Genomic DNA, 56189 nt, shown 5'->3' on the forward strand with positions numbered 1-56189 from the left:
GCAGGCCGGCGGTCCCGAACCGCAGCGGCCCGGACATCCGGTCCGCGAGCTCGGCGGCGGCGTCGCCCGGCGTGCCGCCGGCCAGCGCCGCGGCGAGCAGGGCCTGGAGCTCGGCACGGGTGCCGCGGTCCGGGTCGTCGGCGATCCAGCGGTACGCCGCGTCGCGCAGGGCGGGGGTGAGCACGTCAGACCTTGGCGACGAGGTCGCGCAGCAGCTCACCCATCCGCGTCGCGGACTCGCGGCCCGCCGCGAGGACCTCCTCGTGGTCCAGCGGCTGCCCGGTCATCCCGGCCGCCAGGTTCGTGACCAGGGACAACCCGAACACCTCGACGCCCGCGGCGCGCGCCGCGATCGCCTCCAGCACGGTGGACATGCCGACGAGGTCCGCGCCCAATGCGCGCAGCATCCGGATCTCCGCGGGGGTCTCGAAGTGCGGCCCCGGCAGCCCCGCGTAGACGCCCTCCTCGAGCGACGGGTCGACCTCGCGCGCGAGCGCGCGCAGGCGCGGCGAGTAGAGGCCCGTGAGGTCGGTGAACCGCGGCCCGACGAGCGGCGAGCGGGCCAGCAGGTTGAGGTGGTCCGCGATCAGCACCGGCTGCCCGACGGACATGCCTTCCCGGATCCCGCCGGCGGCGTTGGTCAGCACGACCGCGCGGCAGCCCGCCGCGGCCGCGGTCCGCACGCCGTGCACCACCGAGTCGACGCCGTGACCCTCGTAGAGATGGGTGCGCCCGAGCAGGACGAGCACGCGACGCTCGCCGACCCGCACCGAGCGGATCGTGCCGCCGTGCCCCTCCACGGCGGGCCGGACGAAGCCCGGCAACGACGCCATGGTCACCTCGGCGTCCGCGATGCCGATCACGTCCGCGGCGGGCCGCCAGCCCGAGCCCAGCACCACGGCGACGTCGTGCCGGGAGACCCCCGTGCCCCGCGCGAGGGCGCCCGCGGCCTCGGTGGCGGCGTCACCCGAGAGGTCCGTTCCCGGTCCGGTCGCGATCGTCATGCGATCACCCTAGGGTGGACACGCCCGCGGGATCACGTACCGCCGCCGGTGGCGGAGAACCGCGCGGACAGGGCGTCCATCAGCTCCGTCGCGCGACCGATCTCCCGGCCGTCCGGGACGCTCAGGGTCATCGCCCACACGCCGGTGGCGTCCGGCACGATCCGCACCAGGTTCGCGCGCTGCTGGTCCCCGCTGCGGGTGCGGTAGAAACGCCGCTCCCCGTTCGCCGCGGGGGCGGCGCCGGTGGCCTGCCCGCCGTCGACGGCGTCGACGCCGAGCCCCTCGGCCGTGAGCGCGTCCGTGATCTCGGAGGCGGCCTTCGTGTGGCGGACGCTGAGCTCCTCGGTCCCGTCCGGGCTGACGAACCGGACTTCGCCGGTGCCGTCCCCGCCGTCCAGCCGGTACTCGGCCCAGGCGGCCGGGACGTCCAGCGAGAAGCCCAGCCGGTCCGAATGCGTGACCGTGGGGCTCTGCGCGGTCGTCACGGAGACGGTGGAGAGCGGGGCCTGCCCGGCGATCGTGCGGGTGACGGCGTAGCCGCCCACCGCTCCCGCGATCACCATCACTGCCCCCGCGACGGCGAGGACCGCGGACAGCCACCCCGACATCCGCACAGGGGGTGTCGTGCTCCGCGGCGCCGGGCGGAGGGGCCCGGGGTGCGCCGCGGTGCCGGACGGCGTACCGGGCACCACCGCGGTGGCGCGCAGGCTCGCGTCGGCCTTCCCGCCGCCCAGGCCGGCGGGCAGCGGACCCGGGGAGGCGGCGAGCGGCGCCGGGCGGGAGCCGCCCGGGGACGGGAGCCGCGAGGAACCCGCGACTCCGGCGCGCTGCGATCGTTCGGCGGGGTGCTCGGTGACCGCGCCCGACGACGCGGACCGCGGCGTCGGCACCTGGTCCCCGGGCCGGGTGATCATCGCGGCGACGGTGGGCGCGTCCGGCGAGCCGGGGTAGAGCGGGTCGTCCGGGTCCGCGAGCAGCGGGCGCAACCGGCGCCGCACCTCGTCGAGCGGCATCCGGCGCTCGGGCTCCTTGACCATCAGCGCGGCGATCACCTCGGTGATCGGGCCGGAGCCGCTGGGCCGCGGCACCTCGCCGTCCACGACCTCGGTGATCGTGGACACCGGGTCCCCGTGCACGTCGTAGGGCGGGCGGCCCTCGATCGCGGCGAACAGCGTCGCACCCAGGCCCCACAGGTCCGCGGCCGGCGTCACGGGCTGGCCCGCGGCGACCTCGGGCGCGATGTAGGCGGGCGAGCCGAGGACGAGCCCGGCGGTGGTCATCGGGGCGTCCGCGACGTTGCGCGCGATGCCGAAGTCCGTGAGCTTGATCCGGCCGTCGTGGGCGACGAGGACGTTCCCCGGCTTGACGTCCCGGTGCGTGATGCCCGCCCGGTGCGCCGCGCGCAGCGCCGCCCCGGTGGCGAAGCCGACGACCCCCGCCTGGACGGACGAGAGCCGCCCCTGCTCGGTGATCAGCATGGCCAGGTTCCGCGACGGGACCATCTCGAGGACGACCATCGGCTGGCCGTCGACGTCGACGACGTCGAACACGGTGATGACGTTGGGGTGGGACAGCCCGCCGAGGGCCCGCGCCTCGCGCAGCATCCGCTCGCGCATCGCCAGGGCCTCGCCGTGCGGGATGCCCGGCGGTACCTTCAGCTCCTTGACCGCGACCCGGCGCTGGAGGACCTCGTCGTAACCGGACCAGACCGTGCCCATCGCGCCGCTGCCCAGTTTCGACGACAGCCGGTAGCGGCCGCCGATGAGGCGCTGTTCCTCATCACCCGGGATGGACACGGCGGCCATTGTCCCCGGCGGATGTCACGCTCCGGCAACTGCCCCGGTCCGGGGCCCGGGAGACGGCCGGATGAGGCTCCGCCGCGCTTCGCCGGACCCCCGAACGGACGCGTAGCGGAGGCCGTCGGGTACAGTGGGTGACGGTCGGAGGACCGTTCGCAGGGCGACGAGCGGCCGCGTGGTCCGTTCGTCGCACTCGGCACTGACCGCTCGCCACCGGCTTCCCGCCCGCCCGCAGCAGGTCACCGACCCCTCGGCGCGCGTACCCCTGAAGTGTCGGTTTCGGGTTGGTACACCGCTGTCCGGGTGAGCACCATGGGTGCATGCAGGAAAGAGCGAAGAGCCCGAGCGGGGTGGTCCGGGCCGGTGAGGCTCGATGACCGTGCTGCAGGCGCGCCCAGAGCTTTCCGGCCCCGACGGCCCGGTCACCGATCTCGGTGCCGGCACCGGGCCCGCGTGGCTCGACACCTGGCTCGCGAGCGGCAGGGACGACCTCGTCACCTGGCGTCGCCTGCTGCACGCCGATCCTGAGCTCGGCCGCGCCGAGCACCGGACCACGGCGGTGATCGCCCGCACGCTGCTCGCGGCGGGCCTCGAACCGCGCACGCTTCCCGGCGGTACCGGCCTGGTCTGCGACGTGGGGTACGGCGAGCGCTGCGTGGCGCTGCGCGCGGACCTCGACGCGCTTCCGCTGCAGGAGGAGACGGGTCTCCCGTTCGCCTCCGGCACCCCGGACGTCATGCACGCCTGCGGGCACGACGCGCACACGGCGATGGTCCTCGGGGCCGGCCTGGCGCTCGCGTCGGCGCCGTCGCTGCCCGGCCGCGTCCGGCTGGTGTTCCAGCCCGCGGAGGAGATCCAGCCCGGCGGCGCGCTCGACGTGGTCGCGGACGGCGCCATGGAGGGAGTGGAGCGGATCTTCGCGCTGCACTGCGACCCGCGCCTGGAGGTCGGCAAGCTCGGCACCCGGGTCGGGCCGATCACCTCGGCGTGCGACGTCGTCGAGGTCCGGCTGACCTCGCCCGGCGGCCACACCGCCCGCCCGCACCTCACGGCGGACCTGGTGGAGGCGCTGGGCCTGCTGATCACCCAGCTGCCGCTCCTGCTCACCCGCCACGTGGACCCGCGCTCCGGCACGGTCCTGGTGTGGGGTGCGGTCCAGTCCGGCGAGGCGGCGAACGCGATCCCGCAGTCCGGGGTCCTGCGCGGCACGCTGCGCACCGCGGACCACGACACGTGGACCGGCATCGAGGAGAAGTTCCGCTCGCTCGTCGCCGCCGTCCTCGCGCCGCTCGGCGTCGGGTACGTCATCGACTACACCCGCGGTGTCCCGCCCGTGGTCAACGAGGCGGTCAGCTCGGGCATGCTCCGGGACGCCGCGATCACCCTCGGCGGGCTCGAGGCGGCGGCGGACACCGAGCAGTCCAGCGGCGGCGAGGACTTCGCCTGGTACCTGGAGAAGGTCCCGGGCGCGATGGCCCGGCTCGGCGTCTGGCCGGGGGTGGGCCCGATGAAGGACATCCACCAGTCCACGTTCGACCTCGACGAGCGCGCCCTCCCGGTGGGGGTCCGGGTCCTGATCAACGCAGCCCTCTCCGCCCTGGCGTAACCACCCCGCCGACCTGATCAGCGCGAGCCGGTCCGGCATTCGTCGGCTCGGCTTCCACTTTCCGCGAGTCGGCACTTTCCGTCGCGCGAGTCGGCGTTCTTGGCTGCGCGAGCCGGCGTTCGCGGTTGTCCGATGCACACTGGTCCGACGACGATCCGCTCCGCGCCGTCCGGACGACGGCGTTCTCCACATGTGCCCTCAGCCATCCACAGGATCGAGATGACTCCTCTGGAAGCCGTCCCGATGCCCGACCGTCGAAGGCATGCTTCCGTGGAAACTCGGCCTCTCCGGCGCCTGCCGCCGCTGCACGCTCGTCAATGCGGTGGGCCAGTACTCCGTCCGGACCGCCCTGCGCACAGGTGAGGCGACGAGTCCGTGGCCCGGTGTGCTCGTCGACGGGGCCCGGGCGACCGAACCCCTCACCATGATCAGCGCGGCCTGGCTCGCGACCGGGGAGGACTGCGTCGTCACCGGTCCCACCGCCGCGTTCCTGCACCGCTGCTCCGCGGCCTCGCCGACCCCCGTCCACCTCGCCGTACCGTACGAGACACGGCGCCGGACGAGGCCCGGCGTCGTCGTCCACAACGGGACGGCGCTCGTGGGTGACCGCGTGACGATCGCGGGCCTGCCGGTTCTCGCCCTCGAGCGGACGATCACGGATCTCCTCTGCACGCTCCGGCCGGCCGAGGCGCTGGCGATCACGGACCAGGCCCTGGCGCTCGAGGACGTCGACGCGGAGGAGTTCCGGCTCGACGTGCGGGAACGGCTGCTGGCGCGACCGGACCCCCGCGGAACGCGGGTCGGTACCCGGCTGCTGGAGCTCGCGACGGGGCTGGCGAGGTCACCCGCCGAGAGCCGGCTTCTGTGGACGGTCGCGGACCTGGGCTATCCCGTACCTCGGCTCAATCATCCGCTGCGCGGCGTCTGGGGCGAGGAGCTCTACCTGATCGACCTGGCGTGGCCCGAGCTGCGGATCGCGCTCGAGTACGACGGGTACGAGACCCACGTCGGGCGGGAGGTCGAGGACGAGCTGCGGGCCGCCGATCTGCGGAGCCGCGGCTGGATCGTCGTCCGGGTCGACAAGTCCGATCTCGTTCTGCCCGTCCGTTTGGCAGTCGAACTCGACGACGCGTTCCGCCGCCGGGGCATCGACGCGTCCCGCCGGGTGGCGGGCGGGCTGCGGCCACGTCGGCACCGGGAGGCGCGGTGAGGGATTACCGGAATCGCGGATTCGGACGCCCGGAAGTGCCGACTTGCGCGATCGGAAGTGCCGACTCGCGGGCTAGAGCGACTTGCGGCTCGGCCGGCTGCGCAGTTCGGTGACGTAGTCCGCGGGGGCGCCTGCGGCCTCGGCGGCGTCCGCGATCACGCCGAGGTAGCGGGCCGACGGCAGGCCGCCCTCGTACGCGTCCAGCACGTAGATCCAGGCGAGCACGCTGCCCTCCATGGTCTGCACGCGCAGCCGCAGCTTCTTGTGCAGGCCGAGCTCGCCACCCTCCCAGCGGTCCAGCTGGGCGGCGTCGTGCTCCGGCACGTCGTAGATCACGACGAAGACCTGGGAGCCGGGGCTCTCGACCACGGTGGAGAGCGCGCCCTCCCAGGCGTAGTCCTCCCCGCCGAAGGTCAGCCTCCAGTCGACGAGCCACCCCGTGCCCGCCGTCGGCGAGTGCGGGGCACGCTCCTTCATCTGCTGCGGATCCATGTTCGACCCGTAGGCGGCGTACAGCGGCACGGGCACAGGGTATCGGTGCCGACGCCGCCGGGTACCGCCGGGCGGATCACGGGACACGCGTACGGTATGACCGGGCCGGTCGACCCGGCTGTATCGATCCGCAGACTTGTTTCGGAGGGCGGCACGTGACCCGCATCGTGATCATGGGTGGGGGGCCCGCCGGCTACGAGGCAGCGCTCGTCGCGGCCCAGCACGGCAGCGACGTGACGATCGTGGAGCAGGACGGCATGGGTGGCGCCTGCGTCATCCACGACTGTGTCCCCTCGAAGACCTTCATCTCCTCCGCGGCCGTTCGCGTGGACCTGCACCGCGCCGAGGACCTCGGCGTCCTGCTGGACCGCAACACCGCGGGCGTCGACCTGCCGAAGGTGAACGGCCGGGTCAAGGGCCTCGCGCTGGCCCAGTCCGCGGACATCCGCAACCGCGTCGAGAGCGACGGCGTGCGGATCCTCAGCGGCACCGCCCGCTTCCTCGAGCCCACCGGGAAGGCGCCGCACCTCGTCGAGGCGACGCTGACCAACGGCGAGATGGAGGAGCTCCCCGCGGACGTCGTGCTGATCGCCACCGGGGCCACGCCGCGCGTGCTGGACTCGGCCCGCCCGGATGGCGAGCGCATCCTCACCTGGCGCCAGCTCTACGACCTGCCCGCGCTGCCCGAGCACCTGATCGTCGTCGGCTCCGGCGTGACGGGCGCGGAGTTCGTCTCCGCGTACGTCGAGCTGGGCTGTCAGGTCACGCTGATCTCCAGCCGGGACCGCGTGCTGCCCGGCGAGGACGCGGACGCGGCGGCCGTGCTGGAGGACGTGTTCACCGAGCGTGGCGTGCGGATCGTGCCGAAGGCGCGGGCGGAGTCCGTCCTGCGCGACGGCGACGAGGTCGTGGTGACCCTGGCCGACGGGGAGACGATCCGCGGCTCGCACGCGCTGATGACCGTCGGCTCGGTCCCGAACACCGGTGACCTCGGCCTGGAGAAGGTCGGGATCGAGCCGGACCGCGGCGGGTTCATCCCCGTGGACCGGGTGTCCCGCACGTCCGTCCCGGGCGTCTACGCGGCCGGGGACTGCACCGGCCTGCTGATGCTCGCGTCCGTCGCGGCGATGCAGGGCCGGATCGCGATGTGGCACGCGCTCGGCGAGGGCGTCGCGCCGATCCGGCTGCGCACCGTCGCGGGCAACGTCTTCACCCGGCCGGAGATCGCGACCGTCGGCATCAGCCAGCGCGCGATCGACGCGGGCGAGGTCCCGGCGCGGACCGTGATGCTCCCGCTGACCACCAACCCGCGGGCCAAGATGCGCGGCCTGCGCCGCGGGTTCGTCAAGCTGTTCTGCCGGCCCGCGTCGGGCGTGGTGATCGGGGGTGTCGTCGTGGCGCCGGTGGCGAGCGAGCTGATCCTGCCGATCGCGATGGCCGTGCAGAACGGCCTCGGCGTCGACGACCTGGCGCACACCTTCTCGGTCTACCCGTCGCTCTCGGGATCCATCACCGAGGCGGGCCGCCAGCTCATGCAGCACTCCGACCTCGACTGAGGTCGCCCCCGGAACCCGGGGTCGGCTCAGGGGTTTCCCTGATACCGGGGGCGAACGGGCGCGGGAAGCTCGTACCCATGACCACTCCCGTCCGCACCGGTGTCCCCGTCGTCCCCGTGCTGGTGGCGGGTGCCGCCGCGCAGCTGGCCGACGACGTCCTCTTCTGGTTCCTGCCGGACGTCCCGCTCCTGCCCGCGTTGATCGCGATCGCGCTCACGGCCGGGGCGGCGCGGCTCGTGACCCGCGGGATGCACGGCTCGGCCGTAGCCCGGACCGGTCTCGCGGTCGGTGCGGTGTCCGCCGGGCTCAGCCTGCTGATCGGCGGGTTCGGACTGCTCACGATCCTGCTGGCGGGGATCACGGTCGTCGCCGGTGTGGCGGGTGCGGTGGCGAAGCGCCCCGAGCTGCGGCCGCACGGCTGACAGAGCGCCCGCGACCCGCCGGGCCTGGGAGCGCGACTCGCGGGTGAGCACGACGCGGATCGGTGCTGGGGAGCCCCGATCCGCGGGTCCTGGGGACTCGGGGGAGTCCCGGGAACGACGAGAGCCCCGCCGGGGTCCGGCGGGGCTCTCGTCGTCGTCCTGCCTGCTCAGCCAGCCGGCACGAGGGCTCGGCAGCCGGACAGCGCGCAGAGCGTCTCGGCCGTGAAACGGCCGGGAGCAGCCACGTCCGCCGTCGTCGTGCTCCGGGCGAAAGGCCATTGTCCGGCGAAGCGGTGCAGGTACCAGAAGCAGAAATGGTGGTCGGGCTCGTCGGGATCCGAGACGAACACGGCCGGCCCCGGTAGTTGCGACACCCACCGCGCGTACGCGGTGGCGACGAGTGCCGGGGGCTTGGCGGCCCGGCGGGTCGTGAGCCAGTCCTCCGCCCGGGTGCGCCAGTTCGTGAGCGCGGCCGGGTGCAGGGTGGCGCCGGGGAGTTCCCGCAGGTTGGCGGTGAAGGTACTGGTCAGGGCCCCGGACGCGGCGTGCGCGGCCGAGGCCAGGGTGAGCAGGGAGTGGGGCCCGGGGATCGGGCCGTCGGTGTGGATGTGGGTCGTGACGTACAGGGTCTCGGGGGGCATGACGGATCCAAGTCGCCGAAGTGAGGGGACGTGCTCGCGACGCGGCTGGGCCGGCGTGACGAGCGGGATCCGCGGCGCGGTCAGCTCCGCGTGGCGGAAACGAACCGGGCCCCGTGGTCGTACTCACACGGGAAACATCACTGCTGTCCACTGTGCACTTGTTCAGCACACTGTGGCGTGCTGTGGAACTGGCCTGGCGGGGAACGACGCTAATCGGCGGGCCGGGCCGTCGTCAACGGTCCGAGGCGAGCCTGCCGGCCATCACACAGTCGACCCGCCGGCCGTCGACCACCCAGGCGGAACGTTGCGTGCCCTCGACCGTGAAGCCGCACTTCTCGGCGACCCGCGCGGACGCGTCGTTGCCGACCGCCCACGCGTAGGAGACCCGTTCCAGGCCCAGCCCACCGAAGCCGAAGCGGAGCACCGCGGACAACGCCGTCGTGATCATGCCGCGGCCGCGGGCGCGGGGGAGCGCCCAGCAGGTCGCCTCGGCGATGCCCAGGTCCAGGTCCAGGTGCGCGAACGCGACCTCGCCGAGCATCTTCCCGGTCGTCGGCTCGCAGACGGCCCAGGAGCAGGCGCGGTCCTCCCGCCAGGCGGCGTCGCGCTCGGCGATGTGGAGAACGGCGGCCTCCGGCGTCGGCGCGGGGCGGTGGCGCCAGCGCAGGATCGCCGGGTCCCGGGCGGACTCCAGCACGGCCGGGACGTCGGAGACCCGGTCGTCGTGGCGCAGGGTGCGCAGGTACCAGGTGCCGGCGTTGATCTCGACGGGTTCCATGGTGGTCCGGTCGTGCGCGGTAACCGTCGCCCTGGCAACGATTACCGCGCACGGGCGTCAGTCCTTGATCTCGCAGACGACGGTGCCCTGGGTGATCGAGGAGCCCGCCTCGGCGGAGAGGCCGGTGACGGTGCCGTCCTTGTGGGCGGTGACGGGGTTCTCCATCTTCATCGCCTCGAGCACCACGATCAGGTCACCGGCGGAGACCTGATCGCCGTCGGAGACCGCGACCTTGATGATCGTGCCCTGCATCGGCGCGGTCACGGCGTCGCCGGAGACCTTCGCGCCCCCGCCCTTGCCGGAGCGCTTGCGCGGGGCCTTCCCCGACGCCCCGCCGCCGTTGCCGCCGCCGAGGGCGAGGTCACCGGGGAGGGAGACCTCCAGCCGCCGGCCGCCGACCTCGACGACGACGGACTGCCGCGGCGCCGTCTCCTCGTCCGCCCCGGCACCGCCCTCGAACGGCGGGACGGTGTTCTCCCACTCGGTCTCGATCCAGCGGGTGTGGACCAGGAAGTCCTTCTCCTCGGACGCGGTGAACGCCGGGTCGTCCACCACGAGCCGGTGGAACTCCAGCACCGTCGCCATGCCGCCGACCTGGAACTCCGCCAGCGCACGGCGGGACCGCTCGAGGGCCTGCGCGCGGTCCGAGCCGGTGACGATCAGCTTGGCCAGCAGCGAGTCGAACTGGCCGCCGATGACCGAGCCGGCCTCGACGCCGGCGTCGACGCGCACGCCCGGGCCGGCCGGGTACGCGATCGACTCGACGGTGCCGGGGGCGGGGAGGAAGTTGCGGCCGGCGTCCTCGCCGTTGATCCGGAACTCGATGGAGTGCCCGCGCGGCTCCGGGTCCTCCTTCAGGTTGAGCTCCAGGCCCTCGGCGATGCGGAACTGCTCCCGCACCAGGTCCAGTCCGGAGGTCTCCTCGGACACCGGGTGCTCGACCTGCAGCCGGGTGTTGACCTCGAGGAAGGTGATCAGGCCGTCCTGGCCGATCAGGAACTCGACCGTGCCGGCGCCGTAGTAGCCGGCCTCCTTCACGATGTCCTTCGACGCCGTGTACAGCGTCTTGCGCTGCTCCTCGGTGAGGAACGGCGCGGGCGCCTCCTCGACCAGCTTCTGGAAGCGGCGCTGCAGCGAGCAGTCCCGCGTTCCGACGACGATCACGTTGCCGTGCTGGTCGGCCAGGATCTGGGTCTCGACGTGGCGGGGCTTGTCCAGGTAGCGCTCGACGAAGCACTCGCCGCGGCCGAACGCCGAGGTTGCCTCGCGGACCGCCGAGTCGTAGAGCTCGGCGATCTCCTTCTCCTCGCGCGCGACCTTCATGCCGCGCCCGCCGCCGCCGAACGCCGCCTTGATCGCGACGGGCAGGCCGTGCTCCTTGGCGAACTCGATCACCTCGTCCGCGCCGGACACCGGGTCGTTCGTGCCGGGGACCAGCGGGGCGCCCGCGCGGGTGGCGATGTGCCGGGCGGTGACCTTGTCCCCGAGATCCCGGATCGACTGCGGGGACGGGCCGATCCAGGTGATCCCGGCGTCGATCACGGCCTGCGCGAAGTCCGCGTTCTCGCTCAGGAAGCCGTAGCCGGGGTGGATCGCGTCCGCGTCGGCCTGCTTCGCAGCACCGATGACCTTGTCGAAGTCGAGGTACGACTCCGCCGCCGTGGTGCCGCCCAGGGCGAACGCCTCGTCCGCGAGCCGGACGAACAGGGCGTCACGGTCCGGGTCCGCGTAGACGGCGACACTGGCAAGGCCTGCGTCCTTCGCGGCGCGGATCACCCGGACGGCGATCTCTCCGCGGTTGGCGACGAGAACTTTGCGCAGTGGGGGCACGATCTTCTCTCCTCGGTCACGAGCAGGCCGGCAGGAGAACGCTGCGCCGGCGCATCGGTTACCGGCGAGTGTAGGAGTTGGACCACCGGGGACCGCAGACCACGGGTGTGTGGTCTTGCTGACTCATCGTTCGGGATCCGACTTCCCCGGGTGCGCGTGGTTCAACCGCGGAGGCGTCCGAGCACGTTGCCGGCGAGGGCCTTCAGCCGGGCGCACCGCCTTCGGCCGGGAGGGCTCGCGCCGTCGTAGCGCCAGCCGGCCTCGCGCTCGGCGAGCTCGTCGGCGGCGGATCCGGGGAGGGCGCCGGCCGTGCGCAGCGCCCGCGCCAGGTCCCAGCCGTCCCGCAGGGCCCCGACGCCCTCGCGCCCCGCCGCGTGCGCCGCGAAGGTCGCCTGCCAGCGGTTCCCGTGGCTCGCCGCCAGCAGCGGCCACAGCTTCGCGGTCTCGCCCGCCCGCTTGCGCAGCAACGCCGTGCGGGTCGAGGCGAGCCGCGCCACGTCGAAGCCCGCGGGGTCCGGCCCGCCCGCGACGAGCGCCTCGACGAGCGCGGCCTGCCTGGCTGCGAGATCGCCCGTGCGGAGGTGACCGGGGTTCATGTGACCCGGGTGAACCCGGTGCCGTCCGCGATCGCGTCCAGCTCGGCGCGCAGCTCGGCCGCCGGCGGGTACCGGCCGTCCCGTTCCAGCATCACCGCGGGTGGCCGGGCGCGGTCCCGCAGCTCGTCGAGCAGGCGGAGGACCGGCGCGGGCACGGGGTCGGTGTGGGTGTCGTGGTAGAGGCCGTCGTGCTCGGCCCCGCCCGCGACGTGCACGTACGCCACCCGGTCGAGCGGCATCCGGTCGAGGACGGCCGACGGGTCCTGCCCGCGGTTGACCGCGTTCGCGTACAGGTTCGCGACGTCCAGGAGCAGCAGCGCGCCGGTCCGGTCCAGCAGCTCGGTGAGGAAGTCCGGCTCGCCGAACTCGTCGTCCGGCCAGTCGAACAGGGCGGCGATCGGCTCCAGCGCGAGCGGGACGTCCAGCTCCGCCTGCATCCGCCGGACGTTGCGGGTGAGCACGTCCAGCGCCTCACGGCTGCGCGGCACCGGCAGCAGGTGCCCGGCCTCCCGGCCGCCGCCCCGCACGAAAGCGACATGCTCGCTGACCAGCGGCGCCTCGACGGCGACGGCGCAGGCCGCCAGGTGCGCGACCCGGTTCGGCCGGACCCCGTCCGCGTCGCCGAGGCCCAGGCGGACCCCGTGCGGGATCACGGGGACCCCGCGCCCCCGCAGCTCCGTCACCCCCCGGGACGGAGCCGCGGGGGCGATCGCCTCGGCGATGACCTCGCAGAAGCCGAGGCCGGGGAGGCCTTCGACGACGCCCGCGATCTCGGGCCGCCAGCCGATGCCGACGCCGGTCGGGCCGACGGCACCGGTGCCGACTCGCGCTCCCGAAAGTGCCGACTCGCGCGACCGGGAGTGCCGACTCGCGGGGATCGGCCTCGCGGGGATCTGCTCAGCCGCCGCAGCCACCGCCGCCACCACCACATCCACCGCCGCCCGAACTCCCGCCCGAATCGCCGCCGCTGCTGCCGCCGATCCAGGAGGAACCGCCGTCCCCGCTCCAGCCCGAGCCGGCCGCGGCCTTCTGCACGGCGAGCTCGTCCGCGAACGCCGGGTCCGACGCCCAGAGGGCACTCGTGCCGTAGAGCCCGACGCCGAGTGCCGCGGCCCCCGCGCCGTAGGCGATCCAGTCCGGTTTCATGGCGGGCGACAGGCCGTGGTGCCGGGTGCGCAGCTCCGCGAGCGCGCGTTCCCCGGCGCGGCTGCGCCGCGGGGTCCGCACGAGCTCGACGACGGTGACGAAGCCGACGGCCAGCAGCACGATCACGAGGAACCCGACGGGCCGGGCGTTGGCCAGCCCGGCCAGCAGGCGGAACAGACCGAGCACCGCGACCGCCAGCATCCACAGGCCGGTCTGGCGGATCGCCGAGCGTTGCTGCTCGGACAGCAGCAGGCCCTCGCGGATCAGCCGGTCCTCGATCCGGCCGAGCGCCGTCGAGACGACGCCGTGGTACCGCAGCCGGTGCCGGGGCGTCGGGGCGGACGCGGTGAAGGCCACCGCGTGCTCCAGGTCGTCCGTGAGGGGCGACCGCACGGTCGACTGGACCTGGCCCTTGCCGCTGCTGCGGATCGTCCCGGTCAGCTTCATCGCGCTGAGCGCGGAGTACACGGCGAGATCGGGCCCGCCGTTGAGGTACGCGACATCGTGCGGGCGCGACTGGAGGCCGGCGACCGGCCGGTCCGGGCTGCCGGCCGCGAGCCTGCGCCGGGCTCGGCTGCTCGCGATCCACACGGCCGCCGCCAGCACCACGTAGAACGCGAGGAACGCCGACCCGCTGATCCCCCAGGTGTCTCCCTGAGCCGCCAACGCGTCCCCTGCGGTGAACACGTCCACTACGACCACCCCCCGGTGAGCCGTTCCTATGAGACGCCTCACAGCATGGGACCGGATCGGCTCACGAGGGAACGTTCTTCACCAAGGTTTGAGGTTGGTTCAGGCGACCGCGGACCGCACCTGCTTCTTGATCCGGGACAGCATCGCCGCCATCCCACGCAGCCGCAGCGGGCTCACGGCCTCGGCCAGGCCGAGCGCGGTGTAGAAGTCGTCCGGCACGGCGAGGACGTCCGCGGCGGGCTCGCCGTCCAGCCCGGTGTGCATGATCGACGCGAAGCCCCGGGTCGTCGGGGCCTCGGGCGGGGCCGAGAAGAAGAGACGGACCGCGCGGTCCCCCTCCGGCTCCACCTCGACCGCCAGGAACAGCGGGGACTGGCACTCGTGCACCTGCTCCATCGAGTCCGCCGCGTCCGCGTAGCGGTCCGGCAGCGGGGGGAGCTCCCGGGAGAGCTCGAGGAGGAGCTGGAGCCGGTCCTTGGGGCCGACCCCGGAGAAGTCCTCGACGAGCTCCGCGAGCTCGGGAGGCAGCTGGCGCAGACTCGACGACTCGTTCACGCCTGCCCCCGCTCCGCGCCCTGCGCGATCGGGACCCGCACCGAGTTGCCCCATTCGGTCCAGCTGCCGTCGTAGTTCCGGACGCCCTCGAAGCCCAGCAGGAAGGAGAGCACGAACCAGGTGTGGCTCGAGCGCTCACCGATCCGGCAGTAGGCCACGACCGCGTCGTCCTTCGACAGGCCCTGCTCGTCCTCGTAGATCGCGGACAGCTCCGCGCGGGACTTGAAGGTGCCGTCCTCGTTCGCCGCCCGGGCCCACGGGACGCTCGCGGCGCCGGGGATGTGGCCGCCGCGGACCGCCCCCTCCTGCGGGTAGTCCGGCATGTGCAGCAGCTCGCCGGAGTACTCGCCCGGCGAGCGGACGTCGACGAGCGCCCCGTCCCCCGACTTCATCCGCTCGAGGTGGGCGAGCACGTCCTCCTTGAACGCCCGGATCGCGATGTCGTCCCGCTCGACGATCGGGTACTCGACGGGCGTCGGCTTGGGCTCCTCGGTGGTGAGCTCGCGGCCCTCGGCGATCCACTTGGCGCGGCCGCCGTCCAGGATCCGGACGTCCGGGTGGCCGAAGAGGCGGAACACCCACAGCGCGTAGGTGGCCCACCAGTTGTTGCGGTCCCCGTAGAAGACGACGGTGGTCTCCCGGGCGATGCCGCGCTCCCCGCAGAGCAGCGCGAACTTCTCGGGGTCCACGTAGTCCCGGGTGACCGCGTCGTTGAGCTCGGTGTGCCAGTCCAGCTTGACCGCGCCCGGGATGTGCCCGGTGTCGTAGAGCAGGACGTCCTCGTCGCACTCGACGACGGCGAGATCGGGACCGTCGAGGTGCTCGGCGAGCCATGAGGTGCTGACCAGGCTTTCGGGATGCGCGTACTCGGCGAACGTCGGGTCCTGGTCGATCGGTGCAGCCATGGCCGCGAGGGTAGTACGCGGGCCCGACGTTCGCCGTCGGGTCAGGGGTGGTCCCAGAGATCCACCGGGCTGACGCCGACGCCCGCGAGCAGCCGCCGGACCAGGGGCAGGCTGATCCCGATGACGTTCGACGGGTCCCCGTCGATCCCGTCGACGAACCAGCCGCCCAGCCCGTCCAGGGTGAACGCGCCCGCGACGGCGAGGGGCTCCCCGGTCCCGAGGTACGCCTCCAGTTCGGCGTCCGTGGGCGTGCCGAACCGCACGACGGTGACGGCGTGCCCCTCCGCGACCCGGTCGATCTCGCCGTCGACCACCCGCAGCACCGCGTGCCCGGTCACGAGCTCGCCGCGCCGCCCGGCCATGGACCGCCACCGGGCGCGCGCCGTGTCGACGTCCTTCGGCTTCCCGACGAGCTCGCCGTCGATGTGCAGCATCGAGTCGCACCCGATGACGATCGAGTCGAGCGCGTCCGCACCCTCGAGCCGGCGGGCGACGGTGGTGGCCTTCGCGCCGGCCAGCGTGGTGACCTTCTCCGCGGCCGTGGCGTCCGGGACGGCGGCGAGCAGCGCGTCCTCGTCGACGTCGGAGACGGACACCGCGGGGTCGAGCCCGGCGGCACGGAGCACGGACAGGCGGGCGGGGGAGGCCGAGGCGAGCACCAGACGCACGGCGGCGAGCCTACGGAGCGGGGCCGGCCGCCCGGGCGGCGCCCGTTCCGGCAGGGCGGCCCGCGCCGGCCTTCCTTCCGTCGGACGGCCGGTCAGCCGTGCAGCAGTGCCTCGGGACGCAGGTCCGGGACGGTCAGCCCCGCCCCGGCGTGGCGCAGCTCCGCGGCGGCCGACGAGGTGGTGACCCCGATGATCGTCCCGACACCCGCCGCCGTCAGCGCCTGCACGCCGGACGGGGAGTCCTCCACCGCCGCGCAGCAGGCCGGATCCACGGCGAGCAGCCGGCAGGCGGTCAGGTAGCCCTCCGGGGACGGTTTGCCGACCGACACGTCCTCCGCGGTGACCACCAGTTCGAGGGCGTCGGCCAGGCCGAGCACGTCACCGAGGACCCGGCGCGCCCACTCGCGGCCCGCGCTCGTGACGACGGCGATCCGGTGCCCGCGCCGGTGCAGCTCGCGGACCAGGTCCCGGGCGCCGCCGACCTCCTCGACCTCGCCCGCGAGCTCGTGCGAGTGCGCGGCCAGGCCGGCCAGGGCGCTGCGCACGTCCGTCCCCCGCCACGGCCCGTCGACCTGGGCCAGGACGTCCCCGGCCCGGCGCCCCAGGTAGGTCCGGGCGTAGGTCTCCTCGTCGACGTCCATCCGCCAGTCCGCGAAGAACCGCTCCCAGACCCGGCGATGGACGTGCTCGCTCAGCACCAGGGTGCCGTCCATGTCGAACAGGACGGGCGAGCCCGGCGCGATCACCGGCTCGCACCGGGTGGCCTGCCCACTCACGAGCCGTAGGTGAACAGCGGGTCGCCCGGCCGCACCTGCGCCCCGACCGTGCCCGTCACCGCACCGGGCGCGGTGTCCAGGACGACGACCGGGCAGACGGCGGACAACCCGCGCCGGCGCACCGCGGCCGGGTCGAACGCGACCACGGGGCTGCCCTGCTCGACCGTGTCCCCCTCGGCGCGCAGCAGCTCGAACCCCTCGCCCTTCAGCCCGACCGTGTCGATGCCGAGGTGGACCAGCACGCCGACGCCCTCGGCGCCGAGCACCACGAACGCGTGCGGGTGCACCTTCACCAGGGCGCCCGCCACGGGGGCGACGACCTCGATCCGGCCCTCCGCCGCGGGAGGTTCGACGGCGGTGCCGGCGCCCACGAGCTCGTCGCTGAACACCTGGTCCGGGACGGCGGCGAGGCCGACGACCTCGCCGGCGACGGGGGAGACGACCTCGAGGTTCACAGGATGTCCCGGATGTCGTCCGCGAGGGTGTCCGCCTCCGGTCCGACGACGACCTGGACGACCTGCCCGGCGACGAGCACGCCGTGCGCGCCGCACCGCTGCAGCGCGGCCCGGTCGACCAGCGTCGGGTCCTCGACCTCGGTGCGCAGCCGCGTGATGCAGGCCTCCAGCTCGGTGATGTTCGCGGCGCCGCCGAGCCCCGCCACGATGTCGTCCGCCTTGGCCATGTGTCCTCCCCAGGCCGCGAGGAATGTGTCGCGGCGATTGCCGGTCCGTGTCCGATCGGGCACTGCACCTGCACCGAAATCCGTGGTTGACAGTCCCGTTCGCACAGACCAAGCTACGTGGTCATAACCGGACCCTACCGGTGACCGCACACGGCGGCAAGAGTCGGTCCTTCCCCTTCGGGGCGGGCGGACGAGGCACTACCGGAACCTTTCCCCACACCCTCTGGAGAGTCCTGCCATGAGCGCACCCGCCACCGCTGCGCCCGCAGCGCCGCCGAAGAAGAGGATCGGCCTCGCCGGCCTGCAGCGCCTCGGCCGCAGCCTGATGCTGCCCATCGCGGCGCTGCCCGCCGCCGGCCTGTTGCTGCGGCTCGGGCAGGACGACCTGCTCGGCGGGGTGGGCTCGCTGAAGCAGGTCGCCGCCGTGCTGTCCGCGGCGGGCGGCGCGTTGTTCGACAACCTCCCGCTGATCTTCGCGCTCGGCATCGCGATCGGCTGGGCCCGCAAGGCGGACGGCTCGACGGCGCTCGCCGCGGTCGTCGGGTACCTGGTGCTCGACGGGGTGTTCACCGCGATGAGCCCGCTGGTGCTCGACGGGGTGCTCGACTCCAAGGGCGAGCAGGCGGTCGTCAACTACGGGGTGCTCGGGGGCATCGTCACCGGGTTGCTGTCGGCGATCCTGTGGCAGCGCTTCTACCGCACGAAACTACCGACCTTCCTGGGCTTCTTCAACGGCCGGCGCCTCGTGCCGATCCTCACCGCGGTCACGATGATGGTCGTCGCGGTCCTGCTGAGCCTGATCTACCCGCTCTTCAACACCGGGCTCACCGCGCTGGGCAACGCGGTCAACGCGAACACGGTCGTCGGCGGTGGCGTCTACGGCGTCGCGAACCGGCTGCTGGTCCCGCTCGGCCTGCACCACATCCTCAACTCCGTCGTCTGGTTCATCCTCGGCGACTTCAACGGCACCCACGGCGACCTCAACCGCTTCTTCGCCGGCGACCCGACCGCCGGGACGTTCATGACCGGCTTCTTCCCGATCATGATGTTCGCGCTGCCCGCCGCCGCCCTGGCGATCTGGCACGAGGCGCGCCCGGGGCAGCGCAAGCTCGTCGGTGGGATCATGGTCTCGGTGGCCCTGACGTCCTTCCTGACGGGCATCACCGAGCCGCTCGAGTACTCCTTCGTCTACGTCGCGTGGCCGCTCTACCTGATCCACGCGATCCTGACCGGCACGTCGCTGGCCCTGGTCAACGCGCTCGGCATCCACGACGGCTTCACGTTCTCCGCCGGCGCGCTCGACTACCTCGTCAACTTCGGCCAGGCGACGAAGCCGCTCTGGCTCATCCCGATCGGGCTGGCCTACGCGGTCGTGTACTACGTCGTGTTCCGCTTCGTCATCCGGCGCTGGAACCTGCGCACGCCGGGGCGCGAGGAGGAGGCCGAGGAGACGGCCGAGGGCGCGGCCACCGCCGTCGTCGAGACCACCGGTCCGAAGCCCGCCGAGCCCGGCGCCAAGGCCTGACCCCCACCCCCGAGGAGAACCACCGTGCCCTCGCGCACCGTCACCGTCGCGTCCCGGGTCGGGCTGCACGCCCGTCCGGCCGCCATGTTCACCAGGGCCGCCGCGGCGGCGCCCGTCCCGGTCACCCTCGCCGTCGCGGGCAAGGACCCGGTGAACGCGGCCAGCGTCCTCGGGGTGATGACCCTGGGCGTCGAGTGCGGCCAGGAGGTCACCCTGGCGGCGGAGGGTGAGGGCGCCGACGGCGCGCTCGACTCGCTCGCCGCCCTGCTGGCGACCGACCTCGACGCCTGATGGCGGCCCCGATCACCGAGGCCTCCGCCCGCGTCGTGGCCGGTCGCGGGGTCAGCCCCGGCGCGGTCCGGGCCCCGCTCGTCCGGCTCGGCCCGCCGGTCGTGACCTCCCCGGCCGACCCGGCCGGGGCCGATCCGGAGGCCGAGGGCCGCCGCGTCCGCGAGGCCCTCACCGCGGTGGCCGCAAACCTCGAGCGCCGCGCCCGGAACGCCGGCGGGGTCTCCGCGGACGTCCTGGCCACCACCGCGGCGATGGCCCTCGACCCGGCCCTGGCCGACGCGGCCGAGCGGCACCTGGCCGCCGGCGCGCCCACCGGGCACGCCGTGACGCTGGCCGTCGAGGAGTTCTGCGGGCGGCTCGAGGCGCTCGGTGGCTACCTCGCCGAACGGGTGGCGGACCTGCGGGACATCGGCGCCCGGACGGTCGCGCAGCTCGCCGGGCTCGCCATGCCGGGGATCCCGGCGCCGGGGTACCCGGTCGTCATGGCGGCCAGAGACCTCTCCCCGGCGGACACGGCGTCGCTCCCGGGCGGCGACGTCGTCGGCCTGCTCACCGAGGAGGGCGGGCCGACCAGCCACACCGCGATCCTGGCCCGGGCGCTCGGCATCCCCGCGGTCGTCGGCTGCCCGGCGTCGGCGGAGATCCCCGAAGGCACCCTCGTGCTGCTCGACGGCACGACGGGCACCGTGCAGCTCGACCCGCCCGCCGGGGCTGCGGCGGTCCGGGCCACCTCCGCCCCCGGGGCCGCGGCCGGACCGGGACGCACTGCGGACGGAACCCCCGTCGCGTTGCTGAGCAACATCGGCACCGTGGCGGACGCCGAGCTCGCCGCGGTGACCCCGACGGAGGGCGTCGGGCTCTTCCGCACCGAGTTCCTGTTCCTGAAGCGGGCGGACCGGCCCACCGAGGCCGAGCAGGCCACGACCTACACGGCGGTGCTGCGGGCGTTCGGGGAACGCCGGGTCGTCGTCCGCACCCTGGACGCCGGTTCGGACAAGCCGCTGCCCTTCCTCCCGCTCGGCCCGGAGGAGAACCCGGCCCTGGGCGTGCGCGGGCTGCGCACGGCCCGGGCCCACCCGGAGGTGCTGGACGACCAGCTCCGCGCGCTGGCCGCCGCCGCGGAGGCGGCCGGTCGCGCGCTCGACGTCATGGCGCCCATGGTGTCGACGGCGGAGGAGGCCGCACGGTTCGCGGACCGGGCGCGGGGCTTCGGGCTGACCCGGGTCGGCGTCATGATCGAGGTCCCGGCGGCGGCGCTGCGGGCCCGTGAGCTGCTGGAGGTCGTGGACTTCGTCAGCATCGGCACGAACGACCTGGGCCAGTACGTCATGGCGGCGGACCGGCAGTCGGGCGCCCTCGGAGACCTGCTCGATCCCTGGCAGCCCGCGCTGCTGGACCTCGTCGCGGCGGTCGGGGAGGCCGGCCGGGCGGCCGGGAAACCGGTCGGGGTGTGCGGGGAGGCGGCGGCGGACCCGCTGCTCGCCGCCGTCCTCGTCGGGCTGGGCGCGACCAGCCTGTCGACGGCCGCGCGGGCCCGGCCCGCGGTGCACGCCGAGCTCGCCCGGTTCACCCGGCTGGACTGCCTCCGCCTCGCGGAGCGGGTCCGGTCGGCGCGCGGCGCCGGGGCCGCCCGCTTGGCGGCCCGGGCCTTCCGGGACGAGCGCCCATGACCGCCCTCCTCCTGCGCGGGACGGTCGTCGCGGGCGGCCGTTCGATCCCGGACGGCGTGGTCGCGCTCGACGGGGACCGCATCGCCTGGGTCGGCCCGGCCGGGACCTGGGCGGGCCCCGTGCCGCTGCCGCCGCCGTCGGACCGGTACGTCCTGCCCGGGCTGGTCGACGTGCACTGCCACGGCGGCGCCGGGCACGGCTTCCCGGAGGCCGACGACGAGGGCCTGCAGGCCGCCGTCGACCACCACCTGGCGCACGGCACGACCACCCTGCTCGGCAGCCTCGTCTCCGCCCCGGCGGACATGCTGCTCGAGCGGGTCGCGGCGCTCGCCCCGCTGGTCACCGCGGGCCGCCTCGCCGGGATCCACCTGGAGGGGCCGTTCCTGGCCGCCGCCCGGTGCGGGGCCCAGGACCCCGCGGCGATCGTCCCCGGCGACCCCGCCCTGCTGGAACGCCTGCTCCACGCCGCGGGCGGCACGGTCGCGTCGATGACCCTGGCGCCGGAGACCCCGCGCTACCGCGAGCTGTTCGCGATCCTGATCCGGCACGGCGTGCTCCCCAGTCTCGGCCACACGGACGCGACGGCCGGCCGGACCACCGCGGCGATCGCCGAGGCCGGCGGCGCGACGCTGAGCGCGACCCACCTGTTCAACGGCATGCCCGAGCTGCACCACCGCGCGCCCGGCCCGGCCGCCGCGTGCCTGGCGGCGGCGGGCCGTGGCGAGATGGTCGTGGAGCTGGTCGCGGACGGGGTACACCTCGCGGACGAGACGGTCGCGATGGTGTTCGACCTCGTCGGCCCGGACCGGATCGCGCTGGTCACCGACGCCATGGCCGCGGCCGGGATGCCGGACGGGCGGTACTCGCTGGGCTCCATGCGCGTCGACGTCGTCGACCGGGTGGCGCGGCTCGCGGGAGCCGGCACCGACCGCTCGATCGCCGGCGGCACCGCCCGCATGGTCGACGTCCTGCGCCAGGTGGTCCTGGGGAGCGGCGTCGGGCTGGGCGCAGCCGCCCTCGCCGCCACCGCCACCCCGGCCCGGCTGCTGGGGCTCGAGCACGAGATCGGGGACCTCGTGCCGGGCCGGCGGGCGGACGTCCTCGTCACCGACCACGACCTGGCCCCGGCCGAGGTGTTCCGGGCGGGCCGGCGGATCACCGCGGAGCGAGTCCTCCACGGAAGGGCGGTCTGAGCATGGAGGTCGTCATCCTCCCCACCGCGGCCGACGGCGGCCGCGTCGTCGCGGACATCGTGACCGCGGTCCTGCAGGGCGGCGAGCCGGTCAACCTGGGCCTCGCCACCGGCTCGTCCCCGCTGCTCGCCTACCGCGAGCTGATCCGCCGCTGCCGGGACGAGGGGCTGTCCTTCGCCCGCGCCGCCGCGTTCCTGCTCGACGAGTACGTGGGCCTGCCCGCGGGCCATCCGGAGTCCTACCGCCAGGTGATCCGGCGCGAGCTGACCGACCACGTGGACATCGACCCCGGCGCCGTGCACTCCCCGGACGGCACGCGCCCGGACCTGGTGGCGGCCGCGGCGGACTACGAGGACGCGCTGCTCGCGGCGGGTCCGATCCGGGTGCAGATCCTCGGGATCGGCACCAACGGTCACCTCGGGTTCAACGAGCCGGGCTCGTCGCTCGCGTCCGCGACCCGCGTCAAGACGCTGACCCGGCAGACCCGCGCGGACAACGCCCGGTTCTTCGACGGCCCGCACGAGGTGCCGCGCCACGTCCTGACCCAGGGGCTCGGCACGATCAGCCGGGCCGAGCACCTCGTGCTGACCGCGTCCGGCCCGCACAAGGCCGCCGCGATCGCCGCCGCGGTCGAGGGGCCGCTCACGGCCTCCTGCCCGGCGTCGGTCCTGCAGCTGCACCCGCACGCCACCGTGGTGGTCGACGAGGCCGCCGCGGGCCGGCTGGCGAACGCGGAGTTCTACCGCGAGATCCACGAGCACAAGCCCGCAGGCCAGGGGTACTAGGTGGTTCTCGCGGAGGTCGTCGCGGTCGACATCGGGGGGACCAGCATCAAGGCCTCCCCCGTCGGCCCCCGCGGCCTCCCGTCCGCTCCGGTGCGGCTGCCCACCCCGGTCAGCGGCGGGCCGGCCGCGATCGTCGACGCCGTCGCCCGGGTCGTCGGGACCCTCCGCACGCCCGGGACCGGTGCCGTCGGCTGCGCCGTGCCCGGCGTCGTCGAGCCCGGGACCGGTGTCGTCCGGCGGGCCGCGAACCTCGGGATCGTCGACGACCTGCCGCTCGGCCCCGTCCTCGCCGACCGGCTGGGCCTGCCCGTCACCGTCGAGCACGACGTCCGCGCCGCCTGCCGGGCGGAGTCCGAGCTGGGCGCGGCCCGGTCCGTGGGCGACGCCGTCGTGGTGGTGGCGGGGACGGGGCTCGCGGCGGGCCTGCTGGTCGGGGGCCGGGTCGTCACCGGTACCCGGGGCGCGGCGGGCGAGTTCGGGCACGTCCCCGTCGTCCCCGGCGGGGAGCCGTGCGCCTGCGGGCAGCGCGGCTGCGCCGAGGCCTACGCCTCGGCGGGCGGCCTGCGCCGCCGGTACCGCGACCGGTCCGGCCCTGACCGGTCCGGCCCTGCGCCATCCGCTCCGGGGCCGACCGCCGCGGAGCTGGTCTCTCGCCTCGACGACGACCCGCTCGCCCGCGCGCTCTGGGCCGAGGCCTGCGTGGCCTTGGGTCGGGCACTGGTGGCCACCACCGCGCTGCTGGACCCGGCCGTGATCGTCCTCGCGGGCGGGCTGTCCCTGGCCGGCCCGCTGCTCGCCGATCCCGTGCGTGCCGCGCTCGCGGACGGGCTGGCCTGGCGGGAGCCACCGCCGGTGGTGCTCTCCGCGTTCGGCGACCGTGCCGGGGTGGTGGGAGCCGGACTGGTGGCCCGCGACCCACTGCGCGCGGCGGAGCGGAGGGTCGTGTCCCGGTGCGGGTAACCTCGGCACCGGTCACCGGTGGTCATGACCAGTACGGGTCGCGGCCACAGCTCGTCCCCGGGAGGTCGACATGGCGCAGCCCGCCCGCATCCACGACGGTGCGGTGCCCAAGCACGAGCAGCTCCGCACCATCCTGGCCGCGCTCGCGACGGACACCCTCGAGCCCGGGGACCTGTTCCCCAGCGAGCGCCAGCTCTGCATCGACCACGGCGTCAGCCGGATCACGGTGCGCGCGGCGATCGGGCAGCTGGTCAGCGAGGGCCTGCTGGAGCGGGTCCGCGGCAAGGGCACGTTCGTCGCCACGCGGACCGCGCGGTCCCGCCTGCACCTCGCGTCGTTCCACGAGGACATGCGCCGCCTCGGCCTGACCCCCACCACCGTCGTCCTCGAGGTGGAGCGGGCCGTCCCGCCCGTCGCCACGATCAACGCGCTGTCCCTGCGCTCCGGCCAGGAGTGCATCCGGGTGCGCCGGCTACGGCTCGCCGACGGCGCGCCGATGTCCGTCGACGACGCCTGGTACAACGCCGCGCTGCTGCCGGACCTGGACAGCTGCGACCTGCGTCGCTCGATCTACGACACGCTGCGGGACCGCTACCGGCTGCCGATCGACCGCGCGGAGCAGACCGTCGCCGCCGCCGAGGCGGGCGACGAGTACGCCGTGCTGCTCGGGATCACGCCGTCGCGGCCCGTCCTGCTGTTCGACCGGGTGTCGTTCAGCGGAGGCCGTGCGGTGGAGCACAGCCAGTCCCGCTACCGCGGGGACCGGTACGAGCTGCAGATGGCCCTCGACGGCGGGGATTCCTGACGGCGGCTCACGGTCCGCCCGGCCCGTGCCGGCAGGGGTGGCACACGGCCCGCGCGGTCCGGCGGCCTCGTCCACCAGGTGTCGACGGGCGCCCTCGGCGGCGTCGGCAGGCGACCCCGGGCCGGAACGGGCGGTCGCCGGCGAGCCCGCCGCCGCAGCACCACGCCCTGGGCGAGCAGGCTGATACCGAACGAGAGCAGCAGCGTGGACTCCACGAGCGGTCCGGCCCCGGTGCGCGCGGCCAGCAGGGCGACGCCGATCCGCACGCCCGTCGTCACGGTCCACAGCCCCAGCGTGAGGACCCGGCCACGCCGGAGGCGGTCGTCATCACCGTCGGTGAGACCGACGGCGGCGCCCCGGACCAGGCCCAGCCCGGTCGTCAGCACCAGGTCGACGACCGCCAGGACGAGACCCCACGGCGTCACCCCGGGGTGCCCGACGACCAGGATCAGGAGTCCGATCCCGCTGAGGACCGCGGTCGCCGGTCCGTGCAGCCGGTGGTCGGGAAGCGGCAGCCGACCTGCCGGAAGATCGCTCGGACGGCGAGCGGTACCGGCGAGGCCGGGCCGGCTGACCCCGGCCGCGGAACGAGGTCCGAGGTCCATACCCGAAGCGTGGCCGCCGGCGGGCCCGGGAGCAGCCCCCCACGGGGGGAACCCGCGTGGGAACGACGCCGCCGTCCGGCCCCGCTGCTCCGTCTGCCGTGACTCTCCGCTCCGTCAGACGGCGACCACCCGCACCGAGCGCTCGTCCCGCTGGCGGGGCAATGCGAGAACCGAGCCCGGCTCGTCCTTCTTCGCCTTGGCGACGAAGGCGCGCCGCTCCCCGGCGTAGCCGTGCCGGTCGTCGAACATGTCCCGGCTCATCTCGGCGAGCTCCTGGATCCGGTAGGCCTCGAGCGGGCGGCGCTGCTCGTCCGCGGCCCGGCCGGCCTGCTTGGCGGCCAGCTGCGCGGGCAGGTCCGGGTCCGCCGCGAGCCGCGCCGCGAGGTCGAGCACCGCGGCGTCGAACTCCGCCCGGGTACCGGTCAGCACCTCGTCGACCAGCCCGATCCGGACCGCCTCCGCCGTGCCGACGGGCAGGCAGTCCGACGTGAGCCGCTCGGCCTCCCGGATCCCGACCCGGCGGGGCAGCACATAGGTCCAGTACTCGGAGCCGGTCAGGCCCATGCTGCGGTAGTGCGGGTTGAGCACCGAGCCGGCGGCGGCGACGACCCGGTCCGCACCGAGCGCCAGCATGACGCCGCCCGCGCCCGCGTTCCCGCCGATCGCCGCGACGACGAGCTGGTGCGTGCAGGTGATCAGCTCACGGCAGACGTCGTTGATCGCGTTGATGTTCCGCCAGCTCTCGGCGGCGGGGTGGGCCGCCGCCTCGGCGACGTTGAGGTGGATGCCGTTGGAGAACGTCTCGCCTGCCTCGAACACCAGGATCTTGGTGTCCTGGGCGACCGCGTGCCGCAGCACGGCGGCGAGCCGGTGGCCCTGGCTCGCGGACATCGCACCGTTGTAGAGGTCGGCCCGGACCACGCCCACGTCGCCGACGCGGCGGTAGCCGATCTCACGCGGGCCGTGGCTCGGGCCCTCCGTGGTCGGGTGGTCGAGGGACTCGGGGACGCCGGCGAGCAGCTCGCCCAGCACCGCGGTCGTCGGGAGCTTGATGCCGCGGGGCACCTTCGCGTGGCCGATCCACACCGCGCCGTCGCCGGTCCGGACGAGCACCGACCCGTGCCGCCGCGCCGCGATCGTGCCCGGCTCGCCCGGCAGCGCCTCGCCCGGGATCGCGTCGTACGCGAACAGCTCGACGCCCGCGAGGACCGTCCTCACCCCGGGTGCGCCGTCCGCGGCCCGGACGCGGCGCAGGACGTGCGTGGTCGGGTCCGTCCACGAGAACGTGCGGTCCGCCTGGTTCATGGTGGGGCGGAGCCGCCCGATCACGCCGGGCGCGCCCTCGACGAGCGGCTGCGGGACGAAGGCGGGGTCGGCGGCCTTGGCGACGACCTCGCGGGCGAGCTCGACGGCAGCCTCGGTGACCGGGCCGTTGTAGACGGCGCTCTTGCGGGCGGGGCCGTCCGCCTCGCGGGGCATCGCGAACGTGCGGGTGCCCCAGACCGGGCCCGCGTCCATCTCCTCGATCGCCTGCAGGGCGGTGACCCCCCAGACCGGCAGATCCTCGGTGATCGCCCAGTCGAGGGACGACGGCCCGCGGTCCCCCATCGGACCCGGGTGCAGCACCACGACGCGGTGGCGCCGCCAGACGTCCTCGGGCACCCGGTCCTTCAGGAACGGGCACAGCACGAGGTCCGGTTCCGCGCCGGCCACGGCGCGACGGACGCCGTCCTCGCTGCCGGCGAGCCGGACGTCGAGGGTGTGTCCGTCCTCCCGGAGCTCCGTCCACACGCGTTGGGTGAGGCCGTTGAACGCGGAACAGAGCAGGAGGATCTTCACGCAGTACTCCGGGGGGACGAGGGAAGCCGCTTGTCCGGGCGCCGCGTCGCGCCCGGGGTGCCGCGATCGGTGTCTCGAACGGGGGAACCGCGGCGCTCGCCGACGCTACCCACCAAATCTGAGTTTCACGCTCGGCCGAGTGGCCGAGCCACTACTGACCCGTATGGAGGAATGCGGGCGTTCGTCGTGACAACGGCGCAGCGTGCCCGGGGTGTTACCGACGCTCGAACGGCGAGATCGAAACGGTGGCCTCCCTAAGATGTCGCCGAATGGTCACATTCTGTCGCTCGATGGTTACCTGGGGGCGTCGAGTGGAGACCGCTGCGGGGGTTCCGCGGCTCGGAGCGCGACACGCCGGTACTCCGGGGGCTGTTCGTGGGCCGAACGGTCGGTGGTTCGCGGCAATCGGGAGCGGCTCGCACCTCCCGCGCTACGTCTCCACGATCGAGTCATATCGTCGGCACCGTCCGTGTAGCTTTCCGGACTCACGGCGAATGGAACGTCTTGCTGGTCCCCCGATCGGGGCAGCACGCCGGGCCGGGTCGTGACGTCAGTCCGGCTCCCCAGACCGGATCGAGAGAGGTGCGGACCGAGTGTTGACGAAGCTGACCGCGTGGTTGCCCAAGGGCAACACGCTCGACGACGCCGCCTGGGCGCGGCGTCATCGCCTGCTGGAATGGGTGCTTCTGGCGCACGTGCCGGGGCTGTTCGTGATCGGCGTGACGCTGGGCAAGCCCGTGTCGGTGACCCTGCTGTCGCTGGTGCCGGTCCTGGTGCTGCTCGCGGGCGGCCACCTCCTCGCCGGTCAGCGGCGGTTGGCGTCGTCGCTCGTCACGGGCGGGCTGGTCTACTGCTCGGCCGCCCTCGTCGGGCTGACCGGCGGGATGATCGAGGCCCACTTCCACTTCTTCATCATCATCGGCTTCATCGCGCTGTACCAGGACTGGGTGCCGTTCCTGTGGAACGTGCTGTTCGTCGTGGTCAGCCACGGTTTCGGCACGATCTTCTACAGCCAGCTGATCTTCAACCACCCGGCCGCACAGCAGAACCCGTGGCTCTGGTCGTCCGTCCACGGTGTCGCGGTGCTGTTCGCCTGCGTCGGCATGGTCATCTTCTGGCGGATCACCGAGGACGAGCAGTCCGCCAAGGAGGAGATGGGGCGCGACCTCGTCCTCGCGGACGCCGAGATCGGCCGCCAGCAGTTCACCTCGGACATGCTGGTCAACCTGGCGCGACGCAACCAGAGCATGCTCTACCGCCAGCTCGACATCATCAACCAGCTCGAGGAGAAGGAGCGCGACCCCGACGCGCTCGCCGAGCTGTTCAAGCTGGACCACCTCGCCACGCGGGTGCGGCGCAACGCGGAGAGCCTGCTGGTGCTCTCCGGCGAGCAGCCCCCGCGCGTCTGGTCGGCCCCGGTGTCCCTGCGGGACGTCGTGCGGGCCGCGATCGCCGAGACCGAGGACCTGGACCGGGTCGAGTTCGCCGTCGACGACCGGCTCGCCGTGGCCGGGCACAGTGTCGCGGACCTCACGCACCTCGTCGCCGAGCTCACCGAGAACGCCGTCCGGTTCTCCCCGCCGGACACCGTGGTCACCATCCGCTCCCGGCCCAACCGGGTCGAGTCCGGCGGGCAGGTGCTGACGGTGGAGGACTGGGGCGTCGGAATGCCCGAGGACGAGCTGGCCACGGCCAACGAACTGCTGCTGCGCCCCCGCGAGGTCGACCTGTCGGTGTCGCAGCGCCTGGGCTTCCACGTCGTCGCGCGGCTCGCGGCCCGGCACAAGATCGAGGTCTCGCTCGGCGCGACGCCGGGGTCCGGCCTGACGGCCGTCGTGATCGTGCCGGCGGCGCTGTTCGTCGCCGAGGCGAACGAGAGCCCGGAGGCCTTCGGGATCGATCCCTTCGACGCCGTCCCTGCGCAGGACCACTCCGCGCAGTACGGCGTCCCCGAGTTCGACCGTGCTCCCCAGCTCGACAGGACCGTCCGGTTCGACCGCTCGCGGGAGGCCGCGCCCGTCGCCGGTGGCGCCTACTCGGCCCGCGGCGTGCTCGCCCCCGGCGAGTCGCTCGCCGGCCTCGAAGCCCCGGCCCCGGCGCGGGTCCCGGCTCCGGAGACCGTCTGGACCGCACCGTCGCCCCGGGCCGACGAGGCCCGCCCGGGCGGGCCGGTCGAACCGGATCCGCGCGCGGACGGGCTGCCGACGCGCAGGGACCCCGGCGTGGACGCCGCCTTCGGCACCGCGTTCGGCGTCCCGGGTGCACGGGCGGGCCGCCCTGGTTGGACGGGCTGGTGGGAGCCGCCGGCCGGGACGGACACCGTGGGCAAGGCCGGGTTCGCTGCGTACGGGACGAGCGGGCACGAGCCCGGTCCGAACGGCTCGCGGGGTCTGACCGGGAGTTCCAACGGACACGACGCGAACGGGCACGGGGTGAACGGACACGGCGTGAGCGGGCACGGCACGAACGGACATGGCACCAACGGGCACGGGGCCTCCGCGCAGGCGGCGAACGGGCACACGTCGAACGGCAACGGCTCGGCGCCCGCCTCGCCGTCTCCCCGGCCCTCCCCGGCGGCGCGGCGTGACTCCGGCATCCCGAACCCCCGGCCCGAGGCCGGGCACGACGCCGGTATCCCGGCCCCCCGCACCGCGCCGGCGGCCGCCGGCGGGGCGGATTCGGAGGCAGGCCGGACGGGCCTTCGGCGCCGCGTCCCGCAGGCGAGCCTCGCCCCGGAGCTGAGGGTGCCCGAGCAGTCGACGGCCGCCACGTCGCCCGCGGCGAGCCCCAGCCCCTCCGCGGCGCAGGCCCTGTCGCGCTACCAGGCGAGCAGGCAGGCGGCTCAGGCCGCCGCGGACCGAGACCTGCACGCCCAGCGGCCCACCAGGACCGCCGAGATGACCGACGACAACGGGAGGACACGGACATGAGCGCATCGACAGGCCGGCTGGACTGGCTGCTCGTCGAGTTCACCCGGGACGTGCCCGGGGTGCGCAACGCCGTCGTCGTATCCGGCGACGGCCTCTGCCTGGCGCTCTCGCCGGGCGTCGGCGAGACGCTGGGGGACCAGCTCTCCGCCGCGGCGTCGGGGCTGATCAGCCTCGCGTCGGGCACCGCGACCCTGCTCGGCGCGGGCGCGGTCACCCAGACCATTCTCGAGATGAAGGGTGGCTACCTGTTCGTCACCGCCGTCAGCCGGGGCGCCACGCTGGCCGTGCACGCGGACCGGCAGTGCGACATCGGCATGGTCGGCTACGAGATGACCTTGCTGGCGGCACGGGTCGGGCACGCGCTCGATCCCGCGCCCCGCCAGCCTGCGGGCCGGTAGCGGTGCGCGGCGGAGCCGAGGACGGCCGGCACGGCAGACAGCCCGCCGGTCGGGTCGTCCCGGTGTACGCGGTCACCGGCGGACGGACCCGGTCGGCGGGAGCGGACCTCCCGGTGGAGGCGTTGGTCACCGTGACCGACGCGGGCCGATGGGCGGAGAACCTGCACCTGGAGTACCGGACGATCCTGCAGCTCGCGGCGGCCCCGGTGTCGATCGTCGAGCTCGGTGCGGTGCTGCAGGTGCCGGTAGGAGTGGCGCGGGTGCTGGTCGGGGACCTGGCGGACGCGGGCTACGTGGCCGTGCACCGGCCGCAGGTCACCGCGGACGGCACGCCGGGGCCGGAGATCCTGGAGAGGTTGTTGGAGGGGCTTCGTGCGCGATCGGTCTGAGCTCTACCCGTTGAAGATCCTGGTGGCGGGCGGATTCGGCGTCGGCAAGACGACGCTGGTCCGCGCGCTGTCGGAGATCGAGCCGCTGCTCACCGAGCAGCAGATGACCGAGACGTCGGTCGGCGTGGACGACACCCGCGCGGTGCCGGACAAACGGACGACCACGGTCGCGATGGACTTCGGCCGGATCACGGTCGACGACTCGCTGATCCTCTACCTGTTCGGCACGCCCGGGCAGTCGCGGTTCTGGTTCATGTGGGACGAGCTGTCCCGGGGTTCCGTCGGCGCGCTCGTCCTGGTCGACCTGCGCCGGGTCGACGAGTGCTTCCCGGCGATCGACTATTTCGAGAACCGCCGGATCCCGTACGTCATCGGGGTCAACACATTCCCGGGGGCGAACGACCACGACGAGGAGGCCGTACGGGACGCGCTCGCGCTCAGCCCGGAGACCCCGGTGCAGTGGATCGACGCCCGCGAGGCCTCCTCGGGCATCGCGCTACTGGTGAGGCTCGTGGAGCACGCCCTCTCCCGCACCGCCCCCGTCCCCACCTGACGGCCCCGCGGCGAGTCGCGCTCCAGGCCTAGGTCCCCGGCAAGGCAAGCGGCCATGATCGAGAATCGGGCGGCGGAACGTACCCGGCGGGTACGGTTCCACCGCCCGGTTCGCGATCATGCAGCGACGACATCATTCCGGCTCCTCGATCGGTACCAGCGCCACAGCGCTGGTACCGCTTCGACAGCGTGGCGGCTGCACGTCGGCGCCGCCGTCTCCCACCCGGGCTGCTCCGCCCCCGCATTCCCGGTCCGCGGCTCGCGGAGTCTCAGAGCCCGACTCGCCCCGGCCCCAGACCCCGGGTCGCCCGGTCTCAGCGCGCGACTCACGGGGTTGCACAGCGACTCGCCCGGTCCCAAGCCCCGACTCGCGGGGAGAGCGGGGCCGGGCGGGCCGGGTCAGCGGGGGAGGGCCGAGGCCTTCCAGGCGCCCGGGCCCGGACTGGGCGGGAGCGGCGTGCGCAGGAGCGAGGCCGGCTCCGACCAGAGGTCCCGGGGCTTCTCCGGCGGGGGGCCGCCGGCCGAGGCGGCCGCCGCGATGACGACCGTCAGCGCCGCCAGCTCCTCGTCCGTGGGCTCGCCGCGGACCACCCGGAAGAGCGCGCGGCGCTCCTCCGGGGTCGCTTCTCCCGACGCGGCCTCGGAGCCGCTCACAGCGTCGTCGCTCACAGCGTCGTCGCTCACAGGGGGATGTTCCCGTGCTTGCGCGCCGGACCCGCCTCGCGCTTGGTCTGCAGCATCCGCAGCGCCCGGCCCACGTACCCCCGGGTGTGCGCCGGCGGCACGACCGCGTCGATGTACCCGCGGTCCGCGGCGATGTAGGGGTTGCAGAGGGTGTCCTCGTACTCCTGCTGCAGCTCCGCACGCTTGGCGGCGAGCTCGTCGCCCTCCAGGCCCTGGAGCTCCTTGCGGTACAGGATGTTCACCGCGCCCTGGGCACCCGTCACCGCGATCTGCGCGGTCGGCCAGGCGATGTTGACATCCGCGCCGAGGTGCTTGGACCCCATGACGTCGTACGCGCCGCCGTAGGCCTTGCGGGTGATCACCGTGACCTTCGGGACGGTCGCCTCCGCGTAGGCGTAGATCAGCTTCGCGCCGCGGCGGATGATGCCGTTCCACTCCTGCTCCGTGCCGGGCAGGAAGCCCGGGACGTCGACGAAGGTCAGGATCGGGATGTTGAACGCGTCGCAGGTGCGGACGAAGCGCGCCGCCTTCTCCGACGCGTCGATGTCCAGGCAGCCGGCGAACTGGGTGGGCTGGTTCGCGACGATGCCGACGCTGCGCCCCTCGATCCGCGCGAAGCCCGTCACGATGTTGGGCGCCCAGAGCTCCTGGACCTCGAGGAAGTCCTCCTCGTCGACGACGCGGTTGATGACCTCGCGGATGTCGTAGGGGGTGTTCGCCGAGTCCGGGACGATCAGGTCGAGCTCGCGGTCCGTGTCCGTGATGCCGTCCTCGATGGACCCGTCGACGGGCTCGGAGGCAGGGAAGACCGGCGGCTCGGACAGGTTGTTCGACGGCAGGAAGCCGAGCAGCTCCTTGACGTAGTTGATCGCGTCCTCCTCGTCGCTGCCGAGGTAGTGCGCGACACCGGACTTGGAGTTGTGGGCCCGGCCGCCGCCGAGCTCCTCCATGTCCACGTCCTCACCGGTGACGGTCTTGATCACGTCCGGGCCGGTGATGAACATGTGGCTGGTCTCGTCGACCATGACCGTGAAGTCCGTGAGCGCGGGGGAGTACACCGCGCCGCCGGCCGACGGCCCCATGATCAGCGAGATCTGCGGGATGACGCCGGAGGCCCGCACGTTGCGGACGAAGATCTCGCCGTAGAGGCCGAGCGCGACGACGCCCTCCTGGATCCGCGCGCCACCGCCGTCGTTGATCCCGACGACCGGGCAGCCGATCTTCGCGGCCAGGTCCATGACCTTGACGATCTTCTCGCCGTAGACCTCGCCCAGCGAGCCCCCGAACACCGTGGCGTCCTGGCTGAACACCGCGACCGGCCGGCCGTCGATGGTGCCGGTCCCGGTGACGACGCCGTCGCCGAAGGGGCGCTTGTCCTGCATCCCGAAGTTCGTGGACCGGTGCCGGACCAGCGCGTCCAGCTCGACGAACGAGCCCGGGTCCAGCAGCTGGTCGACGCGCTCACGGGCGGTCTGCCGGCCCTTGGCGTGCTGGCGCTCGGCGGCGGCGTCCGAGGGCAGCGCCCCCTCGAACCGCTTGTAGAGATCGGCAAGCTTCCCGGCCGTCGTGTGCACGTCCGGCTCGACGTCCGGGGCGTTCGACGGGTCCCCCATCGGCTCCGTTGCAGCGCTCATGGCTCGGGAGCCTAACCCGGCGGTAACACGGGGCGCGCCGGTGCCGGAGCGGTCTGCGTCACGTTCGCCGCGCCACGATCGGGTCGAGTCCGTGACCGGACGACCGGTCGCGGGCGCGGTCGCTCCTCCGGCCGGTGCGCTCACCCGGCGACCGCGGACGTCCGTCCGTCGTGCCGGTCGCGTGCTCCGGCCGGAGGAAACGCCGTCACGGGGATACGGTCCGACCCGTGACCTCGTCCGAACCCCCGCCCGGTGCCGCGCCGGCGGTCTCCTACGACCCGCACGCGCTGCGGCTCGCGTTGCTCGGCCCCGCGGGTCGGTGGGCGCGGCTCGACGTCGTCGAGGCGACCGGTTCCACGAACGCGGACCTGACCCGGATGGCCGTCGAGGGCGCTCCCGACCGCTCGGTCCTCGTGACCGAGCACCAGCAGGCGGGCCGCGGACGGCTCGACCGGAGGTGGGAGTCGCCCCGCGGCTCGGGGATCGCGGTCAGCGTGCTGTGGCGGCCCGAGGGGGTGCCCGCCGAGCGGCTGGGCTGGATCCCGATGCTCGCCGGCGTCGCCCTGCTCGACGCGGTGCGCGAGCTCGCGCCGGAGCTGCCCGCCGGCATGAAGTGGCCCAACGACCTGCTGCTGGGGCCGCAGCAGCGCAAGGGCGCGGGCATCCTCGCCGAGATGACGCCGGTGTCCGGGGGTGGTCCGGGCATCGTCCTCGGGATGGGGATCAACGTGGACTACGCGGAGGGGGATCTGCCTCCCGGGGCGACGTCGTTCGCCGCGGAGGGGTTCCCCGTCGACCGGTCCGCCCTGCTCGTCGCGCTGCTCAGGCACCTCGGGGAACGCGAGGCCGTCTGGCGGGACGCCGGCGGGGACGCCGACGCGAGCGGGCTGCGCGCGGACTACCGGGCCGGTTGCCTCAGCCTCGGCTCGGAGGTGCGGGTGGAGATGCCGGGCGGCACGGCCGTCGTCGGGATGGCGGAGGACGTCGACCCGTCCGGACACCTGCTCGTCATGGAGCACGACGGGCACCGCCGCGCGATCGCGGCCGGGGACATCGTGCACCTGCGACCCGCCGACCGGCCCCAGGACGACGCCCCCGCAGCCGACTAGATTGGCGCGATGCCGTACCCGGATGAGCTGCTCGTCGAGGGCGAGCGGGTGGTGGTCCACAAGCACCCGCACTGGAAGATGCTGATCGTCCCGGTACTGGTCTTCCTGGTCACCGTGGGTCTCGGCGCGTTCCTTGCCGCGCTGGTGAGCGCGCAGAACTGGGCCGGGATCGCGTGGATCGCGATCGCCGTCGTCGGGGTGGTGCTGGTCGTCTGGCTCACGCTGGTGCCGCTGATCCGGTGGCGCACCACACACTTCGTCGTGACGACCCGGCGGGTGCTGGTGCGCGAGGGCGTCCTGTCCCGGCAGGGCATCGACATCCCGATGACGCGGGTGAACTCCGTCCAGTTCCGCCACACCGTGCTCGAGCGCGTGTTCGGCTGCGGCACCCTGGTCATCGAGTCCGCCTCCGACGAGCCGTTGGAGTTCCACGACGTGCCCGGCGTCGAGCGGGTGCACGCCCTGCTCTACCAGGAGACGGACGACGATCCACGAGGAGGTTGCCGACGATGACGACCAGAGCGCTCCCGATGCCCGTCTCCACGCAGGGGCTGCCCGCGCACGTGACGATCTACGAGGTCGGCGCGCGGGACGGGCTGCAGAACGAGAAGGCCGTCGTCCCCGTCGCGGTGAAGGCGGAGTTCCTGAACCGGCTCGCGGACGCCGGGCTCACCACCCTCGAGGCGACGAGCTTCGTGCACCCGAGATGGGTGCCCCAGCTGGCCGACGCCGCCGAGCTGTTGGACCTCCTGGAGCGACGCGAGGGCGTGGACTACCCGGTCCTCGTCCCGAACGACCGCGGCCTGGACCGCGCGCTGGAGTCCGGGGTGGACCACATCGCCGTGTTCGCCAGCGCCACCGAGACGTTCGCGAACAAGAACCTCAACCGCAGCCTCGACGAGCAGTTCGGCATGTTCTCCCCCGTCGTGAAGCGGGCGCGGGAGGCCGGGCTGCGCGTCCGCGCGTACGTCTCCATGGCGTTCGGGGACCCTTGGGAGGGGCCCGTCGAGCCCGCACAGGTCGCCACCGTCGGGCGCCGGCTGATGGAGATGGGCTGCTCGCAGCTCTCCCTCGGGGACACGATCGGCACCGGGACGCCCGGGCACGCCGAGGCCGTGATCGACGCGTGCGTGGCCGCCTCCGTGCCCGTCGACGCGATCGCGGTGCACTTCCACGACACCTACGGCCAGGCCCTGGCCAACACCCTCGCCGCGCTGCGCCGCGGTGTGACAACCGTGGACTCGTCCGCGGGTGGGCTCGGCGGCTGCCCGTATGCGAAGTCCGCCACCGGGAACCTGGCCACCGAGGACCTCGTGTGGATGCTCGACGGGCTGGAGATCAGCCACGGCGCGAACCTCGACGCGCTGGTGCGGACCAGCGTGTGGATGGCCGGTCAGCTGGGGCGGCCCTCGCCCTCACGGGTGGTGAGGGCGCTGTCCGGGGACTGATCGTTCCGGGTGCCGCGTCGTCGCCGAGACAGCGGTGACGTCGCCCCCTGGCCGATCAGGACTCCTGAGCGGGCGGCCTCTGGTCCCGGCTCCCGAACATCCCGGTGAACCGGGCCCGGTAGACGATGTCCTGGTCCGCCGGGTCCCCGCGGTACATCCACGCCCGCAGCGTGATCAGCCCGATCCACGGCTTGCTCCGCGAGCGCCGCGCCTCGACGATCTCCAGCTTCCCGGTCAGCACGTCGCCGCCGAACACCGGCGCGGGCCAGGCGACCTCGTCCCCGCCCGGCGAGCCCAGGGCCGTCGAGCGCAGGAGTACCTCGTCGACGTAGAGCCGCATCCACAGGCCCGCGGTGTACCAGCCGGAGGCGGCGAGCCGGCCGAAGATCGACTCCTTGCCGGCGGTCTCGTCGAGGTGGAAGGGCTGCGGATCGAACCGGCGGGCGAAGGCGACCATCTCGTCGGTGTCGACGGTGACGGTCCCGAGGTCGAAGACCCGTCCGGCGGTGAGGTCCTCGAAGGCGATCTCCGGCATGGGCCGACGGTAGCTCAGGGCGCGCCCAAGGCGGCCACCGCGGCGTCGTGGACCAGGCCGTTGGACGCCATCGCGTTCCCGCCCGCGTACCCCTGCTTCCCGTGCAGGTCGGTGAACCGCCCGCCCGCCTCCTCGACGATCGGCTGCAGCGCCGCGAGGTCCCACTCGCTCGCGACCGGCTCGACGGCGAGGTCCACGGCGCCCTCGGCGACCAGGCAGTGCTGCCAGAAGTCCCCGTACGCGCGGGTCTCCCAGCACCGGTCCAGGAGCGCGAGCCAGCCGTCGAGCATGCCGCGCGAGCGGAAGCTGTTCAGGTTCGTCGTCGAGACGAGGGTGTCGCCGAGCTCGGCCACCCCGGACACCGCGATCCGTCGGGTGCCGCCGCGCAGATCGCTGGTCCAGGCCCCGGCGCCCACGGCCGCCCACCAGCGCCGGCCGAGCGCGGGCGCGCTGGCGACGCCGACCGTCGCCGTCCCGTGGACGGTCAGCGCGATCAGCGTCGCCCAGACCGGGAGGCCGCGGGAGAAGGCCTTGGTGCCGTCGATCGGGTCGATCACCCAGCCGCGGCCGCTCGCCGGCAGCTCGGAGCCGCCGCGCTCCTCGCCGAGCACCGCGTCCCCCGGACTCTCCCCGGCGAGCGCGGCGCGCAGGGCGTCCTCGGCGGCGATGTCCGCGTCCGTGACCGGGGTGCGGTCCGGCTTCGTCGTCACAGTCAGGTCAGCGGCGCGGAACCGGGGGAGCGTGATCGCGTCCGCGATGTCCGCGAGCTGCAGGGCGAGGTCGAGATCCGGGTGGTCGCTCACGTCGGAGAACCTTGCCACCACCCCCGCCACGCGCCGCAAGGCATAAGCTCCCGACGTGACCACGGTCTTGTTGGCCGAGGACGACGCCGCCATCGCGGAGCCGCTCTCCAGGGCCCTGCAGCGCGAGGGCTACCAGGTCGACGTCGCCCCCGACGGCGTCGTCGCGCTCGACCGCGTCCGGGAGGGAGGCATCGACCTCCTCGTCCTCGATCTCGGGCTGCCCAAGATGGACGGCCTCGAGGTCTGCCGGCGGATGCGGCCGGACTTCCCGGACCTCCCCGTCCTCATGCTGACCGCCCGCACGGACGAGGTGGACTTCGTCGTCGGCCTGGACGCGGGCGCGGACGACTACGTCGGCAAACCGTTCCGGCTCGCGGAGCTGCTGGCCCGGGTCCGGGCGTTGCTGCGCCGGCTCACCCCCGAGACGGTCGACGTCGGCGGCGTGCGGATGGAGCTCTCCGGCCGCCGCGTGCTCGTCGACGGACAGGAGATCGCTCTGGCGAACAAGGAGTTCGAGCTGCTGCGGGTGCTGATGCTGCGCTCCGGGCAGGTCGTGACGCGGGAGGAGATCCTCCGCGAGGTCTGGAACGACCCGGACATGAAGACGTCGAAGACGCTGGACATGCACATGTCGTGGCTGCGTCGCAAGATCGGTGGGGAGCGCCGGATCGCGACCGTCCGCGGTGTCGGCTTCCGCTTCAACCACGACTGACCCGGCCAGCAGATGCGCCGCCGGATCCTCCAGTCCACCCTCCTCGTCGTCGCGATCACCGCACTCGTGCTGGGCGGGCCGCTCGCCGTCACGACCTGGCAACTCGTCGAGGACATCACCCGGGCGGACCTGACGTCGCGGCTCGAGGTGATCGCGGAGCGGCTCGAGGAGCAGCCGAGCGCCGTCGACCCGTCGACCCTCGCGCTCGCGGTGCCCGTCACCGGCCGGCTGACCCTCGAGCGGCCGGGGGAGCCGAGCCGCTCGTTCGGGGCGGACACCGGCGCTGACCCGGTGACCGAGACGCTGCCCTTCGCGCTCGGCGGGACGATCACCCTCACCGAGCCGCGGTCGATCATGCGGACACAGCAGGTGCAGGTCACGGTGATCGTGCTCCTGCTGGTGGTGATCTCCATCGGTGCCGGGACGATCGTCGCGACGCTCACCGCCCGCCGGCTCGCCGACCCGCTCCGCGACGTCGCGGACCGGGCCGCCCGGCTCGGCGCCGGGGACTTCCGCCGCACCCCGCACCGGCACAACATCCCCGAGCTGGACCGCGTCTCGGACGTCCTGGACACCTCCGCGACGGCGCTGGCCGAGCTGGTGCAACGGGAACGTGCGCTGGTCGGGGACGTGTCCCATCAGCTCCGCAGCCGGATCACGGCCCTGACCCTGCGCCTCGACGAGCTCGCCGCGCACCCGGACCCCGACGCCCGCCGTGAGGCGCTCGCCGCCCTCGAGCAGACCGAACGCCTCTCCGACGTCCTCGACGAACTGCTCGAGGCGTCCCGCGCGGCTCGAGCAGCCGGCGCGGAGCCGATGGACCTGCGGGAGGGGCTCGCGGCCGTCGTCGAGGAGTGGCGGCCCGCGCTGGTGCAGGCGGGCCGGACGTTGCGGCTGCGGGTGCCGGAGGGGCTGCTCGCCCGGGTCACGCCCGCGCGGATCCGGGAGGCCGTCGGCGCGCTCGTGGACAACGCGACGCAGCACGGCGGCGGGACCGTCACGATCAGCGCGCGGTCCGGGGACTCCCTGCTGGTGGTCGAGGTGAGCGACACCGGCCCCGGCATCCCCGAGGAGCTCGTGCCGCACGTGTTCGACCGGGGGGTGTCGGTGCAGTCGTCGACCGGCCTGGGGCTCGCCCTGGCCCGGGCGCTCGTCGAGGCGGACGGGGGCCGCCTGGAGCTCTCCCGCGCCAGGCCGCCCACGTTCACGATCTTCCTACCGGCGGCGAGGGCCGACGACGTCGTGGCCGCCCCGCGCCCCCCGACGGCAACCCCTCGCTGAGGCGGGCCGCGAGGATCAGGGTGTGGCGCCCGGCACCTGACGACGGACGTTCTCGTCCGGGAAGACGAACCGGCGGAACGCCCACCAGCGGAAGGCCATCCCGACCAGGGTCCCGACGATCTGGCCGCTCACGAAGTCCGCGACCTCCTGGGTGAGCAGGGAGACCTCGGGGATCTGCAGGTGCAGCAGGTAGCGGGAGACGGCCAGCGGGGCGGAGTAGACGCCCACGCCGATGCCGCTGACCAGGAAGAACAGCAACGCCTCGTGATGCTTCTCCCGGCCGCCGCGGGTGCGGAAGGACCACTCGCGGTTCATGACGTAGGACACGATCGTCGCGATCAGCACCGCCATGATCTTCGCCGTGAGCGGTTTGGTCTCGAGGACCGTGCTCTTCAGGAGAAGGAAGACCGTGGTGTCGATGATCCACGTGGTGCCGCCGACGAAGGCGAACTTCACCAGCTCACGGTGCTTGATCGCGAGGTCACGGTACGGCTGCGGGATGCGCGCCAGCGCCGTTTCCACCAAGGACACTCGGCCGATCGTGCCAGACGACCGAACTCCCCGAGCGCTCGGCCGGGCCCGCGCTTCGCTCGGCTAGGCTCCCCGGACCGTGAGCACCCCCCGTGACTTCCCCGTCGTCGGCATGATCGGCGGCGGGCAGCTGGCCCGGATGACGCACCAGGCCGCCATCGCCCTCGGCCAGACGCTGCGCGTGCTCGCCGCCGGGCCGGGCGAGCCCGCCGCGCTGGTCAGCCCGGACGTCGTGCCCGGATCGCCGGACTCCCTCGACGACCTCCTCGCCCTCGCGAAGACCTGCGACGCCGTCACGTTCGACCACGAGGGTGTGCCGCAGGAGCACCTGCGTGCGCTCGTCGAGCGGGGGGTGCCCGTCCGGCCGGGCCCGGACGCGTTGCTGCACGCGCAGGACAAGCTCGTCATGCGCCGTCGGCTCGCCGGGCTCGGGATCGCGGTCCCGCCCTTCGCGGCCGTGGAGAGCCCCGCGGACGTCGAGGCGTTCGGCGCGGAGCACGGCTGGCCGGTGGTGCTCAAGGCCGTCCGCGGCGGGTACGACGGGCGCGGCGTCTGGTTCCTGCAGGCCCCGGACCCGGACCTGGTCGCCGAGCTGCTGGCGGCGGGGACGCCGCTGATGGCCGAGCAGGCCGTGGTCATGCGTCGGGAGCTCGCCGCGCAGGTCGCGCGTTCGCCGTTCGGGCAGGCCGCGGCGTGGCCGGTCGTCGAGAGCATCCAGGAGAACGGGCAGTGCGTCGTGGTGCTCTCGCCCGCGCCCGGGATCTCCGAGGACCTGGCCCTTCAGGCGCAGGGCCTCGCCCTGCGGATCGCCCGCGAGCTCGACGTCACCGGCCTGCTGGCCGTCGAGCTGTTCGAGACGGACGCGGGGCTGGTCGTGAACGAGCTGGCGATGCGGCCGCACAACTCGGGGCACTGGACGATCGAGGGCGCCCGCACCTCGCAGTTCGAGCAGCACCTGCGGGCGGTCCTGGACTACCCGCTCGGCTCGACCGCGCCGACCGCGCCCGCCGTCGTCATGGCGAACGTGCTCGGGGCGGACGTGCCGCCGTCGATGACGGTCGACGAGCGGATCCACCATCTGTTCGCCCGCTTCCCGGACGTCAAGGTCCACCTGTACGGCAAGGGCGAGCGGCCGGCCCGCAAGGTCGGGCACGTGACGGCGCTCGGCCGGGACATGTCGGAGGTCCGGCGGCGGGCCGAGCTCGGGGCGCACTGGCTCTCGACGGGCGAGTGGTCCGACGGCTGGTCCGTGCACGACGGGGCGGCCGTGTCCGTCCCCACGACGACGGGAGACCGCAATGACTGACCCCCAGGGCCTGCCGGCGCAGGTGGGCGTGATCATGGGCAGCGACTCGGACTGGCCCGTCATGGGCGCGGCCGGCGAGGCGCTCGCGGAGTTCGGCGTGCCCTACGAGGTGGGCGTCTACTCCGCGCACCGGACCCCCCAGCGCATGCTGGACTACGCGAAGGACGCTGCCGGCCGGGGCCTGAGGGTGATCATCGCCGGGGCCGGCGGCGCGGCGCACCTGCCGGGCATGGTCGCGTCCGCGACGCCGCTGCCGGTGATCGGCGTGCCGGTCCCGCTCAAGGTGCTCGACGGGCTGGACTCGCTGCTCTCGATCGTGCAGATGCCGGCCGGGGTCCCGGTGGCGACGGTCGCGGTGGGCAACGCGCGCAACGCGGGCCTGCTCGCGGTGCGGATCCTGGCGGCGTCGGACGAGGCGCTCCGGGCCCGGATGGAGACCTTCCAGGCCGAGCTCGAGCAGATGGTGCTGGACAAGGACGCGGCTCTCCGGTCGGCTGTGCGCAACGGATAGCGGGACCCGTCGGCCGGAAGAACGGCCGGGGTCAAGGACGCCCGGACCGTGCTCGCCACGGTGTGAGGAGGCCGCGCGAAAAAGTCGTGGCGGACTCCCGGATCGCGGTCGTAGGCTGGCTGTACATGGGAGAGGAGGTGGTCCAGCGTTGATTAGCAACAGGACTCGTGAGGTGGCTGTCCGCTAGCACCGCGGGACGTTTTCTCGACGGCCGTGGAAGTCGGTAGGTGCCGGCGAATTCCAGGCGGTCACCGTGATCCCCGGGTCCGAGCCCGTCCAGCTCGGCTTGCGCACCGTTTCCGGTGCGGCCCGGGGATCATCCATGTCCGGATCCGTTCCGCCGCGCGAGCGGCTCCAGCGTCAGGCCACGCCGACCGCCGCCCCCGGCCCGTGGCTCGCGGCCTCCGCGACCAGCTCGCGCAGCACGTCGACGTCCACGTTCGCCAGGCTCGTGAACCGCACGCAGGACTTCCCGATCGACGCCTTCGGCAGCCGCTCCCGGTACGTCTCCGCGAGGTAGCCGACCTCGGTGGCAGCAAAGGGATCCGGAGTCAGGAGCTGCGCCGCTCCAGGTTCCGGGCCGCCCGCTCGAGCCGGCGCGTCACGTCCTCGAGGCCCACCGGGGCGTCGAGCGGGAGCATCTCCGCGACCTTCCGGAAATGGGCCACGCACTCCTGCGCGCCCTCCGCCGTCGCCCCGTCCGCGAGCCAGCGCCGCAGCGCCTGGTTGTGCGCCGCGACCACCGCGGCTGCGGTGACGGCCGCCCGCAGGTCCCCGTCCGGGACGTCGGCCAGGCGCAGGCCCAGCTCGCGGGTGAAGAGCCGCCGGTAGTGGTGCACCATGGCCGCCTCGCGGTCCCGCAGCGCGGGCACCTCGTGGACCAGGGCGAACCGCTTGCGGGCGGTCCCGGAGTCCGTCAGGTAGAGGTCGAAGACGGTCTCCCCGGCGCGCAGCACCACGGACAGCAGCGGCTCGGTGGGATGCGCGTCGGCGAACACCGCCGCGATCCGGGCGAGGCCCAGCTCGTGGTCCGGGGAGACCGCGTCCTCCTTGCTGCGGACGTAGCGGAAGAAGGTCCGGCGGCCGACGCCGGCGGTGGCGGCGATGTCGTCGACGGTCGTCTCGTCGTAGCCCTGGTCCGTGAACAGGTCCACCGCGGCGGTGACGAGGTCACGACGGATCTCCGCGCGGCCCTCGGCCGAGCGCCCGCGGCGCACCTGGGGCGCGGCCTCCGTCATGGCACGCAGGGTAGCAGCGGGATTGCGAGATGGCACGCAGTGCCGTTACGGTGAGGTCGCACCGGACACCGACGCGGGACGAGGAAGTTCAGACGATGCAGAACGCCGACTTCGACACCTACCGGCTCAGCGACGAGCACGAGGCCCTGCGGGACGCGGTGCGTGCGCTGGCGGAGAAGGAGATCGCGCCCTACGCCGCCGACGTCGACGAGCAGGCGCGCTACCCGATCGAGGCGCAGGAGGCCCTGACCAAGGCGGGCTTCCACGCCGTCCACATCCCCGAGGAGTACGGCGGCGAGGGGGCGGACGAGCTCGCGGCGTGCATCGTGATCGAGGAGGTCGCGCGGGTGTGCGCGTCGTCGTCGTTGATCCCGGCGGTCAACGGCCTGGGCTCCGTGCCGATCCTGCTCTCGGCCTCCGAGGAGCTCAAGCAGAAGGTCCTGCCGTCGATCGCGTCGGGCGAGGCGATGATCAGCTACGCGCTGAGCGAGCGCGAGGCGGGTTCGGACGCCGCATCCATGAAGACCCGCGCACGCCGGGACGGGGACGACTGGGTGCTCAACGGCACCAAGGCCTGGATCACCAACGCGGGCATCTCCACCTGGTACACGGTCATGGCCGTGACGGACCCCGAGAAGAAGGCCAACGGCATCTCCGCCTTCGTCGTGCACAAGGACGATCCCGGCTTCGACGTCGGCCCGAAGGAACGCAAGCTCGGCATCGCCGGCTCGCCGACCCGGGAGGTCTACTTCCAGGACTGCCGCATCCCCGGGGACAGGATCATCGGGGCCGAGGGCACCGGCTTCAAGACCGCGCTCGCGACGCTGGACCACACCCGCCCGACGATCGGCGCGCAGGCCGTCGGCATCGCCCAGGGCGCGCTGGACCAGGCGATCGCCTACGTCAAGGAGCGCAAGCAGTTCGGCAAGGCCGTCGCGGACTTCCAGGGCGTCCAGTTCATGATCGCGGACATGGCGATGAAGGTGGAGGCCGCGCGCCAGCTCGTCTACGTCGCGACGTCGCGCGCCGAGCGGGGCGAGAAGAACCTCGGCTTCATCTCCTCCGCCGCCAAGTGCCTGGCCAGCGACACCGCGATGCAGGTGACCACGGACGCGGTGCAGCTCTTCGGCGGCGCCGGCTTCACCAAGGACTTCCCGGTGGAGCGGATGATGCGGGACGCGAAGATCACCCAGATCTACGAGGGCACGAACCAGGTCCAGCGGATGGTCATGGCCCGCTCGCTCCTGCGCTGACCGCCGCCCCGCCGCTCCCGCGAGTCGGCACTTCCGGTCGTCCGAAACGCACATCTCGGTAGCGCTCGGGATGTGCGTTTCGGCATTCCGGAAGTGCCGACTCGCGGGGGATCGGGGGATGCGTCAGAGGATGAAGCGGAAGAGCGGGGAGTCCGGGGGAATCCGCTCGATCTGGGGCGGGGCGGCCTCCATCCGGGCCAGCAGGGCGTCCAGGTCCGTGGGGTCCCCGAGCTCCAGGCCGACGAGCGCGGGCCCGGTCTCCCGGTTGCTGCGCTTGATGTACTCGAAGAGCGTGATGTCGTCGTCCGGGCCCAGGACGTCGTCCAGGAAGCTGCGCAGCGCGCCCGGCTCCTGCGGGAACTCCACCAGGAAGTAGTGCTTGCGCCCCTCGTGGACGAGGGCCCGCTCGACGACGTCCGCGTACCGGCTGACGTCGTTGTTGCCGCCGGAGAGCAGGCAGACCGTCGTCGAGCCGTGCGGGATGTCCAGCTGCTCGAGCGCGGCGGGGGCGAGTGCGCCCGCGGGCTCGGCGATGATCCCGTCGGCCTGGTAGAGCGCCAGCATCTCGACGCAGATCCGGCCCTCGGCGACGGGCTCCAGCACGACGCCGGAGTCCCGCACGATCGGGAACGTGACGTCCCCGACGCGGCGCACCGCGGCCCCGTCGACGAAGGGGTCGACGTGCGGGAGCGTCGTCGGGCCGCCCTCACGCAGGGCCGCCGCCATGCTCGCCGCACCGGCGGGCTCGACGCCGACGACCCGGACCTCCGGGTGGCGTTCCCCCAGGTAGGCGACCGTGCCGGCGAGCAGGCCGCCGCCCCCGACGGGGACGATCACGGTGTCCGGCGGGTCCGCCAGCTGGCCGAGGACCTCGCGGATGACGGTGCCCTGCCCGGCCACGGTGCGCTCGTCGTCGAAGGCGGGGACGAGCGTGGCGCCGGACTCGGCGGCGTCCTTCGCCGCGGCGGCCGCGGCGTCGTCGTAGGTGTTGCCGATGACGATGACCTTCACGACCTTGCCGCCGAGCCGCGCGACCCGGTCCCGCTTCTGCCGCGGCGTGGTGCGGGGCAGGTACACCCGCGCCTCGACGCCCAGGCGGGAACACGCGAACGCGACGCCCTGGGCGTGGTTCCCGGCACTCGCGCAGACGACGCCCCGGGCCTTCTCGGTGTCGTCGAGCTGGGCGATCAGGTTGTACGCGCCGCGGATCTTGTAGGACCGGACGGGCTGCAGGTCCTCGCGCTTGATCCACACCTCGCCGCCGACGGCGTCCGAGAGCCGGGCCGAGATCTGCAGCGGGCTCGGGCCGATCACGGCGCGCAGCCGCTCGGCGGCGGCGTCGACGTCCACGGCGGACACGGAGCGGGCAGCAGCCCTGGGATCAGCACCTGCGGTGCTGGTGGGAGGCACGGCGGTCACGCCCTACACGGTGCCACGCGCCGCGTTCCTCCCGTGCACCGCCCGCACTCCCCGCGTGCGGGGCGGCGCGGGCACCCTCAGAGCCGGGTGCTGCACTTCTCCGCGACGTAGCGTCGGTCCAGGGCGGCGTCCTCGGGATGGGCGACCTGCACCAGCGAGGCCCCGGCGGCGAGCACGGCGAGGAGCCCGTCGCGCAGCCCGTCGAGGGTGGTCCACTCCCGGGTCGAGAGGACCCGGTCCGTGGCGGCGAGTCCCAGGGCGTCGACCCGGTCCCGGGCCTCCGCGAGGACCTCCGCGACGGTGCGGCCGTCGAGCGCGGTCGCGGCCTGTGTCACCGGCTCCCAGGGGACGAACGCGTCGGGCTGGAGCCGGACCTCGGTGGCGAAGTCCACGACCCCGGCCGGCAGCCCGTCGATCCCGCGGCCGAACGCGTCCATCGACAGCGCCACCACCCCACCCGACGCCTTCGCGGCGAGCGCGAGGTCGACCCGGTTCGCGTCGCACAGCACCAGGTCCGCGCCGTCCGGGTCCGCGGTGACCTCGGCGCCGCAGGACCACACCGCGAGCAGCACCGCCGCCGTCTGCCAGTGCGCCGGCAGCAGCACCGCGACCGAGCCCCCGGGCTCGAGGTCGCACTCGTCGCGCAGCAGGTTCGCGGCCTTCGCGGCCCAGTTGGCGGCGGTGACGGCGGAGAGTTCGATCCGCTCGCCGGTCGCGTCGTCGTAGAACGTGATCAGCGGCCGGGCCGGGTTCGTCGCGAGGATCGGGTCGAGCAGGGCGTCGGTCAGGGACACGGATGTCCTCTCAGCGGATCGGACTCGGACTCAGTCGATGCACGGTACGCCGCCGGCGTTGATCGCCGGCCCGGCGTCCGGCGCGGGTGCCGACGTGGCCGCCGCGGGCGGCGCGACCGCGGCGGTGGGCGCCTCGAAGTCCGTGCCGAGCAGCACCTGCACGTGCCCGGACGCGACCCCGTCCGCCTGCTCGACCCCGATCCCGCCGAGCTTCGCCGCGACCGCCCGGGCCGCGGCGTCGCCGTCGGACCGCGCGTAGCGGACCACGGAGGTCGTGCGGCTCGGCGCGTTCTCGACGCGGCCCTCGACGAAACCCGCGGCGGTGAGCGTGCCCGCGACCTGAGCGGCCAGCCCGGTGGTCCCGGAGCCGTTGCCGACGTCCGCGGTGACGGCCGCCGGGTCGACATCGGGGGTTTCCTCCGATGTCGGCGTCTCCTCGGGCTTCTCGTCCGCGGGGGTCGTCTGCTGCTCGACGAAGCTCTTGACCTGCGCGGGATCGACGAGCACGACGTCACCGCGGTCGTTCGTCGCGCCGCCCTGCGTCGGGATCGTCAGGAAGTTCAGGTTGCCCGCCGCCAGCCCGGAGGCCTGCCGCGCGAACGCGAGGAGGTCCCACCCGGAGTCGACGACCAGGGACTTGTGGGCGACGTCGATGAGCCCCGACAGCGTCGACGGGTTCGTGAGCGTCCCGCTCGACAGGGTCTTGTCCGCGACGGCGGCCAGGAACACCTGCTGGCGGCGGATCCGCGAGAGGTCCCCCTCGGGCAGGCCGTGCCGCTGGCGGACGAACGAGAGCGCCGCCGCGCCGGAGACCGTCTGCGGGCCGGCGGGGAAGTTCGCGCCGGAGAAGCCGTCGTTCACCGGGTTCCGCAGGCAGACGTCGACGCCGCCGATCGCCTCGGTCAGGTTGTAGAAGCCGAGCAGGTTGACCTCGGCGTAGTGGTCGATCCTGAGGCCGGTGAGGTCCTGCACGGTCTGGATCAGCGCGCTGCGCCCGGCGGCCGACGACTCGCTGTCGAGCTCCTTGGGGTTCAGCCCCCCGGCCCTGACCAGTTCCTCGGACCGGAGCGCCTTCGTCACCGGATAGGCCGCGTTGATCTTGTCCGTGCGGTAGCCGGGGATGTCCACGTAGCTGTCGCGGGGGATGGAGAAGGCCGTCGCGCTGCCGCCGTCGTCGGGCACGTGCAGGACGATGATCGTGTCCGAGTTCAGCACGCCGCTGCTCTCACCGCCGTGCAGCTGGTCGAGCACCTCACGGGGGAGCGGGTTGCCCTGGGCGTCCGTGCGGCTGTCCACGCCGACGAGCAGGATGTTCTGTTCCCCGGAGTTCGCGCCGCCGGTGATGACGTTCGTGGTCGTCAGGCCGCCGGTGATGTCCCGGTAGAGCCCCCACGCGGACCCGGTCAGGGCGAGGACCAGCGCCGACAGGCCGCAGACGGTGATCCGGGCGCGACGGCGGAGGCGCACGGCGCGGGGCTCGGGCAGCGGCGACGTGGCCGGCCGGGGACGGGACGGGCGGGTGGGCGGCCTGCCGCCGCCGGCCCCGGTGCCGGACTTGCGGGCCGGGGGACGGGGCGGGACGGCGCGGGTCGCGCCCGTTCCCGGCTTCCGGCGGGGCGGGTCGGCCCGCCCGCCGGAGCGGACCGACGGGGAGGCACCGGAGGACGGGGCGGAGCCGGAGCGGGCCGGGGTGGAGCGTGAACCGGTCTTGCGGTCGAGCGGGGAGTCGCGGGCCGGGGCGCGGCGCTCGGACGGCGTCCGGCGCTCGGCGGCGGGAAGCCGGTCCGAGGACGAGCCCTTGTCGGCGGCCGGGCGCCGGCCGGGCACGGAGCGGCGGTCGGCCGTCGATCCCCGGTCTGCCGGGGGATGCCGTTCCGCTCCGGAGTCGTCCGAGAGCGTCCCGTCCCACCCGAACAGCGACGCCCCCGCGGACCTGCGTCCGCGTCCGGAACCGGACGCGGAGCGGCCGGACCCTCGCTCGACCATGCCACCACCCCTCGTCGTCGATCCACTTCACCCGTCCGGCGCCGCCCCAGGGTGCAGTATTTCGCCCCGGCCCACGGCGTTTCGTCCGGCGTGTCGCGGCGTGCCACCCGTCCTACCCCACCGTCGGGGAGGCCCGGTCACCGCCACCCGCCGCGGGACCCGGACCGGGTGCCACGGCACGTCGTCCGTGGTGGCCTACCAACGAAGCCTTCCCCGCAGCCCGCGCGGCCAGGCCGGAGTGGACGGTCCGGCGCGGTGGGTGAGCTTCATGACAGTCCGTCGCGAAACGCGATCGATTCATTACTTCCGGCGACCGTCGGACGCCTGGCCGACGATCACCGCACTCCCCTTCCGGGCGACGAAGCGGGCATTCGGATGAGACCATCGTCTCGCCCGTCCACCCGAGGGAGCCGCCAGTGTCGGAGACCGCGCAGTCGCTGTCGGCGCAGGGCCGCGCGCTCCTCGATGCGGGTCGTTCCGCGGACGCGGTGGAGGTGCTCCGCCAGGCCGTGGCGTCCGGCGAGGAACCGGCACCGGACCTCCTCGCCCGCGCCTACCTGGACAACGGCAGCTGGGTCGCGGCCGCGGACTGGCTCGGCGCGCTCGTCGAGAGCGGGCGGGTCGAGTTCGCCGGGCGCCTCGGCGTCGCGCTCGCGGAGCTGGGGGACGCGGCCGGGGCGGAGGACGCCTTCCGGGCCGCCGTCGAGTACGGCGAGCTCGCCGCGGCCAACGACCTCGCCATCCTGCTGCGGGACCAGAACCGCTTCGGCGAGGCCGTGCAGATGCTGACCCGCGCTGCCGAGCAGGGGGACCGGCAGGCCCCGGACAACCTGACGGCGCTGCACCTGGAGGCCGGGGACCTGCCCGCGGCGATCGAGGTCGCCGAGCGCTGGGTGTCGGACGACCGGCCGGACACGGTCGTCGCGCTCGCGGACGTGCGGGCGGCCGCCCGCCGCGACGACGAGGCGGACGAGCTCTACCGCCGAGCGGCCCACCTCGGTGCGTTGCGCGCCCACACCGCCTACGGGACGTTCCTGCTCACCTCCGGCGGCGACGTCGACGGCGCGGAACGCGAGTTCCGCGCGGCGGTGTGGCACAACGAGTCCGGCTCCTCCTACGCCCTCGCGCAGTTCCTGATCGACACCGGCCGTCCCGACGAGGCCCGCTCGCACCTGCAGGTCGGCATCGACCACGGAGACCGCAACGCCCTCCAAGCCCTCGCCGAACTGGACGGAGAGGACCTGACGGACGACTGACCGGAGCCCGTTAGGGTCCTCGGCCATGGAACCGGGACGGCCGCACGAGGGGCCGACACAGCACGAGGGGCCGGGGCAGGGCGTGCGGACCTACGGCGACGAGCTCGCCGTCGTCACCGTCACGTACTCGCCCGGGGGGACCCTCGACGCGTTCCTGGACTCCGTCCCGAAGGCCACGACCCGCCCGGTGCGGGTGATCCTCGCGGACAACGGCTCGGTCGACGGCGCCCCCGAGCGCGGCGCCGAGCGCGACGGCGTGGACCTGCTGCGGATCGGCGAGAACGTCGGCTACGGCACCGCGGCCAACCGCGGGGTCGCCGAGCTGGGCGACGAGGTCGGCTGGGTCGTCGTCGCCAACCCGGACCTGGTCTTCGGGCCGGGCTCGCTGGACGAGTTGCTGGCCGTCGCCGCCCGCTGGCCGCGGGCCGGTGCGCTGGGCCCGCTGATCCGCGGCGCCGACGGGCACGTCTACCCGTCGGCGCGGCTGCTGCCCTCGCTCGGCCGCGGGGCCGGGCACGCCGCGCTCGGCACGGTGTGGCCGGACAATCCCTGGACACGCTCCTACCGGCAGGAGGACGCCGAGCCCGTCGAGCGGACCGCGGGCTGGCTCTCCGGGTCCTGCCTGCTGTTGCGGCGTACGGCGTTCGACTCCGTCGACGGCTTCGACCCGCGCTACTTCATGTACTTCGAGGACGTCGATCTCGGCGATCGGCTGAACCGGGCGGGCTGGCGAAACGTCTACGCACCGTCGGCCGAGGTCGTCCACACGGGCGGTGTCTCCACGTCGAAGGCCGACGTGTCCGCCCGGATGCTCACCGAGCACCACCGCAGCGCCTACCGCTACCTCGCCGACCGCAACGCCGGTGTCCTGCGGGCCCCGCTGCGGGCGGTCCTGAAGGCCGGGCTCACCGCACGCGCACGATCCGCGTCACGCCGACCGGCCTGACCCACCCGACGAGAGGACCCACTCGTGCTGGACGACGTCGAAGCCGTCGTGCTAGTCGGGGGCAAGGGCACCCGACTGCGCCCGCTGACCCTGTCGGCGCCGAAACCCATGCTGCCCACCGCCGGTGTGCCGTTCCTGGCGCACCTGCTCTCGCGCATCCGCGCGGCCGGGATCCGCCGGGTCGTCCTGGGTACCTCGTACCTGGCCGAGACCTTCGCGGACCACTTCGGCGACGGCGAGTCGCTGGGCCTCGACCTCACCTACGTCGTCGAGGACGCCCCGCTGGGGACCGGCGGCGGGATCCGCAACGTCGCCAAGCACCTGACGACGGACCACGTGATGATCTTCAACGGCGACGTGCTGTGCGGGACGGACCTCCGCGCCGTCGTCGACACGCACCGCAGGACGGAGGCGGACGTCACGCTGCACCTCGTCCGCGTGCAGGACCCGCGGGCCTACGGCTGCGTGCCGACGGACGGGGACGGGCGGGTCACGGCGTTCCTGGAGAAGACCGAGGACCCGCCGACGGACCAGATCAACGCCGGCTGCTACGTCTTCCGCCGCTCGGTGATCGACTCGATCCCCGAGGGCCGGCCGGTGTCCGTGGAGCGGGACACGTTCCCGGGGCTGCTGGAGGCGGGCTCGCGGGTGTCCGGACACGTCGACAACGCCTACTGGCGGGACATGGGCACCCCCGGGGACCTCGTGCACGGCTCGTCGGACCTGGTCCGCGGCGTGGCGCCCTCGGCGGCCCTGCCGGGGCCGACCGGGGAGTTGCTCGTCCTCGAGGGCGCGGAGATCTCCCCGGACGCCTTCGTCTTCGGCGGGACGACCGTCGGCCGCGGGGTCCGGATCGGCGCGGGCGCGCGGGTGGAGGGCTCGATACTCTTCGACGGCGCTGTGGTCGAGCGCGGCGCGATCGTCGAGACCTCGGTGGTCGGCGCGGGCGCGACGGTCGGCGAGTCCGCGAAGGTCCGGGACACCGTGATCGGGGACCGGGCCGTGATCGGCGCGCACTGCGAGCTCAAGGGCGGCATGCGGGTCTGGCCGGACATCTCCCTGCCGCCCCACGGCGTGCGGTTCTCCCCGGACGTCTGACACCCCCCGTGCGCGGATAACGTTGTTCGGGCGCGGCCTTCCGCGCACGAGCACCGGAGGTGGGGATGATCGAGCGGGAGTGGCTGCCGCCGTACCCGCTGGACCTCCCCGGTGTCCTGCTCCCGCTGCGCCGCGGCCGGGGCGACCCGACCTGGCGGTCCATGGCGGACGGGCACGCCATCTGGCGCACCTCCACCACCCCGGACGGCCCGGCGACGCTCCGGCTGCACCGCCGGGGCGACGGCACGGTCGTCGCGGCGGGCTGGGGTCCCGGCGCACAGTGGGAGCTCGAGGGGCTCCCCGCGCTGCTCGGCGTGGACGACCGGCCGGAGGACTTCCGGGCCCACCACCCGCTGATCGTCGACGCGGCGCGCCGGATGCCGGGGATGCGGCTCGGCGCGACCCGCCGGGTCTGGGACCAGCTCGTCCCCGCCGTCCTGGAGCAGAAGGTCACCGGCACCGAGGCGCACCGCTCCTGGCGCGAGCTGTGCCGGCGCTTCGCGGACCCTGCGCCCGGCCCGGCCGAGCTGGTGCCGAAGGGCATGCGCGTCCCGCCCACGCCCGCGCAGATCCGGGACGTGCCGGACTGGGAGTGGCACAAGGCCGGGGTGGACTCCGCGCGGCGCCGCGCGATCCTGGCCTGCGCCGCCGTCGCCCACCGGCTGGAGAAGGCCGTGGAGCTGCGCGGCGAGGAGGGCCGGATCCTGCTGCGCCGCATCCCCGGGATCGGGGTGTGGACCGCCGCCGAGATCGCGCAGCGGGCCTGGGGCGACCCGGACGCCGTCAGCTTCGGGGACTTCCACATCCCGACGGTCGTCGGCTGGGCGCTGGTCGGCCGTCCCCTCGACGACGCCGGCATGCTGGCCGAGCTCGCGCCCTACGTCCCGCAGCGGCACCGCGCGGTGCGCTACGTGGAGGCCTCGGGCTTCAGACGGCCGAGATTCGGCCCACGGTTCTCCGCGCGGGACTACCGCGCCATGTGACGCGCGTAGCGTCCGGCACGTGGCTCTCCTCGACACCCAGATCGCCGCCCTCGACGGCGGAACCCTCCCGGACCTCGACGGCAAGGCCGTCCTCGTCGTCAACGTCGCCTCGAAATGCGGGCTGACGCCGCAGTACACGGGCCTGGAGGAGCTGCAGGAGAAGTTCGCCGGCCGCGGCTTCACCGTCCTCGGCGTGCCCTGCAACCAGTTCGGGGGGCAGGAGCCGGGCAGCGCGGAGGAGATCGCGACCTTCTGCGCCACCTCCTACGGCGTCAGCTTCCCGATGACCGAGAAGGTCGACGTCAACGGCCCCGGCCGGCACCCGCTCTACGCCGCGCTGGCGGCCACCCGGGACGCCGCGGGCGAGGCCGGGGACGTCCAGTGGAACTTCGAGAAGTTCCTCGTCGCACCGGACGGCACCGTGGCGGCCCGCTTCCGCCCGCGCACCGAGCCCGGATCCGACGAGGTCGTGTCGGCCGTCACAGCTGTGCTCCCGAAGTAGCGGCTGCGCACCGGATCGTCGGCCCGCCGACGTAGCCTGGCCGCGTGAAGGTCACGGTGCTGGTCGGCGGGGTGGGCGGGGCCCGGTTCCTGCTCGGGGTGAAGGCCGCGCTCGGCCTGCCCGCGGTGGGTCCTGGGGAGTCCGGGCACGAGATCACCGCGGTGGTGAACGTCGGGGACGACATCTGGCTGCACGGGCTCCGGATCTGCCCGGACCTGGACACCTGCATGTACACGCTCGGCGGCGGGATCGACACCGAGCGGGGCTGGGGCCGCGCCGGCGAGTCGTGGGCGGTGCGGGACGAGCTGATGGCCTACGAGGCCGACCCGACGTGGTTCGGGCTCGGCGACCGGGACGTCGCGACGCACCTCGTCCGCTCCCGGATGCTGCGCGCCGGCTACCCGCTCTCCCAGGTCACCGAGGCGCTCTGCCACCGCTGGCAGCCCGGCGTGCGGCTGCTCCCGGTGACCGACGACCGGGTGGAGACCCACGTCGTGATCGACAACCCGGATCCGGGTCCGGAGGCGTCGCCCCAGATCGCCGTGCACTTCCAGGAGTGGTGGGTCCGGCACCAGGCCAAGCCCGAGGCGCAGCGGTTCGCCTCCGTCGGCGCCGAGACGGCGAAGGTGCTGCCCGAGGCCGCCGCCGCGATCGCCGACGCCGACGTGGTGCTGGTCGCGCCGTCGAACCCGGTGGTCAGCATCGGCGCGCTGATCCAGGTCCCCGGTGTGCCCCAGGCCCTGGTCGGGACGAAGGCGAAGATCATCGGATTGTCGCCGATCGTCGGCGGCCGCCCGCTGCGCGGCATGGCGGACGCGTGCCTCACCGCGATCGGCGTGGAGACCAGCGCCGAGGCCGTCGGCCGTCACTACGGCGGCCGGGGCGAGGGCGGCCTGCTCGACGGCTGGCTCGTCCACACCGGGGACACCGCCGAGGTCCCCGGCGCCGAGACCCGCGCCGTCCCGCTGCTGATGACCGACGTCGAGGCGACGGCCGAGATGGCGCGCGCGGCGTTCGCCCTGGCCGGGGTCACCCCTTGACGGCGATCCCGGACCACGCGGCCGCAGCCGGCCTGCAGATCCTCCCGGTCCACGGCCTGCCCGAGTTCCGCCCCGGGGACGACGTCGCGGCCGCGGTCGCCGGCGCCGCGCCCTGGCTCGCGGACGGCGACGTCGTGGTCGTCACCAGCAAGATCTTCTCCAAGGCCGAGGGGCGGCTCGTCGCCGCGCCGGAGGACCCGGCGGAGCGGGACGCCCTGCGCCGGCGCCTGGTCGACCAGGAGACCGAACGGATCCTCGCCCGCCGCGGGAAGACGTTGATCGTCGCGAGCAAGCTCGGGATCGTGCAGGCGGCCGCGGGGGTCGACGGCTCCAACGTGCGCCGGGACGAGCTCGCGCTGCTCCCCGTGGACCCGGACGCCAGCGCGGGCCGGCTGCGGGCCGAGCTGCGGGAGCGGCTCGGGGTGGACGTCGCGGTCGTCGTCACGGACACCATGGGACGGGCGTGGCGGGTCGGCCAGACCGACGTCGCGATCGGCTCCGCGGGGATGACCGTGATCCACCGCTACGGCGGCGCGGTCGACGCCCAGGGCAACGAGCTGCTGGTCACCGAGGTGGCGCTCGCGGACGAGGTCGCCGGGGCCGCGGACCTGGTCAAGGGCAAGCTCGGCGCGACGCCGGTCGCGGTCGTGCGCGGGCTCGCCAGCCCGGACGACGGGTCCACCGCGCGGGACCTGGTCCGCCCGGTCGACGAGGACATGTTCCGGCTCGGCGCCGACGAAGCCATGGCGCAGGGCCGCCGGGAGGCGGTCCTGATGCGCCGCAGCAGCCGCGAGTTCTCGCCCGAGCCCGTGGATCCCGAGGCGCTCCGCCGGGCCGTCGGTGTCGCGCTGACGGCTCCCGCGCCGCACCACAGCACGCCGTTCCGCTTCGTGCGGCTGGCGGACCCGGCCCGGCGCACCGCGCTGCTCGACGCGCTGCGCGAGCGCTGGCGCGCGGACCTCGCCGCGGACGGCCGGCCCGCCGACGAGATCGAGCGCCGCCTCGCCCGGGGGGGCCTGCTACGGCGCGCGCCCGAGCTGCTGCTGCCCTTCCGCACAGGGGACGGCGCGCAGGAGTACCCGGACGCGGCCCGGACCGCCGCGGAGCGGGACATGTTCACCGTGGCCGGAGGCGCCGCCGTGCAGTCGCTGCTGGTCGCGCTCGCGGCCGAGGGGCTCGCGTCCTGCTGGGTCGGGTCCACGATCTTCGCGGCGGACGTCGTGCGGGCCGAGCTGGGCCTGGCCGCGGACTGGCAGCCGCTCGGCGCCGTCGCCGTCGGGATGCCGGTGGCGCCCTTGGCGCCCCGTCCGGCCGTCGACCCCGGGGTGGGGCTGGTCGAGTGGTAGCCCCGGCGGTCGCGGCGGCCGAGCTCGACGCGTGGACGCCGGGCGACGAGCAGCAGCGCGCGCTCAAGCACGCCCTGCTCGCCTACTGCGCGGCCCGGCCGCAGGACGCCTGCCTGCGCTCCTGCGAGCCCGGGCACCTCACCGCGTCCGCGCTCGTCCTGGACGCGGCCGGCGAGCACACCCTGCTGACCCTGCACCCGCGCGTCGGGCGGTGGATCCAGCTCGGCGGGCACTGCGAGCCCGGGGACGCGTCGTTGCGCGCGGCCGCACTGCGCGAGGCGGGAGAGGAGTCCGGGATCGACGGACTGGAGATCGGCGAGCACCCGCTGCACGTCGACGTCCATCCGGTCACCTGCTCGCTCGGCAGGCCGACCCGGCACCTGGACGTCCGCTACCTGGTGCGGGCCCCGGCCGGCGCGGTGCCGGTGATCAGCGAGGAGTCCGTGGACCTGGCGTGGTGGCCGCTCGACGGG

At 74.1% G+C, this 56189-nt stretch carries 57 protein-coding genes and 1 pseudogene (1 of these 58 running past the window's edge); 31 read left to right on the forward strand and 27 right to left on the reverse strand.

Going from position 1 to position 56189, the window contains the following annotated elements:
* The 3 genes and pseudogenes from JWP64_RS26830 to JWP64_RS26840 form a co-directional block, all read right to left on the reverse strand.
* Positions 1-184: pseudogene (locus JWP64_RS26830) on the reverse strand (phospho-sugar mutase); the annotation flags it as partial.
* A 1-nt stretch (position 185) separates the two neighbouring features.
* Positions 186-1004, reverse strand: coding sequence for a purine-nucleoside phosphorylase (locus JWP64_RS26835; protein WP_297502625.1), 819 nt, complete (start codon positions 1002-1004; stop codon positions 186-188).
* A gap of 32 nt (positions 1005-1036) precedes the next feature.
* Positions 1037-2800: a serine/threonine-protein kinase gene (locus tag JWP64_RS26840; protein WP_297502627.1), complete on the reverse strand. Its 1764-nt coding sequence runs from the start codon at positions 2798-2800 to the stop codon at positions 1037-1039.
* Between the two features lie 376 nt (positions 2801-3176).
* Here JWP64_RS26840 and JWP64_RS26845 point away from each other — a divergent pair, with 376 nt between their 5' ends.
* Positions 3177-4409 carry an amidohydrolase gene (locus JWP64_RS26845; protein ID WP_297502629.1) on the forward strand — a complete coding sequence of 411 codons (1233 nt, stop codon included), beginning with the start codon at positions 3177-3179 and terminating at the stop codon, positions 4407-4409.
* 262 nt (positions 4410-4671) lie between these two features.
* On the forward strand, positions 4672-5619 hold the full coding sequence (locus JWP64_RS26850) for a hypothetical protein (protein ID WP_297502631.1): 948 nt from the start codon (positions 4672-4674) through the stop codon (positions 5617-5619).
* A gap of 72 nt (positions 5620-5691) precedes the next feature.
* On the opposite strand, the gene JWP64_RS26855 is transcribed toward JWP64_RS26850, so the two are convergent.
* Positions 5692-6141, reverse strand: coding sequence for a gamma-glutamylcyclotransferase (locus tag JWP64_RS26855; RefSeq protein ID WP_297502633.1), 450 nt, complete (start codon positions 6139-6141; stop codon positions 5692-5694).
* Between the two features lie 125 nt (positions 6142-6266).
* On the opposite strand from JWP64_RS26855, the gene JWP64_RS26860 reads away from it, so the two are divergent.
* Both JWP64_RS26860 and JWP64_RS26865 read left to right on the forward strand, forming a co-directional pair.
* Positions 6267-7667, forward strand: a complete 1401-nt coding sequence (locus tag JWP64_RS26860) for an NAD(P)H-quinone dehydrogenase (protein WP_297502635.1) — start codon at positions 6267-6269, stop codon at positions 7665-7667.
* A 77-nt stretch (positions 7668-7744) separates the two neighbouring features.
* Entirely contained in the window at positions 7745-8089 is a 345-nt protein-coding gene (locus JWP64_RS26865) for a hypothetical protein (RefSeq protein ID WP_297502637.1), read from the forward strand.
* Between the two features lie 167 nt (positions 8090-8256).
* Here JWP64_RS26865 and JWP64_RS26870 read toward each other — a convergent pair whose 3' ends face one another.
* The 12 genes from JWP64_RS26870 to JWP64_RS26925 all read right to left on the reverse strand — a co-directional run bounded on the left by JWP64_RS26870 (position 8257) and on the right by JWP64_RS26925 (position 17359).
* The gene (locus JWP64_RS26870) at positions 8257-8730 is read right to left on the reverse strand and encodes a hypothetical protein (protein ID WP_297502639.1); all 474 of its coding nucleotides are present in this window, start codon (positions 8728-8730) and stop codon (positions 8257-8259) included.
* Positions 8731-8962: 232 nt separating this feature from the next.
* Entirely contained in the window at positions 8963-9508 is a 546-nt protein-coding gene (locus tag JWP64_RS26875) for a GNAT family N-acetyltransferase (RefSeq protein ID WP_297502641.1), read from the reverse strand.
* A gap of 57 nt (positions 9509-9565) precedes the next feature.
* On the reverse strand, positions 9566-11338 hold the full coding sequence (locus JWP64_RS26880; protein WP_297502644.1) for an acetyl/propionyl/methylcrotonyl-CoA carboxylase subunit alpha: 1773 nt from the start codon (positions 11336-11338) through the stop codon (positions 9566-9568).
* A gap of 161 nt (positions 11339-11499) precedes the next feature.
* On the reverse strand, positions 11500-11934 hold the full coding sequence (locus JWP64_RS26885; RefSeq protein WP_297502646.1) for a hypothetical protein: 435 nt from the start codon (positions 11932-11934) through the stop codon (positions 11500-11502).
* Positions 11931-12722: a DUF692 domain-containing protein gene (locus JWP64_RS26890; RefSeq protein WP_297502763.1), complete on the reverse strand. Its 792-nt coding sequence runs from the start codon at positions 12720-12722 to the stop codon at positions 11931-11933. Before JWP64_RS26890 ends, JWP64_RS26885 begins: the two co-directional genes overlap by 4 nt.
* Before the next feature lie 109 nt (positions 12723-12831).
* Positions 12832-13773, reverse strand: coding sequence for a TIGR04222 domain-containing membrane protein (locus JWP64_RS26895; protein ID WP_297502648.1), 942 nt, complete (start codon positions 13771-13773; stop codon positions 12832-12834).
* A 99-nt stretch (positions 13774-13872) separates the two neighbouring features.
* The gene (locus tag JWP64_RS26900; protein WP_297502650.1) at positions 13873-14328 is read right to left on the reverse strand and encodes a SufE family protein; all 456 of its coding nucleotides are present in this window, start codon (positions 14326-14328) and stop codon (positions 13873-13875) included.
* Entirely contained in the window at positions 14325-15233 is a 909-nt protein-coding gene (locus JWP64_RS26905) for a sulfurtransferase (protein WP_297502652.1), read from the reverse strand. The genes JWP64_RS26900 and JWP64_RS26905 overlap by 4 nt, the downstream gene beginning before the upstream one ends.
* A gap of 41 nt (positions 15234-15274) precedes the next feature.
* Positions 15275-15901, reverse strand: a complete 627-nt coding sequence (locus JWP64_RS26910) for a Maf family protein (protein WP_297502653.1) — start codon at positions 15899-15901, stop codon at positions 15275-15277.
* Between the two features lie 92 nt (positions 15902-15993).
* Positions 15994-16677: an HAD family phosphatase gene (locus JWP64_RS26915; protein WP_297502655.1), complete on the reverse strand. Its 684-nt coding sequence runs from the start codon at positions 16675-16677 to the stop codon at positions 15994-15996.
* Positions 16674-17132 (reverse strand): glucose PTS transporter subunit IIA, encoded by a 459-nt coding sequence (locus tag JWP64_RS26920; RefSeq protein ID WP_297502657.1) that lies wholly within the window; start codon positions 17130-17132, stop codon positions 16674-16676. Before JWP64_RS26920 ends, JWP64_RS26915 begins: the two co-directional genes overlap by 4 nt.
* Positions 17129-17359, reverse strand: a complete 231-nt coding sequence (locus tag JWP64_RS26925; RefSeq protein WP_297502659.1) for a glucose PTS transporter subunit EIIB — start codon at positions 17357-17359, stop codon at positions 17129-17131. Before JWP64_RS26925 ends, JWP64_RS26920 begins: the two co-directional genes overlap by 4 nt.
* Positions 17360-17597: 238 nt before the next feature.
* Between JWP64_RS26925 and JWP64_RS26930 the strand changes: the two genes are divergently transcribed.
* From JWP64_RS26930 to JWP64_RS26960, 7 genes are all read left to right on the forward strand, one after another.
* On the forward strand, positions 17598-18884 hold the full coding sequence (locus JWP64_RS26930) for a PTS transporter subunit EIIC (RefSeq protein ID WP_297502661.1): 1287 nt from the start codon (positions 17598-17600) through the stop codon (positions 18882-18884).
* Between the two features lie 24 nt (positions 18885-18908).
* Entirely contained in the window at positions 18909-19175 is a 267-nt protein-coding gene (locus tag JWP64_RS26935; protein WP_297502663.1) for an HPr family phosphocarrier protein, read from the forward strand.
* A complete protein-coding gene (gene ptsP, locus JWP64_RS26940; protein WP_297502665.1) occupies positions 19175-20845 on the forward strand; it encodes a phosphoenolpyruvate--protein phosphotransferase in 1671 nt (556 codons plus the stop codon). The genes JWP64_RS26935 and ptsP overlap by 1 nt, the downstream gene beginning before the upstream one ends.
* Positions 20842-22038 carry an amidohydrolase family protein gene (locus JWP64_RS26945; protein ID WP_297502667.1) on the forward strand — a complete coding sequence of 399 codons (1197 nt, stop codon included), beginning with the start codon at positions 20842-20844 and terminating at the stop codon, positions 22036-22038. The genes ptsP and JWP64_RS26945 overlap by 4 nt, the downstream gene beginning before the upstream one ends.
* Before the next feature lie 2 nt (positions 22039-22040).
* A complete protein-coding gene (gene nagB / locus JWP64_RS26950; protein ID WP_297502669.1) occupies positions 22041-22823 on the forward strand; it encodes a glucosamine-6-phosphate deaminase in 783 nt (260 codons plus the stop codon).
* Positions 22824-23783, forward strand: a complete 960-nt coding sequence (locus JWP64_RS26955) for an ROK family protein (RefSeq protein WP_297502671.1) — start codon at positions 22824-22826, stop codon at positions 23781-23783. It begins immediately after the preceding gene.
* 70 nt (positions 23784-23853) lie between these two features.
* Positions 23854-24588 (forward strand): GntR family transcriptional regulator, encoded by a 735-nt coding sequence (locus JWP64_RS26960; protein ID WP_297502673.1) that lies wholly within the window; start codon positions 23854-23856, stop codon positions 24586-24588.
* Here JWP64_RS26960 and JWP64_RS26965 read toward each other — a convergent pair.
* Together JWP64_RS26965 and JWP64_RS26970 are read right to left on the reverse strand one after the other, a co-directional pair.
* Positions 24534-25193, reverse strand: coding sequence for a hypothetical protein (locus JWP64_RS26965; protein ID WP_297502675.1), 660 nt, complete (start codon positions 25191-25193; stop codon positions 24534-24536). The genes JWP64_RS26960 and JWP64_RS26965 overlap by 55 nt on opposite strands.
* 114 nt (positions 25194-25307) lie before the next feature.
* Entirely contained in the window at positions 25308-27032 is a 1725-nt protein-coding gene (locus JWP64_RS26970; protein ID WP_297502677.1) for an enoyl-CoA hydratase-related protein, read from the reverse strand.
* A gap of 593 nt (positions 27033-27625) precedes the next feature.
* Here JWP64_RS26970 and JWP64_RS26975 point away from each other — a divergent pair.
* From JWP64_RS26975 to JWP64_RS26990, 4 genes are all read left to right on the forward strand, one after another.
* Positions 27626-29962, forward strand: a complete 2337-nt coding sequence (locus JWP64_RS26975) for an ATP-binding protein (protein ID WP_297502679.1) — start codon at positions 27626-27628, stop codon at positions 29960-29962.
* The gene (locus JWP64_RS26980; RefSeq protein ID WP_297502681.1) at positions 29959-30360 is read left to right on the forward strand and encodes a roadblock/LC7 domain-containing protein; all 402 of its coding nucleotides are present in this window, start codon (positions 29959-29961) and stop codon (positions 30358-30360) included. The genes JWP64_RS26975 and JWP64_RS26980 overlap by 4 nt, the downstream gene beginning before the upstream one ends.
* A 62-nt stretch (positions 30361-30422) precedes the next feature.
* On the forward strand, positions 30423-30749 hold the full coding sequence (locus tag JWP64_RS26985) for a DUF742 domain-containing protein (RefSeq protein ID WP_297502683.1): 327 nt from the start codon (positions 30423-30425) through the stop codon (positions 30747-30749).
* Positions 30733-31302, forward strand: a complete 570-nt coding sequence (locus JWP64_RS26990) for an ATP/GTP-binding protein (RefSeq protein ID WP_297502685.1) — start codon at positions 30733-30735, stop codon at positions 31300-31302. The genes JWP64_RS26985 and JWP64_RS26990 overlap by 17 nt, the downstream gene beginning before the upstream one ends.
* A gap of 398 nt (positions 31303-31700) precedes the next feature.
* Here JWP64_RS26990 and JWP64_RS26995 read toward each other — a convergent pair whose 3' ends face one another.
* Both JWP64_RS26995 and JWP64_RS27000 read right to left on the reverse strand, forming a co-directional pair.
* Positions 31701-31955, reverse strand: coding sequence for an acyl-CoA carboxylase subunit epsilon (locus JWP64_RS26995; protein WP_297502765.1), 255 nt, complete (start codon positions 31953-31955; stop codon positions 31701-31703).
* A gap of 26 nt (positions 31956-31981) precedes the next feature.
* On the reverse strand, positions 31982-33619 hold the full coding sequence (locus tag JWP64_RS27000; protein ID WP_297502687.1) for an acyl-CoA carboxylase subunit beta: 1638 nt from the start codon (positions 33617-33619) through the stop codon (positions 31982-31984).
* Positions 33620-33846: 227 nt separating this feature from the next.
* Here JWP64_RS27000 and JWP64_RS27005 point away from each other — a divergent pair, with 227 nt between their 5' ends.
* From JWP64_RS27005 to JWP64_RS27015, 3 genes are read left to right on the forward strand one after another with little or no spacing between them, the layout of a single operon-like run.
* On the forward strand, positions 33847-34728 hold the full coding sequence (locus JWP64_RS27005) for a biotin--[acetyl-CoA-carboxylase] ligase (RefSeq protein WP_297502689.1): 882 nt from the start codon (positions 33847-33849) through the stop codon (positions 34726-34728).
* Positions 34729-34737: 9 nt separating this feature from the next.
* Positions 34738-35241 (forward strand): PH domain-containing protein, encoded by a 504-nt coding sequence (locus JWP64_RS27010; RefSeq protein WP_297502691.1) that lies wholly within the window; start codon positions 34738-34740, stop codon positions 35239-35241.
* Positions 35238-36176 carry a hydroxymethylglutaryl-CoA lyase gene (locus JWP64_RS27015; RefSeq protein WP_297502694.1) on the forward strand — a complete coding sequence of 313 codons (939 nt, stop codon included), beginning with the start codon at positions 35238-35240 and terminating at the stop codon, positions 36174-36176. The genes JWP64_RS27010 and JWP64_RS27015 overlap by 4 nt, the downstream gene beginning before the upstream one ends.
* 55 nt (positions 36177-36231) lie before the next feature.
* Here the strand turns inward: JWP64_RS27015 and JWP64_RS27020 are convergent, their stop codons facing one another.
* Positions 36232-36711: a MaoC family dehydratase gene (locus tag JWP64_RS27020; RefSeq protein ID WP_297502696.1), complete on the reverse strand. Its 480-nt coding sequence runs from the start codon at positions 36709-36711 to the stop codon at positions 36232-36234.
* A 14-nt stretch (positions 36712-36725) separates the two neighbouring features.
* Positions 36726-37514, reverse strand: coding sequence for a histidinol-phosphatase (hisN, locus tag JWP64_RS27025; RefSeq protein ID WP_297502698.1), 789 nt, complete (start codon positions 37512-37514; stop codon positions 36726-36728).
* A 55-nt stretch (positions 37515-37569) separates the two neighbouring features.
* Here hisN and JWP64_RS27030 point away from each other — a divergent pair, with 55 nt between their 5' ends.
* Complete coding sequence (locus tag JWP64_RS27030; RefSeq protein WP_297502700.1) at positions 37570-38226, forward strand: response regulator transcription factor; 657 nt, start codon at positions 37570-37572, stop codon at positions 38224-38226.
* Positions 38227-38238: 12 nt separating this feature from the next.
* A complete protein-coding gene (locus JWP64_RS27035; protein WP_297502702.1) occupies positions 38239-39507 on the forward strand; it encodes an ATP-binding protein in 1269 nt (422 codons plus the stop codon).
* A gap of 15 nt (positions 39508-39522) precedes the next feature.
* Here JWP64_RS27035 and JWP64_RS27040 read toward each other — a convergent pair whose 3' ends face one another.
* Positions 39523-40038, reverse strand: coding sequence for a GtrA family protein (locus JWP64_RS27040; protein ID WP_297502704.1), 516 nt, complete (start codon positions 40036-40038; stop codon positions 39523-39525).
* Positions 40039-40117: 79 nt separating this feature from the next.
* On the opposite strand from JWP64_RS27040, the gene JWP64_RS27045 reads away from it, so the two are divergent.
* Together JWP64_RS27045 and purE are read left to right on the forward strand one after the other, a co-directional pair.
* Positions 40118-41344, forward strand: coding sequence for a 5-(carboxyamino)imidazole ribonucleotide synthase (locus tag JWP64_RS27045; RefSeq protein WP_297502706.1), 1227 nt, complete (start codon positions 40118-40120; stop codon positions 41342-41344).
* The gene (purE, locus tag JWP64_RS27050; protein WP_297502708.1) at positions 41337-41855 is read left to right on the forward strand and encodes a 5-(carboxyamino)imidazole ribonucleotide mutase; all 519 of its coding nucleotides are present in this window, start codon (positions 41337-41339) and stop codon (positions 41853-41855) included. Before JWP64_RS27045 ends, purE begins: the two co-directional genes overlap by 8 nt.
* Before the next feature lie 551 nt (positions 41856-42406).
* Here purE and JWP64_RS27055 read toward each other — a convergent pair.
* The gene (locus JWP64_RS27055; protein WP_297502710.1) at positions 42407-43093 is read right to left on the reverse strand and encodes a TetR family transcriptional regulator; all 687 of its coding nucleotides are present in this window, start codon (positions 43091-43093) and stop codon (positions 42407-42409) included.
* A gap of 95 nt (positions 43094-43188) precedes the next feature.
* Here JWP64_RS27055 and JWP64_RS27060 point away from each other — a divergent pair, with 95 nt between their 5' ends.
* Positions 43189-44346 carry an acyl-CoA dehydrogenase gene (locus JWP64_RS27060; RefSeq protein WP_297502712.1) on the forward strand — a complete coding sequence of 386 codons (1158 nt, stop codon included), beginning with the start codon at positions 43189-43191 and terminating at the stop codon, positions 44344-44346.
* A 123-nt stretch (positions 44347-44469) separates the two neighbouring features.
* Here JWP64_RS27060 and ilvA read toward each other — a convergent pair whose 3' ends face one another.
* The 3 genes from ilvA to JWP64_RS27075 all read right to left on the reverse strand — a co-directional run bounded on the left by ilvA (position 44470) and on the right by JWP64_RS27075 (position 48386).
* A complete protein-coding gene (gene ilvA, locus JWP64_RS27065) occupies positions 44470-45705 on the reverse strand; it encodes a threonine ammonia-lyase IlvA (RefSeq protein WP_297502767.1) in 1236 nt (411 codons plus the stop codon).
* Between the two features lie 137 nt (positions 45706-45842).
* Complete coding sequence (locus JWP64_RS27070; RefSeq protein WP_297502713.1) at positions 45843-46559, reverse strand: TIGR03089 family protein; 717 nt, start codon at positions 46557-46559, stop codon at positions 45843-45845.
* Positions 46560-46589: 30 nt separating this feature from the next.
* Entirely contained in the window at positions 46590-48386 is a 1797-nt protein-coding gene (locus tag JWP64_RS27075) for an LCP family protein (protein WP_297502715.1), read from the reverse strand.
* 575 nt (positions 48387-48961) lie between these two features.
* Here JWP64_RS27075 and JWP64_RS27080 point away from each other — a divergent pair.
* The 8 genes from JWP64_RS27080 to JWP64_RS27115 form a co-directional block, all read left to right on the forward strand.
* A complete protein-coding gene (locus JWP64_RS27080; protein WP_297502717.1) occupies positions 48962-49801 on the forward strand; it encodes a tetratricopeptide repeat protein in 840 nt (279 codons plus the stop codon).
* Between the two features lie 25 nt (positions 49802-49826).
* The gene (locus JWP64_RS27085) at positions 49827-50747 is read left to right on the forward strand and encodes a glycosyltransferase family 2 protein (RefSeq protein ID WP_297502719.1); all 921 of its coding nucleotides are present in this window, start codon (positions 49827-49829) and stop codon (positions 50745-50747) included.
* A gap of 27 nt (positions 50748-50774) precedes the next feature.
* Positions 50775-51845 (forward strand): NDP-sugar synthase, encoded by a 1071-nt coding sequence (locus JWP64_RS27090; protein ID WP_297502769.1) that lies wholly within the window; start codon positions 50775-50777, stop codon positions 51843-51845.
* 65 nt (positions 51846-51910) lie between these two features.
* Entirely contained in the window at positions 51911-52828 is a 918-nt protein-coding gene (locus JWP64_RS27095; RefSeq protein WP_297502721.1) for a DNA-3-methyladenine glycosylase 2 family protein, read from the forward strand.
* Positions 52829-52847: 19 nt separating this feature from the next.
* Positions 52848-53330 carry a glutathione peroxidase gene (locus JWP64_RS27100; protein ID WP_297502723.1) on the forward strand — a complete coding sequence of 161 codons (483 nt, stop codon included), beginning with the start codon at positions 52848-52850 and terminating at the stop codon, positions 53328-53330.
* A gap of 44 nt (positions 53331-53374) precedes the next feature.
* Entirely contained in the window at positions 53375-54370 is a 996-nt protein-coding gene (gene cofD / locus JWP64_RS27105; protein ID WP_297502725.1) for a 2-phospho-L-lactate transferase, read from the forward strand.
* A 5-nt stretch (positions 54371-54375) separates the two neighbouring features.
* Positions 54376-55716 (forward strand): coenzyme F420-0:L-glutamate ligase, encoded by a 1341-nt coding sequence (locus JWP64_RS27110; RefSeq protein ID WP_297502771.1) that lies wholly within the window; start codon positions 54376-54378, stop codon positions 55714-55716.
* On the forward strand, positions 55710-56189 hold the 5' portion of the coding sequence (locus JWP64_RS27115; RefSeq protein WP_297502727.1) for an NUDIX hydrolase. The gene runs 57 nt beyond the window's last position; the window shows 480 of its 537 coding nt (coding positions 1-480); its start codon is at positions 55710-55712; the stop codon falls past the right edge of the window. Before JWP64_RS27110 ends, JWP64_RS27115 begins: the two co-directional genes overlap by 7 nt.

This window comes from Pseudonocardia sp. (genome assembly GCF_025465255.1).
Classification (GTDB): Bacteria; Actinomycetota; Actinomycetes; order Mycobacteriales; family Pseudonocardiaceae; genus Pseudonocardia.

What these genes read in the sequence shown, in the direction of transcription:
- JWP64_RS26885 (WP_297502646.1), bottom strand. Translation starts at nt 11,934, where the DNA reads ATGAACCCCGGTCACCTCCGCACGGGCGATCTCGCAGCCAGGCAGGCC.
- JWP64_RS27055 (WP_297502710.1), bottom strand. Translation starts at nt 43,093, where the DNA reads ATGACGGAGGCCGCGCCCCAGGTGCGCCGCGGGCGCTCGGCCGAGGGC.
- JWP64_RS26875 (WP_297502641.1), bottom strand. Translation starts at nt 9,508, where the DNA reads ATGGAACCCGTCGAGATCAACGCCGGCACCTGGTACCTGCGCACCCTG.
- JWP64_RS26930 (WP_297502661.1), top strand. Translation starts at nt 17,598, where the DNA reads ATGAGCGCACCCGCCACCGCTGCGCCCGCAGCGCCGCCGAAGAAGAGG.
- JWP64_RS26865 (WP_297502637.1), top strand. Translation starts at nt 7,745, where the DNA reads ATGACCACTCCCGTCCGCACCGGTGTCCCCGTCGTCCCCGTGCTGGTG.
- JWP64_RS27010 (WP_297502691.1), top strand. Translation starts at nt 34,738, where the DNA reads ATGCCGTACCCGGATGAGCTGCTCGTCGAGGGCGAGCGGGTGGTGGTC.
- JWP64_RS27095 (WP_297502721.1), top strand. Translation starts at nt 51,911, where the DNA reads ATGATCGAGCGGGAGTGGCTGCCGCCGTACCCGCTGGACCTCCCCGGT.
- JWP64_RS26925 (WP_297502659.1), bottom strand. Translation starts at nt 17,359, where the DNA reads ATGGCCAAGGCGGACGACATCGTGGCGGGGCTCGGCGGCGCCGCGAAC.
- ptsP (WP_297502665.1), top strand. Translation starts at nt 19,175, where the DNA reads ATGGCGGCCCCGATCACCGAGGCCTCCGCCCGCGTCGTGGCCGGTCGC.
- JWP64_RS26965 (WP_297502675.1), bottom strand. Translation starts at nt 25,193, where the DNA reads ATGGACCTCGGACCTCGTTCCGCGGCCGGGGTCAGCCGGCCCGGCCTC.
- JWP64_RS27020 (WP_297502696.1), bottom strand. Translation starts at nt 36,711, where the DNA reads ATGCCGGAGATCGCCTTCGAGGACCTCACCGCCGGACGGGTCTTCGAC.
- JWP64_RS26960 (WP_297502673.1), top strand. Translation starts at nt 23,854, where the DNA reads ATGGCGCAGCCCGCCCGCATCCACGACGGTGCGGTGCCCAAGCACGAG.
- JWP64_RS26835 (WP_297502625.1), bottom strand. Translation starts at nt 1,004, where the DNA reads ATGACGATCGCGACCGGACCGGGAACGGACCTCTCGGGTGACGCCGCC.
- JWP64_RS27035 (WP_297502702.1), top strand. Translation starts at nt 38,239, where the DNA reads ATGCGCCGCCGGATCCTCCAGTCCACCCTCCTCGTCGTCGCGATCACC.
- nagB (WP_297502669.1), top strand. Translation starts at nt 22,041, where the DNA reads ATGGAGGTCGTCATCCTCCCCACCGCGGCCGACGGCGGCCGCGTCGTC.
- JWP64_RS27000 (WP_297502687.1), bottom strand. Translation starts at nt 33,619, where the DNA reads ATGAGCGCTGCAACGGAGCCGATGGGGGACCCGTCGAACGCCCCGGAC.
- purE (WP_297502708.1), top strand. Translation starts at nt 41,337, where the DNA reads ATGACTGACCCCCAGGGCCTGCCGGCGCAGGTGGGCGTGATCATGGGC.
- JWP64_RS26980 (WP_297502681.1), top strand. Translation starts at nt 29,959, where the DNA reads ATGAGCGCATCGACAGGCCGGCTGGACTGGCTGCTCGTCGAGTTCACC.
- JWP64_RS26905 (WP_297502652.1), bottom strand. Translation starts at nt 15,233, where the DNA reads ATGGCTGCACCGATCGACCAGGACCCGACGTTCGCCGAGTACGCGCAT.
- JWP64_RS27060 (WP_297502712.1), top strand. Translation starts at nt 43,189, where the DNA reads ATGCAGAACGCCGACTTCGACACCTACCGGCTCAGCGACGAGCACGAG.
- JWP64_RS26845 (WP_297502629.1), top strand. Translation starts at nt 3,177, where the DNA reads ATGACCGTGCTGCAGGCGCGCCCAGAGCTTTCCGGCCCCGACGGCCCG.
- JWP64_RS26850 (WP_297502631.1), top strand. Translation starts at nt 4,672, where the DNA reads ATGCTTCCGTGGAAACTCGGCCTCTCCGGCGCCTGCCGCCGCTGCACG.
- JWP64_RS26870 (WP_297502639.1), bottom strand. Translation starts at nt 8,730, where the DNA reads ATGCCCCCCGAGACCCTGTACGTCACGACCCACATCCACACCGACGGC.
- JWP64_RS27085 (WP_297502719.1), top strand. Translation starts at nt 49,827, where the DNA reads ATGGAACCGGGACGGCCGCACGAGGGGCCGACACAGCACGAGGGGCCG.
- JWP64_RS27015 (WP_297502694.1), top strand. Translation starts at nt 35,238, where the DNA reads ATGACGACCAGAGCGCTCCCGATGCCCGTCTCCACGCAGGGGCTGCCC.
- JWP64_RS26945 (WP_297502667.1), top strand. Translation starts at nt 20,842, where the DNA reads ATGACCGCCCTCCTCCTGCGCGGGACGGTCGTCGCGGGCGGCCGTTCG.